The organism is Blautia sp. AF19-10LB, from assembly GCF_003461245.1.
Classification (GTDB): Bacteria; Bacillota; Clostridia; order Lachnospirales; family Lachnospiraceae; genus Blautia_A; species Blautia_A intestinihominis.
On record NZ_QTWS01000031.1, the window covers coordinates 1 to 44,039 of the forward strand.

Sequence of the window (44,039 nt, forward strand, 5' to 3'; positions counted from 1 at the left end):
TTTTATTCTTCATAATCTTCCTCGCAGTATAACTCCGTTTTATTGTCCCAACTTTATTTCAGTACTTGTTCCAACTATTTTCAATACTTATTTTCTTATTGACTCATTTCTTTGTCAATCCTATAATTAATACAAAAAAATCCTCTAAGACAATAGGTATTTCACTATCTCTTAGAGGATATTTCTTTACTTTAAATGGTATCTGGTAATATTTTTCCAGTTTTCCGGGAAACCCATTTTATTCAATAATTCCGTTTCGCTTATATGCTCTACCTCTCTGTTTACTCGGTCAATCTCTTTTATAAGCTTTCTTTTAAATTCCAGAAAATCTTTTCCAGGTAATAGATATCTAAAAGCAATCACCACAGCAAACAGATCCTGTTTTCCTTTTTCATACTGGTTACCGCTCTGTGGTAATGAAAGTTTTTTATGAAGCGGTGTATCCGCAATAGCATCTACTGTTCTGTATGTAAACAGTCGTTCCCCATGGGCACATACATTCCTATACTTAGTGAGAACAGATAGAAACTGCTCCATCTGATGCTGATTCAAAGGTTCAAAGTTTTTTGATACTTTTGATTTTAAAGATTGAGGAAATACTCGAAACATTTTTGATAAGTTTCCAAACGTAAGTACATTTGCCAAAACCCATAATGGAATTTCACCATATGTCTTGCGGTAATAGTTGATATATGTATAATCTGTGGTCGTTGTTGCCCGTTTCAAGGTCGCTATCAACTTTACGATTGTTGCATGATTTCTTTTTGTATTATTATAATTATTAGCATCCAGGTACTGCTTCTGCTCTGCTCCATACATTTCAGTAAAATAGTATGACATCAAAGAACGCATCTGTCGCTCAATCTGCAGTAAATATTTAAAGAACAACTCTCTAAGCTCTGCATCAAACTTATACAGACTGACTATTTCTTCAAAACTTGTTCCTACTTTATATTTCTTTGTATTCGATATTCTAAAAAGATGTTTATATCCTCCCATAAGAGGAAAATATCCTATTTGACGTAACATCTCTTCCGCATATTCTCTGTCTTTTATTTTTATTCCCTTTTCATCACTGATCCAAGAAACCTGGTCACTAAAAGAAGAGAATTTTTTCGGTGTCTGCATATCATTTCTCCTTAAAACAAAAGAGGGAGAGACCCGCAGGCTCTCCCCCGCCTGTAGGCTTCGCAAGTTTCTACAGAACGATCACTGAGCTTAGTATACGTCATTTTAAATGTCCTGTCAATACGCCAAAACATTCTTAGCCATACCCGCTCAGAAGTATTCTATGCTGTTTTTTCTTCCTTATTCTGTTTTTCTTCCTCCAACTCCCGGAGGACTTCTTCGCCGTACTTATCAATCATCCGTACCAGAAAATCAATGCACCGCTCAAATTCAATATTCTGTTGCATAAGCTCCTCCCGTCATTGTTTTGATCTGAGCTTATTTTACAGAACCTGCCGGAAAACCACATTGAATAGAAATTGATTGCAAATTGACACAATCACTTTAAAAATATCCACATTTTCTCGAACCGAATATATGTTCGTGTTATGATAGATATACTCAATCTTAACTACGAAAGGGGAATTTCTATTGAATCGATGCGATTTTTCTTCTATTATCACTTGCTTAAAAAATCATATCAGCGAAAGTAATCAAATGAGTCAGCCTGATTTTTTATACGAATTATTTGAAGATTTTATGGATGATCCGGCAAATCAGGATTTTTCAATGGACAACGGTCTGGTTTGCCGCTGGATGACTGGTCAGGCTAAAATCAGTCCTAAAATATCCGCTTACTATTCCAAGACATCCAATCAGGAAAAATTAGCCCATACCATCCACCAGAATCTTCTTCCACTGATGTCTGACTGTAATATGACTATACAAGATATTTACACTTTATTCATTCAGGATGACAGCATCTCAGATGCAAAAAAGAAAAATCTGGCTTCTCTGTACAAACCAGCCAGTTCAAGACTGCTGTTTCTTGCAAAACTGATTTCTTTTGGCATGGAACGCCAATTCATCAAACGTAATACCAAAAATCAGAAGCTACTCGCCGGAGGGGCTTTATCCCCCATTGTGCTGGATTATATTATGGATAGTGAGGTTCCGAAACCATGCCGTCATTTTATCGGAAGAGATAAAGAACTGGAAGAATTATATACCATGCTTGAGGAAAACCGTCATGTTTTTCTTTGCGGAATCGCCGGAATCGGAAAAAGTGAACTTGTCAAAGCCTACGCAAAGCGGTACATAAAGCAATACACCAATATACTTTATGTAGAATATACCGGCAATCTTCATCAGGATATTACTGACATGGATTTTATTGACGATTTGCCGGAAAGCACTGAACAGGAACGGTTTCAAAGACATAACCGTTTCCTGCGTTCCCTGAAATCCGATACTCTGCTTATCATAGATAATTTTAATGTCACTGCGACACAGGACAGCTTTCTGTCAGTAGTATTAAAATATCGCTGCCAGATTTTGTTTACAACCAGAAGCAAACTGGATGAATACTGTACTCTGCCATTAAAAGAAATAGAGGATATGAACGCTCTCTTCCAGCTGGCATCAGTATTTTATTCAGAGGCAGACACGTACCGGGCAACAGTTGAAAAGATCATCGAAACTGTTCACTCACATACTTTTGCCGTGGAACTGGCAGCAAAACTTCTGGAAAATGGAATCTCAACTCCAGACCAGTTATTAGCAAGACTTCAGGTGGAAAAAGCATCTTTCCATAACGAAGATAAAATTAAAATAATCAAAGATGGACAAAGCAGCAAAGCCACCTATTACAGTCATATCCATACGCTGTTTTCTTTATACACTTTATCTCTTGAACAGCAGGATATCATGTGTAATATGTGCTTTCTTCCTTCCACCGGTATTTCTGCCCGTATATTTGCCAAATGGCTGGAACTGCCCACACTAAATGAAATCAACAATTTAATTGAGACTGGTTTCGTTCAGACAACAACACGTCGCACTATCTCTCTGCATCCGATGATTCAGGAAATCACCCTTTCAGAGACAAAACCATCTGTAACTCGCTGCCACATATTACTGGATTCTTTACAGAAAATATGTTTAATGCATGGAATGGAAGTAGATTATTACAAAAAGCTATTTCAAACAATCGGAAATATCATAGTATTGATTGAAAAGGATGATATACCAAAGTATCTGCTTTTTCTGGAAAATGCATTTCCATACATGGATAACTATAACTATCACAAAGGTATGAATGGAATCATTCAGGAACTGACGGGGCTGTTAAAGACAAAAAACATTGGAACCGACTCTGACCGGGCATTATTACTAGATTTTCAGGCAACTCTTGAAACCAAACCTGAAAAAGCAATAAAACTGGAAAAGGATGCACTTGCCCAGATAGAAAATATCACTGCCGACAATGCTCGCCTTGTTTCCAACCTTCATGCCAATCTCGGTGGACTTTACCGCATGAACGGTCATCCCGATCTTGCAAGAGAACACATGGAAAAAAGTATCTCACTGCTTGACCAATTTAACCTGCTTCATATAAATGACAGCATACCTCAGATTGCCAATTATGCAATGTTCCTGACAGAACAGCAGGAACCTGAAAGAGGCATCTCCGAATTGCAAAAATTATCCGGCATCATCAAGGAATACCATTCCGATGACTGTCTGGATTATGCCAAAGTACAGGAAACCCTTGGAACCATTTATCTGATGACTGCCAATCTTCCGCAAACCAAAACACATTTTAAAAGAGCTTTCAAAATATATGAAAAGATCTGGGCTGATGAACCAGAAATGATTGAAGCAAAATATCAGGAAATTCAGGAGTTATATCCACAGATTGGATTTTGCATTGGAAAAAATCTATCCGGTCTTTTAACAAAATAAGTACAATTTACGGCGGGCAACTTGCCCGCCGTTATATTCAACTATTCGTCAAATAAATATACGCATCTTCCAAAGTGATATCATTATCCGGGACACAATTCTCATTTGGCTTTCCTTTGCTTAATACTTTCATATGAATTCCATTTTCTACATACTGCTTAGATGATATAGAATAATTGGCTTCTAACAAACGGGCTTCTTCTGCATTTTGTACCGTACAATTCCAAACACAGCCCTTTGCATTTTCCAGCAATCCACTCACGCTTCCGGAATATAAAAAACTTCCCTTTTTCATAATGGCAAGCTGTGTACAGGTTGCTGCTAAATCTTCTACTACATGAGTGGAAAACAGCACAGTTCTATCCTTTGAAAAATCAACCAAAAGATTGCGGATCCTGATTCTTTCTTCCGGATCTAACCCGGTGGTAGGTTCATCAATAATCAAAAAATCCGGATTATTAAGAAGTGCCTGTATGAGTCCGACACGTCTCTTCATACCACCAGATAATTGCCGCATTTTTTTATTCTGATGCTCTGTAAGAGAAGTCTTTTCCAAATAATAGGTAATTCTTTGTTTGAGGTCATTTGTGGATACTCCTGATAGTCCACCCATATATACAAGGCATTCTTTCACCGTAAGATTCGGATATAAGTCGATTTCCTGTGGAAGATAACCAATCTTTTTCTGTATTTTTTCATAATTTCCCTCGTTATACAGAATTCCATCAAGGGAAACCATTCCTTCCGTTTGTTTTAAAACAGTTGTAAGAACCCTCATCAAAGTGGTTTTTCCAGCACCATTCTCTCCCAAAAGTCCGTAAATTCCCTTAGGTATTTCAAGAGATGCCTTATTTACTGCAACTACACCATTTTTAAATCTAACTGTTAAATCATTTATTCTAATACTCATAATCTATCCCCTTTTCTTTAAAGCCATTGGTAATACTGCAAATAAAAGCAGACCCACTATAAAAGACACAAGCGTTCCATAAATCCAACTCTCGGACATTAATTGATTAAGTTCACAAGAGCTGAAAGAAAACAATCCCAGATTCCCGAAAAATGAACTGCCCGCTTTCGATATAAGACCAATGACAATTCCAAATAAGCATCCTATACCTGCCCACATATTTCCAAGCAATGTACACAAAATCACAGAGCATATACTCCAAAGCCAGATGGTTCCGAACATTGCAATGGAAAATAAAAGGAATATCTGAGTGCCCGAAACGCCTTCGTTTACACTGCCCGGTTTTTGCCAGAAAAACAAAACATATCCAACACAGGAAAGTATTAATAAATATAATATTTGAACGCACACTCTCTGTGATATTACTTTTAACTGCTTTTTTTGATCATACAAATGAAATACATCGGCACGCTTACTTTTTACTTCCATCAAATATGTGTCACTACAAAAAATAATTGTTAAAAATGCTATTGGAGACTGAATCGCTGAACCGATTTCTTCATAGTATATAATCGGATGAATAGCACACAATATCAGTATAAATGCACATGAATAAAAAATCTTATATAACGACAGGCAGTTTTTTAGTTCCGTTTTCAATGAACCCTCCTCCTTTTCCAGATTGTAACAGAAATACATACTAATATAACTGATGAAATTACAAGAATAATCTGATTTATGTTTGACATTTTGGCTACATGTGTTTCAAAAAATCTGCCAGGGAATCGCACCATAATAGAGAACGGTCTCATATAATAAATATCATTCTTCATGGTCAGCATATTTGAATATATAATGTGTAAAAACAAGATTGGTGCTGCCGGAAGCGGATTTTTAAATATTAATGCTGTAATTGTATAGACACAACATATCATCAAAAGATTCGGAACAATATAGATCAGAGAATTCACGCAAAAATCAATTGGTGTTACTGGAAAGCCCGATTCTAAAGACGTTTTCAAACACAGCATAAAGAATATAACATTCAAAATCACTAATACGCCCAACATACTAAAGAATCCGCTTATTACTTTCCCGCCTATATATTGGATTGCCGTAACAGGCTTTGTATGTAATAATTCATAGGTGTTTTTTCGTGTATCCTGAATAAATAAAAATGATAGCAAGACTGTTGCAAAAAAGGCCATATGCAATCCTGCAAAATCCGTGAACTTTTTGGCAAAGTACCAGGAAAAAGAATGTTCGGATAATTTCCGCTCGATATAATGATTGATTTCTTCTGCTGTCCCCTTATGAATTTCAAGGTCCTCATAAGCATATATTGCATTATAATAGCCATATTGGGATTCCAAAAACTCAGAAGCAGTCTTTACATCCATATTCTGAATTTTTTTCACTACATCATCCGCTTCTTGCCTGCTAAATCCAAAACCATTTTTGGAGGTGTCCATTAAAGTCTCTCTGATCGTATCTTCCCACTCCCTTCTTCTTTCCTTATCATCAGATGTGGGAATGTAGCCATCCATGACATCGGCATCTCCCAATGCTACATCATTTTGTGTAACCTGTTCATTCGGTTTGATATAATGAATTTGCAAATACGGTGACAGACATTGATATATACTGGCGACTATAATAATCAAGCCAATCCACAAAACAGGGTTCTTTAAATAATCAAGTATACTTCTTTTTATGATTGTTTTCATTGTATCTCTTCCTTTCTTTATTTCTTTAACAGCATCATACAAATCAATTCTCAATAAATTCACAACAAAAAAGACTAAAACCACTTTATTTATGATCTTAGCCTTCTAACATATTTTTATTCAGCTTTGAAAAGAGCTTCTACATGAGCACCGCCCTGTCTGGCATTATATATTTTCAAATTTCCTCCATGCTTTTCACAGAAAATACGAGAAATATACATGCCAAGACCAAAATGCTTTAAATCATCTTGTGGATTCTTATGATAAAACGGCTCTGTTACTTTTTCCTCAGTATCCACAAAACCTATTCCATCATCTTCAACAGAAATTATAAGAAAACCATTTTTTTTCCTTATCTGCAGAGCAATACTTTTTTGCGCATATCGAACCGCATTTTCCAGTAAGTTGTCTGTCACTTCCATGACAAGTTCCTCATCCACTTTCACAACGTTTTGTTCCTGTACGCTTTCTACCTTACATAGTTTACTTTCCTTCTTGGACAGCATGGCAGCTTCTGTCTCAATCTTTTTTGCCAGCTCCGATAATACTATCTCTGAACATTGCAGTTCCCTCTGTTCTAAATGGGACATTTTTCTCATGTTTTCCGTGAAATGTTCTATTCGGTCAATCTGATACATGCCTGTTTGCAAGATATCCATAATATCCTCTGTTTTTATACTCTCAGCAGAAATAAACTCTAAGAGCATTTCCTGATACCCTCGCAATATGGAAAGTGGAGAACGTATATCATGTGCAATTGCATTCCGCAAAGCCTTCTCGTCATCAATCATTCGCCACATCTTTCTGTTGTTATCTGCTAAAGCACTTCGCATCATTTCAAATTCTTTACACAAAGTTCCCATCTCATCTTTATTTTCATAGGACACATGAAAATCCAGTTCATTATCTGCAATCATTTGTGAGGCATCTTTTAGTTCCTGTAGAGGTGTCTTTAACTTATTTTTATAAAAAAAGAATACCGCAGCAACACTCCCAACAATCGAAAAAATCAGTACCGAATATGTTTCCATAAAGTCACACATTTCCGAAAGATGATAGTCCAAACGATTCATCTGCGATTGATTAGGTCTTGATATCTCAATCTCGTATTTCTTTCCATATTGCTGAAATACGTCCGTATAATCTGCATAATCAATATATTTTTCCCATATTTTATTCTGCATATTTCCTGCAAAATGAACTGTAAATCCAGATAACAGAAATGCTGCCGTTAAGCTGATCACAAAATAAAGCAGAATTGTTTTTTTCAGTGACAAGTTTCTTATTTTTTCCATCGGTATCCAATCCCCCATACAGTTTCTATGTATTCTTTTTCTGAATAATCCGCTATTTTTTTCCTTATACGCCGTACTAATTCCGTTATCGTTCTACTGTCCCCTTCCGCATCATATCCACAGACTTGTGCATATATACGTTCTTTATCAAACACCTGCCCTGGATGCATGGATAAGAATTCAATAATCTGATATTCAATTTTTGTGAACTCCATCCTGTGTCCAGCTATAGCTACTATTTTTTCAGAATAATCAATCAGCATTTCATCCATGAAGCGGTATTCTGTTTTTTGTTGATGCCTTTCTTCTCTCTTTATGTTTGTGACAATCCTCGCTTCCAACTCCCGAAGACTAAATGGTTTCGTAATATAGTCATCCCCACCTGAAAGCAACCCATTAATTTTATCATCTTCGTCAACTCTTGCTGTCAGAAATAAAATTGGACATAACACTTTACTGCGTATCAGACGACATACTTCAATCCCATCCATACGTGGCATATTGATATCCAACAAAATAATATCCGGTTTCATTTTTATTTTATTTAATGCTTCCATTCCATCTGTAGCCGTAATGGTTTCATATTGTTTCATATTAAAATAACTACAAAGCATTTTCACCAATTCTTTATCATCATCGACAACTAAAATCTTGTATTTCATCCAAACCACCTCCAGTATCCATATTATACGATAAAAAACAATGAAATCACAACAAGAGTACATGAAGAACGTAAGCACAATATATCTTTTTTCTCAATTCCTGCTCAATTTCCCCTCAATGCCTTTTTCCTCCGATCTTCGTATGCTTATCTCACAGCAGAGCAGTACCACACCGGTACGACCTGCTGAATCAATCAATACGAAAACGGAGGTATTTTTTATGCGAGAACTCAGAAACACAAAAATCATCGCTGTAGATCATGGCTACGGCAACATGAAAACAGCAAACACAGTCACACCAACCGGAATCAAAGCCTATGAAACAGAACCAATCTTCACCGGAAATATTCTGGAATATAACGGCATTTACTACCGGATTGGCGAAGGACACAAAGAATTTATCCCGGATAAAGCTATGGACGAAGAATATTATCTTCTGACGCTAATGGCTATTACAAGGGAACTGAATGTCTTTTCCATCCGTGAAGCAGATGTTCATCTGGCTGCCGGACTTCCTCTGACATGGATCAGAAATCAAAGAGAAGCTTTTCGTTCCTATCTGCTCCAGAGTCCAGAAGTCCATTATCGTTTCAACGGCAAAGAATATCATCTCCACTTTGTGGGATGTAGCCTTTACCCACAGGGATATCCAGCTATTGTAAACCACCTTGGAAATTTCAAGGGAATTAATCTCCTTGCAGATATCGGAAACGGAACCATGAACATTCTGTATATCAACAATAAGAAAGCTCAAGAAAGCCGATGCTGGACAGAAAAACTTGGTGTAAACCAATGCATGATTGCTGCAAAGAACGCTGTTCTGGACAAGTTTGGAGTGAAGATTGAAGAATCCACAGTAGAACAGATTCTGCGGTTTGGAACAGCTGACATTTCAGCACCATATCTGGATTGTATCAGTTCTATTGCCAGACAGTATGTGGCAGAACTTTTTTCCACACTCCGCAAATATGAATACAATCCTGACCTAATGCGCCTGTATGTAGTTGGCGGCGGTGGATGTCTGATCCGTAACTTCGGAACTTATGACAAATCACGAGTCACTATCATTGATGACATCTGTGCCACCGCCAAAGGTTATGAATCTCTGGCTTATATGAGCCTGAAAAGGAGGGGATAAATCATGCAGAACAATATCCGCAACACAAACCTGCGTTTTAATCTGGACAAAGAACAGCAACGGAGAGCCTGGGAATATTTACAGACGATGGACAGGCAGGATTTTAAATCTTACAGTCAGGTAATCTCTCTTGCGCTGGTAGATTATTTTGACCGCTACTATCGCACACAGGCTGATCCTTATCTGGAAACAAGAGAACGAGAAGAACTTTTTGTAAAGCAGATTGTAGATGCAGTGGAATACAGCCTGAAACAGTCATTGCCACTTTTTCTTTCCGGACTGACTGCAGGCATGGTGCAAAGGGAGCCCCAAATCAGGGCGCCCTTTCCAACACCTGAAAATTCACAGCCAGCTAGTGATGTAGACTGGGATTTTCTTGGAGAATAAACCCTTTTGATTGGAGGTGAACACATGACTGACTTTCTGACAGCAGACACCAACCTGCCATCTTATATGATATTTCCCCGTTTCCTTCTGGACATGGAAATAAACGAAACTGCCAAAATGCTTTATATTATCCTGCTCGACCGGGCAAGGCTTTCCCAAAAAAATGAGGGCTGGTCAGATATCAATGGTCATGTGTTCATTTACTTTACAATTGAAGCACTGGCAGAAGTTCTCCATAAAAGCCAGATGACGGTTAAAACTGCTCTGGCAGTACTGGAAAAACAGGAGCTTATCTTCCGAAAACGGCAGGGACCCGGACAGCCCAATCGGATTTATGTAAAACTCCCAAAAGAAACCATCCACTATACAGACAGATTTCTTTCCCTAAGACAGACAGAAAACTGTCCTATTGACAGACAGGATTCTTTCCCTGATACAGACAGAAAACTGTCTGGTAATAAGAAAGAGATAAAAAAGAACAATTTAGAAAAAAGAGGGAGTAAGGAGCCACTCTCACCCTATGGAAAATTTCAAAATGTTTTTCTGTCAGAAAAAGAGCTGGAAGATATCCGACAGACAATCCCTGACTGGAAGGATTATATTGAACGCTTATCCGGTTATATGGCTTCTACCGGAAAGCAATACCAGAACCATGCAGCTACCATCATCAGCTGGGCAAGCCAGGATCATCCTGCTTCCCGGCAAAGAAATTACGAAAGTGAGGAATACGAAACACTATGACAAGATTTACAGAAAAAGCAACCGCTATAACACCAAACAGAGAGCTTCAGCCTGATGAATATTTTAACGAAACAGACCACCTGATCTACTGTTCCAAATGCAATACGCCAAGACAATGCCGGCTTGAATTACAGGGAAAGGTTCTTATTCCTTCCATCCGCTGTAAATGCCAGCAGGAAATCTTTGAGCAGGAAGAAGCCCAGAGAAAACTTCATGAAAAACAAATGGAAATAGAGCATCTTAAAACCAACGGCTTACAGGACAAAGCACTCTATGACTACACTTTTGCCAGAGATAACGGCATCAATCCAGAAATAAAACTGGCACACAATTATGTAAGCAACTGGGAAGAGATGAAAGCAAACGCTTCCGGACTTCTCATCTGGGGTGATGTCGGTACTGGAAAATCTTTTTTTGCAGGCTGCATTGCCAATGCCCTTCTGGAAAAAGGCGTTCCTGTACTGATGACCAACTTTTCCCGGATTCTGAATACCCTTACCGGAATGCATTTTGAAGACAGAAACCAGTTCATCAACAGCTTAAACCGCTACAGTCTTCTGATTATTGATGATCTCGGAATTGAGCGGAACTCTGACTTTGCACTGGAACAGGTATTCAATGTGATCGACAGCCGTTACCGCAGTAAAAAGCCTCTGATCATAACGACCAATCTCACTTTATCAGAGCTGAATAACGCCGCTGATATCGCACACAAACGAATTTATGACCGTATTCTGGAGAGATGTATTCCTGTCCGTATCAATAACCGGAATATTCGTCAGGACAATGCAACAGCTAATTTAAAACAGGCGAAAAAAATCCTGTTGAACAATCATGCTCCGAACCAGAATTGACTCGAAAAAGTATAACACAATGATTATTTTTCACTGACAGTGGTACTACTTTCTTTCCTCATTTATTACCGGAAATATGTCACTGTCAGTTATTTAAAACCATAGTACCAAATCAAAAGATTTTAAAACCAAAATTGCCCGGATACGGGCATAAAAAGGAGGTGCCAGATATGGCAGATAAAAAAATTATGACACCGGAAGAAAAAGCACTTTTACAGGCAAGACACCGCCAGGAAGAAGCCGAAGCAAGAAATCGCAAAAAAGAACGTGATACCAGAACACACAGGTTAGTCCAGGAAGGAGCAATTCTGGAAAGTATTGTTCCCCATATTAAAGAAATGGATTTAGATTCCCTGAAACGGGAGCTGATGATCCGGCTACGGGGAATGTAAACGCACAAGTTCTACTCCCGAAGGGCGCACTTACTCACCACCTGATAAATCAGGCAGTGGTATCCCCTTCGGGGCTCGTGCGCTCTGCCGAGGGCTTTATCCGCTGTTGCAGGCAACATCGAAAGGAGGTGCCAGATATGGCAATTTATCATATGCAAGCTAAAGTCGTCAGTCGTGGTTCCGGTCGGTCTGCTGTTGCTGCTTCTGCTTATATGAACTGTAGCCGGATGTACAATGATTACGATGGTATTCAGCATGACTATACCCGAAAGCATGGTCTCATTTATCAGGAAGTATTGCTCCCACCGATGGCTCCACCAGAATGGAAAGACCGTGAACAACTCTGGAATGCTGTGGAAGCTGCTGAAAAGACAAAAGACAGCCGACTGGCAAGGGAATTTGTTGTCGCACTTCCCGTTGAGTTGGATAAAGACAGCAATATTTCTCTTCTTCAGGATTTTATTAAAAAGAATTTTGTAGATATGGGAATGTGTGCTGATTTTGCCATTCACGATACAGATGGTCACAATCCCCATGCACACATTCTTCTTACTGTCCGACCACTAAATGAAAATGGAACATGGCAGTATAAAACCGAAAAAGAATATCTCTGTATCAAAGATGGGGAAGAAAAAGGATTTACTGCTTTTGAATTTAAAACTGCTCAAAAACAGGGATGGGAAAAGCAATATCGCTATAAAGTTGGGAAAAAGAAAGAATATCTGACTCCATCTTCCGCACAGGAAAAAGGATATGAACGGATTGATAAGCACCCCAAGAGCAGCCGCTACGGCAGACAAAATCCTATTTCCGAACAATGGAACAGTGATGAACAACTTTGCATCTGGCGGGCAAACTGGGCAGATGCCGTAAATAAAATGCTTGCACGTAATCAGATAAATGCTACCATTGATCACCGCAGCTTTGCAGATCAGGGAATCACCGAACAGCCGACCATCCACGAAGGCTATATTGCCCAGAATATGGAAAAGAATGACATGATAGCAGACCGTTGTGAAATCAACCGTCAGATTCGTGCGGATAACAAAATGCTCCGAGAATTAAAAGCAAAAGTAGCAAAACTGGCTGAAGCTGTAGAAAAGTCTGTTCCGATAATTGCAGAAACATTGGAAGTAATCCGAAATCACATGATTTTTACACAATATCATTTGCTCCACAATGAGATGCAAAAAGAAGTGATCCATGACTGGATGAATCATTTTAATCCAATACTGAATAAATACAACAACGTTAAAAAGAAACTCAAAGCTAAAGTTACAGAACGGAAAGAGCTGAATGTAAAAAAAGAGAAAACCAGTATTTTGAATCCCATTCAGCATATAAAATTGAATCAGCAACTTACCACTGTTACCGAAGAAATTGAAGAACTGAAATCAAGGAAAGAGCAGCTAATCTTCCAGGCACAATGCTCTACCGATAAAGATATGACAAATCTATCCAAGAAATATGACCAGATGAATAACAATCTTGATATCCTGGATTCTCAGGACATCTCGCTCCAAAAACAGCTTGAAAAAGACGCCGCCGCTTTCCGGGAAGAAAAATTTCGTCCTGAACCAGAACAATATACCGAGTTACTGGATACCAGAATCCAGATACGTCCTGATTTCCGGGATAAGCTGATTGAACAGCTCAAGGGGACTTTCGGTAAATATTATGACTATCACCGTCGTGATATTGCAGCCGATGAGGTGGATTATCTCAATGTGGAGGATCCTGATGTTTTCTCCCATCGTGCATGGGAACTTGAATATCAGAGGAAACAGGAGATGCGACAAAATCAGCCTGCTCGGACTAAGAAAAAATCATATGATATAGAATTATAATTTCTTTAAAAAGAGGCGCATGGATCAGCAAATCCATACGCCTAATTTATATATTGTTATTATTCCTTACTAATTCTTTCAACTACACTTTCCTGACTCATCTTTTCAAACTGATACTTTGGTATCACATACGCAATCCCAACCAAAATTGGAATCATAAGCACACATGGCACTATCGTAAGATGCAGCCGGAAGAAAAATGCCGTACCGAGCGTATTTATTAAAATCTGCTTTGCTCCAACCACAACTAACAATACTGCAATCACAAATGCGCCTCCCAAATATAGGAATCCCTCAGTCACAAGCATTTTCGATACCTGTTTTTTCGTCATTCCAACAACTTCCAAAAGTGCCAGTTCTTTTTTTCTGCTAATTACAGAAGTTGCTGTTGTATTAAAGAAATTCATAATGCCAATAAAGGCTAAAATAACGACAAGAAAACTACCGATCATATAATATTTGCTGACAAACTGCTGAAAACTCTCCTCCATATCCAATACAGAAAAAACATTTATCATATCATTTTCTTTCAAAACATTTTTATCAATGTATTCTTTTACTTGCTTATCCTCTCCCTTCTTGGCATCGATGGCAGCATACATTGCTGATTGATTTTCTGTCTGGGTGATATACTCTTCTTCTGGGACCATTACTGTAATATAAACAGAATCTGCATACGGATAATCCAGGGAATATGGCATCATAGCTTCTCCGATCACCCCATAATCTTTCTGCTTTCCGTTTCCGTACTCCATTTTAAAAGTTTCGCCAGACTGATAATAAGAAACTGGTTGTTCTGTATATTTATCACTATAGTCCACAATCACATAATCCCCACTTTTAAACGTATCCCAGGAACATTTTTCCCCTTTCCATTCTAACATATCAAACACCGCTTCACTAATTCCGAGGAAATGAACCTTTACAGTATTATCCGCTTTTGTTTCCTCCCAGATTTGCTTTTCATAATCTGTCCAGTTTTCTTTGTTTTTTTCTGCCAATGTCTCCCACGTTTTCAAAAGTGCCGGTTCCATCTTATGTCTTTCTTCCGAATAATACACATATCCTGTTTTCTCACTTTCCGGACACTTATTCAGAATCTCTTTGATTTCAGGTGTAATACCGTTGAAATTTGTATTCGATAAAGTGTCGGTCATCTGATCCAGTTGAAAATCGGAAGCTAAAAACACTTTTCGGTAAGAATCAAAATCATATCCCTGCACCAACATCACGATACAGTTGACAACCACCATAGAAAGAGCGATAGAAAGCATAACAATCAATCCCTTTTTCCAATTTCGTAACACATTTTGAACTGCCATCCCCCACCAGGTTACAGAAGTATTCTTTTTTACTTTCCTATGTAACTGCTCTCCTTCTGCCAAACGCAGAGCTTCCACAGGCGAAACTCTTTCCACCATTTTACAAGCCTGCAGACTGGAGAGATACACCGTTAAAAGCGTTAAAAGTATCGCTGCAAGGAAAATCAAAGGATTTGCTGATACTACTGTCTGAGCCGTTTTTCCTGCCTGTGCACTAATTTGGGCATCTGCAGTCAAGGACGGAGCCATACAAAGACCTGCAAGATAACCGAAGATCAATCCGATTGGAATCCCCACTGCTGACAATTTCCATGCCTGCATACGTACAATTTTTTTCAATTGTTTTCCTGTTGTTCCCACGTTCTTCAATAATCCGTAAGCTCTAATATCCGTTTTCACGGATATATTAAAAATATTATAAATAATTAAGTAACCAGCCAATATCACAAACAGTACCATTACAATAAGGGAAGTGAATGAAAATGAATCCTCTTCAAAAAGATTATATGCCGGATTGATCTCCAATCCTGTCCCTGCTTTCGTAAATCCTGCTGTCTTAGATATATTTTCTGTTTTCTTTTCCAGATTCCAAAGATTCTTGTACCAGACAGAATACTCCTTTCCCCCATTATAGATACCATTTTCTAATTCTTTCTGTGTAACAGGATAACAATTCTCCTTCGCATAGGCTTCAGATACCCAGACCATCTGACCTAAAACAGTCTTATCACCCTGCCAAAATCCACATATCTGGAATGTATCTGTTTTGTATTGTTTCAGCATTGGATTTACTTCCCACGTCAGCGTGACTTCTTCCCCAATCTTTGGTGTAACTCCCAGTGCTTCCAGTACCAAGCTGCTGACTGCTACTTCATTTTCCTTCTCTGGCAGTCTTCCTGTAGTTGGCAGACAATTAAAGCTTTCTGCCATATTTTTATCTGCATATCTAACTTCTACTGAAAAGCCAAAATGTTTATCTCTTCCTGCTCCCAGAAAAATGCCTGTTCCATATCGTTCCACCTCATCACTTTGTTCTATTGTTTTTTGCAATCTCTCCGCATCTTCTTCTGACAAATTCTGCGCAATAGCATGGGATGAATCCATAAATTGCTTAATTTCCGTTGCTCTTTTGGAAAGTATCATGGATACGCTCCCCACAAAGAGGCTTGTAAATAACAGTGATGTCAACATAATTGCAATAACAGCAATAATATTTCTTGCTCGGTTCATTTTCATAAAACGTTTCGTCAATAATCGTAACGTTTCTTTATTCTCTACTTTTACCATATAATCGCCCTCACTATACCAAACCACTGTCTGAAACAATTTTTCCGTCTTCAATCTGTAAAATCCTGTCAGCCATCTGGGCAATCTCCTCATTGTGAGTAATCATTACAATCGTTTGATGAAAACGCTTACTGGTGACTTTTAAAAGTCCCAATACATCCTGACTCGTTTTGGAGTCCAGATTGCCTGTCGGTTCATCTGCCAGTAAAATAGCAGGTTTTGCCGCTAATGCTCTTGCGATTGCCACCCTTTGCTGCTGACCCCCTGACAGTGCACTTGGAAGATTTTCCAGTTTTGTCCGAATACCCAGTGTATCTATGATTTCATTTACATAACCTTTTTCAATCTTTTTTCCATCCAGTTTTACAGGAAGAACAATATTTTCCCATACATTCAGCATCGGAACCAGATTATACTGTTGAAATACAAATCCAATATTTCTACGCCTAAAAATAGTAAGCTCTTCATCTGGCATATGGCTTAAATTCTGTCCGTCAACAATGACCTGACCGGATGTTGGATTATCCAAACCACCAATGATATGAAGCAATGTAGACTTTCCACTTCCAGAGGTTCCAACAATCGCTACAAACTCCCCTTTTTCTACTTCCAGGTTTATACCATCAAGAGCCCTGACTTCTGTTTCTCCCTGCCCATATATTTTTCGTAAATTTACTGCTTTTAATATATTCATGCCATCCTCCCATCAAAAAAGCCTGTATTGATCTTTACAATACAGACTTTATCATAACAATGTCTCCATCTGGTTTCTGAAATGTCACAGTTTTGATACTATTCCTTCTTTGCTATCGGAAGAAACACAGAAAATGTAGAACCCTTTCCTCTCTTTGATGTCACTTTTATATACCCCTTTTGTGCCTGAATGATCTCTCTTGCAAGGAATAAGCCAATTCCTACTCCTGGCTGGTCTGCCACTGACAGACTCCGATAAAACCTTCCAAATATCTTTGGTATTTCTTCTTTTTCTATTCCAATGCCATCATCAATGATATCAATCTTTACAAAAAAAGAATACTGCTCGACTTTTATCTGAACATTTCCCCCACATGCTGTGTATTTAATCGCATTGTCTACAATATTTCCGAGTGCCTCCACTGTCCATTTTGAATCACATCGAACATGCAAATCCGTGTCACATAGGCTCAGAGTAATATTCTTCTCCCTTACTTTTACGTTAAACTGCTGCTGTATAGATTCAAGCATCTGCTTAATAGTAGTATCCTCCGAATGTACTGCGATAATTCCACTCTCCATCCGTGATAATTTGACCAATGATTGTATCAAAAAATCTAATTTCTCTGTTTGCTCCAAAATGGTAGCTATCTCATCCTGATTTTCATTACTCACTTCAGAGAGTATTTCTCCATAGATTTTCAGATTTGAAATAGGAGTCAGTGTCTGATGCGCAATATCTGAAATAAGTTTTTGTATCACTTCTTTCTGTTCCTGTTGATTTTTTCCTGCCAGAAGGCTACTGTCTATATATTGTTTCATGCTGTTTTCAAGAGCAGAATACTTTTCTTCTGATACTTCTGTCCGTTCCAATTCTCCATCTATTGCACAATCCAGCATTTGCTGCAGCCGGTTCAAAAGCTTTTTTTCTTTCTGATAAAAAAAGCTGTACCAAAAAACTCCGCTCAGGACAAATATAACTACAATCAACATAATTGTTTCTATCATCCATTCACCGCCCATGTATATCCAATTCCATAAACCGTCTTGATATATTCAGGCTTCTGCGTATCATCTTCTAATTTGTCTCTGAGGCGTTTGACTGCAACAGTCAGAGCATGAGCATCCACAAACTCTGTATCTCCCTGCCATACCTCGTCAATCAGATATTCCCGTTTCAATACTTTTCCTCTGTTTTCACACAGCACTCTAAGGAGCTTTTGTTCTGTCTTACTAAGTTCAATAGGTTCTCCATCTTTGAAAAATTCCATTTTATCGAAATAGAACTCAAATCCATCAAGCTCCATAGAATTCTTAGCTGCTGCCTCTTTATTTCTAAGCTGCACAGACACTCTTGCACGCAAAACCATCAAGCTAAACGGTTTCGTAATATAATCATTTGCCCCAGCTTCCAATCCTGTTACAATATCTACTTCCATGTTATTTACTGTAAGCAGAATAATCGGCACCTGACTATTTTTCCTTATTTCTCTTACAAAATCAATCCCATTCCCATCCGGCAAATTCACATCTAATAAAACCAATGTGATATCTTCCTTTTTCAAGATTTCTCTAGCTTCCTGCAAAGTTCTGCACTGATAAAAGAAATAAGCATCATTCTTTAAAGCCAGACGGATTCCATCATTTAATTTTTTGTCATCTTCAACAATCAGTAACTTTTCACTCATATTTTCTCTGCTTTCTTACAAATTACGCTAATTGTATCATTGCCAGTTTTATAAATCAAATCATTAAGTCAAAATCTCCGGCAGAATTTATCTTATAAACAGCAAAAAACTCCCGAAGGAGCTTTCCACGTTTTAAATGTACACTAATTCTCTTAACACAACCTCTTCTGCATCATTTCATATTTCCCATGAAGAATGTTGTAAATTAGTACTATCCACAACGATAACAGGTAATTTAATTATTCGTATTTTTTCCCGATAATGTAAATCGAAACTACCATACCGCCTAATATCATAATTAAGAAAATTTTATTCAAAATATCCCATAAAGCTATATTGAAACAATTGATTATTATAATACCTGCAAGAGGATATAGAACAACTGTTGCAAGTGTCCATATTTTTAAAGTTGTGCAGATGTATATCCAATTTCCATTGTTAAAAGATAAACCAACTAGATGTATTCTAAAAATTCCTTGCGAAACATAATTTATCTTGTTGGCATCATAATATGTTGGTAATATGTCTTTTGCAAAGAAACAAAACCATGCACCAAATAAAAGCATTCCCACGGTAACCAGCAATATATCCCCTTTCATCTCAGCTAATGAACTTCCAGATACAACTAACATAATAATTTCTGTAATAGATATAAAAAAACATAACAAATATGCTAATATCCAGTTTTTTCTATGCTGATGAATAGAATTCCTAACAGCCATATCGAGAGAGCCTACTACCAATTCCTCGACTTCTTTTGTATCAATATTTTTCTGTGTATCTATTTTTTCTCCACGTAACAATTCTGTAACGGTAACATCTAATATATCAGCTATTGGTATGAGTAATACGACATTGGGCATACTAAGACCACGTTCCCATTTGCTAACTGTTTTATCTGATACATATAATTTTTCAGCCAAATCCTTTTGAGTTAAATTCTTTTCCTTTCTTAATTCGGTTACAAATAAACCAAATTTTTCATTACTAATCTGATACATATATCCACCTCCTGCACACATATTATAATGAGAGCGTGCATAAATCAATCGACTAGCAGTAGAATTGCAGAATATTAGCACATAATTCATCAAATAATCTCCCCATCATGATTATTTCTATAAAGTTATATTCGAATATTTTTTAAGCCATACTATGGAATAATTAAATCGGCAACTTATAACTATGACGGAAAAAACCAGCCTTCCGAAACTTAGAAAAGATCACTTGCTATAGAATTGTAATTTGCTTCTTCTTTGACCCCTTATAAACATAAAAGCCGAACAAACAGGATTTTTCGTCCTACTTGTTCAGCTCTTATTCTACTACCTATAAATCAATTCTTTTAACACAATCTCTTCTGCTGCATTCCGGATGTTATTTACAACTCCAACCCACACCATCTGATCACGAGCTTTCAATTCTTCCGTAACGCCTTGCTTCTCCATCATCTGACGCACCAGAATACCCATCCTCTCCTGTGCTTCATCATCCACAGCATTCAGATGTTTTGTCAATCTGTCTTCCAACATATACAGAGAATACATTGCCGGACGATGCTCTTTCAGATACGTTTTCCGCAGCATTCCATATTTTCCATAATGCGGTTCTTCATCTGTACTGACAAGATTCGGATAGTAAATTCCGTCTGCTCCCAGTGTGTAGGTTCCACCCATTTTTTCAAATGTGCTTTTCATGTGTTATTCCTCCTTGAAATCAGCGATATCCTTAGATCATCGCAAAATATTTCAGGGCAGCCTTGATAGCATCTTCTTTCTCTTTCGGACACTGTGGCACTTTTGGATTTTCTGTCTTTGGCAGATTATAGTTCTCTCCTACTTCGATTCCACATTTCCTTTTGATTTGAGAAATATATAAATTTGAAACCTTCAAGCCAAATTCTTTCAGCACATAATCTTTGATTTCCTGATAGGTCGCTTTCGTCTCTGCACTGGTTGCATCCAGCTCATCTAAGTCTAAGTCGATCTCTATCGTGTCATCTGGTTTTTGTTGGGACAAAAGAACAACCGTCTCAACGGTATTACCTTTTTCCCACAAGAGCCGCCTTACCTCTTGACCATCCCGATATATTGGGAAATTAAACTCTATTGACTTCAAAGGCTGCTCTGACTCCCCATTTGGATATATCTGAATTTCTTTTATGAGATAAGTAATAAGGCTTTTCTTTTCCTCGTCACTTATTATATCATAGAGCTTTCCGAAATTCAGCATAAGCTTGTAAATATTGTCCAGAGTGATTGCTTCCATTTCGATAGAACTTTTTCTCAGCTTTGCATCTTCAATCCGTTCTTCCAACTCGACAATCGTATCATACAATCCATCAAGCCTTAATGTCATGTCGTGGATTTTTCTTTCTCTGAAACGAGCATCAATAGGCAGATTATCAATTTCTCGCTCCAGACGGGCTTTATTCAAATCTACTTCTTTCAGCTTGCTCTCATAATTGGCAAGTTCCTTATCAATAGCAGTGGTATCGGTCTGTACGCCAATACGCTTTTCTATCTCTTTTGCAAAATATTTATCACTTACCAATTCTTTAACAGCTTCAATTACAAGTGGTTCAATGTCTGTTTTTCTAAGCGATGCCTTGTAATCACAATGATGCCCTCGCTCCTGCTTGTTCCTACCGCAGATATAATAGTAAACTTCTTTGTATGTGCCATCTTTATTCGTCCACGCATGTTTATTCGTATACATTGAGCTTCCACAAAGAGGACACTTTAATATTCCCGTCAACAGATGTGACCTGTCCTTACCTATTTTGGACGGCTGCTTAATTCCTGTTGCCATACGTTTTGTGTGAGCTTTTTGCCATAATTCTTCGCTAACTATTCCTTCGTGTTGTCCATCTTCCAGAATATAATCATCTGTATGAACCTGCTTATATTCATTTTTTGTGCCTTTTACCTTTTCTCGTGTTCTTCTGCCATAAGCAATCTTTCCACAATAAACAGGATTGTCTAATATCAACCGTATAAAATGACTGCTCCAAGTTTCTAATGTGCCGTTCTGACGAGGTATCTTCTTTATACCTTGAAGATTAAGATATTTTGCTACCCCGCCAAGTCCTATGTCAGAATTAGCAAATTTATCAAATATAATTCTGATTGCTTCAGCTTCCGTTTCTTCTATCAAGAGCTGATTGTCTTTCAGATAATATCCGTATGGTGCAAATCCACCATTCCACCCACCTTGTCGTGCTTTTTCTCTCCGTCCATTCATTGTCTGTTCAATGATATTTTCTCTTTCAATTTCTGCAACCGCAGATAATACAGAAATTAAAAGTTTTCCGCTTGTCTGTGATGAGTCAATACCTTCCTCAATACAAATAAGATTTATTCCATACGACTGCACAAACTCCAATGAATTTAGAATATCTGCTGCGTTTCTTCCAAATCGTGAAAGTTTATAGACCAGAATATAATCTATCTCCAATCCGTTCTTTATATCGGAAAGCATCTTCTTAAAAGCAGGTCTCCCCTCAATAGATTTTCCCGATTTACCCGCATCTTCATATATACCAACAATCTCCATTTCCTCTCTGTCAGCAAATCGTTTCAGGCTATTCTTCTGCCCTTCAAGGCTATATCCGTCCACCTGCATTTCAGTACTTACTCTCGGATATAGGACACATTTCTTTCCTTCTCTGTTCATCGTACCACCTCCATAAATTTATAGGGAAATGTGATATGTAAGGCTGCGTAACCTACGCAGCACAATCTAATTCCTGCAAAACAGTCTTTCCGTATTTTTCAACTATCTGCACCATAACATTGATAAAAGAATTGAATGTTTCGGTTTCATCTTTCAACTGTTCGTCTTGCAGTTCTGTATTATGAATTAACTTTTCATTTCCCATAAACGAATACCTCCGCTAAAGCTAAAACGGCTGTACCTCTAAATTATAGAAATACAGCCGCCATTTTACCAATGTGCAAATCTATCCCTCATACCTGCTTTACACATTTGTTTTCATTTTTTTCAAGTGCAACACTAATGGCAAGAGCCTTGTCAACTCTTGCCATTATGTTATTGGGCATCATTCCCATATACTGTTTTAACCTCTGCTTATCAATCGTCCGTATCTGCTCAAGCAGGATAACAGAGTCCTTGTCAAGCCCTTCATAATTACTTACTGGGGTATGTGTGGGCAACTTTGCTTTTGTGTGTACTCGGCTCGTAATTGCTGCAATGATTACCGTCGGGCTGTGCTTGTTTCCTATATCATTGGAAATGATAAGTACAGGTCTTGTGCCGCCTTGTTCCGAGCCGATAACGGGATTAAGCTCCGCATAATAAATGTCGCCACGCTTAATAATTCGTTCCATTGTGTTTGACCTCCCAATATGATTTAGACAGATGCTTCCTGCCTATGTAGGCAGCCAAACGCAAGGAAGTATTTAAGGTCGGAAGTATCTTAACAATATCTCTGTTCTTATGACCGCCTTTCGCTTGGCTGATATGATAGAAGCATTTCAACTTGTCCTCGACACCCCGAAATGCTATGGGAAATCGCCAAACGGTCAGCAGCGAACTGACACCACGGGAGTTCCACCCCAACTGTCGGTCTGACAGAGCCGCCCTCATTGCCTGCGACGGTTTTTTCACGCTCGGACTGTGACTGGACGGGAGTATCATTATCCTCTTTGTGGGTTATGGCGAAATCGGGAGCTACCCGATATTTTGAGTCGGTAAAGATAGGCTCACCACCTTTCAATCGCTCGCTGCCGCTTGGCAGGTCGTGGCGTACCGCTACACACGCTTATGCTCATCACAATCACAAAGAGAAAGTATTTGGCGAATGGGTATTCGATTGTCAAGGAGCTATCCCGTTTTCGCCACACAAAGGAAAACAGGGTAAGAGGTTTTTTGTCCTCTCACCCTGTAGCCCGTGGGAATATTCAATTTTCCCCTCTACTCAAAAAACTTTTTTAATTTTTCTTTGAGCCTATCCATTCTTCTGTAAACAGCTTTTTCAGTAATATCCAGATACACCGCAATTTCACGGGTTGAATATCCTTGTACCTTCATCAAAGCAATCTGCAGTGTAAGCCTGTCCACCTTAATCAAAACTTGATAGAGGTGCTGATTTTCGATACTGTCCAGAAAATCCTCAACCGTTTTGACTTCGGGCTGTGTAGTATCTTCAGCAAACTCGTCAAGATATGTACCTGTTTCCTGCACTCGCTGATAATACCGTCTGTCTGAATTAAAAATCGCCCAATCGTGAACACGGAGCTTTTCTATATCGTCCTCATTAACGCCCAAGCTCCGTAACTGCTTCTCCTCGGCTTCTTTCCAGAGCCGCCATTTCTTTTCTTCTCTGGCTTTGTTGTATGCCATAATGTGTACCTCCAATCTGAATTTTTTTGAAAAATTTCAGATTGAGGTGGGCTACGACAGCCAGCGCCAAAAGCAGGCTTCTCCTGCGTTCTGATAAAAAGCGATAAACAAAAAGCCGCAAAGGTACTAAGACCTCTACGGCAATACGCATAATTATCTCTATAATATAGATATGTGATTTCTACTTAAAAAGTAGAAAAGTGCCACGAGCAAGCAAGGCTTTTTTTAACAAGTTATCCTCACTTGTGCGTGACACTATGTAAATAGCTGCTGCTTCTGATAAGCAGCGTGGTTGGATTTGCCCAACACATAAAAATCCCTCCAAACTCAAAACGGGTTTAGAGGGAAGATAAGTTTTTATTAGGACATGATAAATCCGCCCACCAAAAGCACCGTTTTTTTTATTCGGTGGGCTTATCCATCCTATTCTGTATAAAGAAAGAGCCAATGAACTGCAAGTTACCTCGCAAATTCATCGGCTCTGCGTCTGTGCGTCTGGCTCTTTGATGATAGTTACTTTTAATTGTTGAACATTTATAAGCTGTTCCTGCCTACACTTAGGACAAAAAAGCGGAAAATTAAGAAGTACCGTATTTTCTCTTATTTTTATCCGTGTTTTGTTTCCGCAAACGGGGCAAAGCACCCATTTTTCATTTTGCATAAAACATCTCCCTTAATGTACTTCATTAGTTCCTGCAATAGCCACTTGCTTTTCTGCTTCATTTAATTCTCTTTGAAGATGGATAGCCATAAATACCGTAATAATAGCAGAAAGCACATCTGCAACTGGCTGAGCATACAGAATACCATTCAATCCCCATATCATAGGCAGAACGAGAATAACTGGCACAAAGCAAATTCCCTGCCTGCAAGCTCCGAGAATAAAGCCTTCTTTCCCTTTTCCTAAAGCAAGGAATAATGAGGAATATACGGTATAGAAGCCAAACAGCATGAGAGAAAGTCCATTTACCCTTAATGAGCTTGCCCCTACTTTAATCATCTCCAGATTGCCACTTGCGAATTGTGACACGATGGACGTTGAAAATAAAGCCAGTATCAATCCATAAACAACACAAAATATGGTTGACCAGATAATAGAGGTTTTAATTGCTTCATACAGGCGGTTGAATTTTTTCGCTCCATAGCTGTACCCTGCGATTGGCTGAAAGCCTTTAATAAAACCAAATATTGTTAGACTTCCCATTGAAACAAGGCGTGTCACAACTCCCATTCCTGCGATTGCAGCATCTCCATAATCAGCCGCCGCATTGTTGATGAGAGAAATGGAAAGGCTTGTTAATATCTGGAACACAAGCGTTGGAATACCAATCTTAAAAATTTCCGATGCAACCTCTTTTGAAAGGCAGTAATTCTTTATTTTAAAATCAAATACACTCTTCTTTCCAAAAATATAAAATAGATACACCAGAGTAGATACTACCTGTGAAATTGCAGTAGCAATGGCGGCTCCTGCCACTCCCAAATCCAGTACATAAATAAATATAGGGTCTAATGCAATATTCAGTACGGCTCCCATCAGCAGAGCGCACATGGTCGTCTTTGCTGCTCCCTCGCTTGTCACGATATTATTCATTGTGACATTAAAGACATTGAAGATGCAGGAAATAATATAAATACTTCCATATGTGACCGCATAGGGCAAAATACTCTCTGTCGCTCCCAAAATACTTAGTATCGGCTTTAGAAAAATGACAGACAGGATAATCATAACTGCCCCGACAAAAACGCTGCTGTATAAGGCTGTGCTGACAACTTGGTTTGCCTTTTCCTTATCATTGCGTCCTAACAATCTGGAAATGTAGGATGCTGCCCCATTTCCAAATAGCAACCCTAAACCAACCACAACCTGTCCTAATGGGTACACAACTGAAATTGCTCCCATCTGGCTCTCTCCCAATCCTCCAACAAAATAGGCATCCACCAGATTGTATAATGCGTTTACCAACATTCCAATCATTGTCGGGATACCCATTGCTAATAGGGCTTGAGGGATAGGTGCGTTACCTAATAGCTGCATTTTCTTGTTTTGTTGACTCATAATTAACACTCCTTTTCTTGACTTTGAGTATAAAATATAGTAGTATAAATTACAGCAATTAAAGCTGTGTTGTATATACTACTATAAATTATAGTAGTTGTCAATAGAGAAAGGAGAATATCATGGCAACAATAGATTTAATCGTATTAGGAATGCTGAAAAAGGAAGCCCTAAGTGCTTACGACATCCAAAAATTGGTTGAATACCGCAACATATCAAAATGGGTAAAAATCAGCACTCCGTCAATCTATAAAAAAGTTATCCAGTTAGAGGAAAAGGGATACATTTCAAGCGACATAGTCAAAGAGGGAAAAATGCCAGAAAAGGCAATCTACTCCTTAACAGAAGCGGGTGAAAAACAGCTTGAAAATCTTATGTTTGAAATATCCGCAAAACCCATTCAAATCTTCTTGGATTTTAATGCAGTCATTGTCAACTTGGATGCCCTTTTGCCAGAAAATCAAATGAAATGCCTAACAGATATTGAAGCCAATATAAAAACACTAAAATCATATCTGGAAAAAAATTTGAAAGCGAAAGAAAATGTACCCGAAATCCCACAAACAGGATTAGCGGTCTTGCAACAACAATTCATTCTTGCACAATCCATTGAAACATGGATTGATGAATTAAAACTAAAATACGAATAATTACAATCCCCCATAAGATACTTTTCCAAATAGGCAGAGCCGATGAACTGTGAGTTTATCTCTCACAAGTTCATCGGCTCTGCGTCTGTGCGTCTGGCTCTTTGATGACGGTTACTTGCAAATTCTCGACTTCAATTAAAGTTTCCTGTCTACATTTCGGGCAGTAAAGAGGATAGTTTTTTAATTCTGTATCTTCTCGTATCCGATTACGGGTTTTATTTCCGCAAACAGGACATAAAACCCATTCTGTTTTTAATATCATACGCCCGTACTTCCTTTCGCAAAGTTATTCTTTTTCAAATCAATAAAATTGTTTGTCGAACAATAAAGTCAAATCATAGCTACACAAAAAATCAATCCACCTAACATATCGGTAAACAAATGCACACCGCAAATAAGCCGTCTAATAACCATAAAGGCAGTAAACAAGCCACACAAAGCATTTGTTGTATTACATAGTTTATGTTTTTTAATCAGCCGATGATATTGCATCATAGCAGTCATTGCGATAGATGACGGATAAGATGCTTCCAAAATACCACCTATTAGAATAGGACGGAGATTGATTACATTAAATTCGAAAAAGGTATAAGCACTCCAGCCTTACCTCATAATCTTAATAAATACACATACGCTTCTTCATTTTCAAAGATAAAACTCCTGCTAAATTCCCCACCATTTTTTTCAATCGTTTTTATTGAAGCAACATTGTCTTTTTCAACTGATAATTGCAACTGCTTCAAACCGTGCTCTTTTGCAACAAGACATATTTGTCTTAATATTTCAGTAGCATATCCTTTTCTTCTTTCTGACGGTCTTACACTATAGCCACAATTACCAAAATCCTTCAGAAAATCATTTAACCGATACCTCAAATCGACGATACCAACAATTTTATTATCTGACACTCTAACTGCAAAAAAGGTATCTGTCAAAACCCAATTTGGGTCAACCGTTTTCAAACTTGCATTGGCAATTACTTTCTCAAGCCATTCAGAATAAGAACTAATCTTATCGAACAATTCACTCCCATTGATTACTTGTTCCCCAAAATCAAAATGTTCCTGTCGGTATTTAAGTGCTTCTTTCTCCAGTTCCAATGTCGGCTTTACAAGCCGTATTTCTTCACATGTCATCTTTCATTCCTCCGTTTTTTTGTTTAACAAAAGTAACTTTATCTGTTCGATTATTCTTTCAGGTGTTTCATTAGGAATAGGCATAAGCTGGCTATACATCCGTACTCCTTGATATGTGAACAAGATTATATCGAAGACCCCCTTTATATCAACTTGCTTAAACTCGTTACGAGAAATACCATATTCGATTAGCTTCTTCCAAGAATGGTATGACAAATTGTACTGCTTTGATAAAACATTTTCCTCGTTCTCTCTACTACTAAAATATTCGTAAATTGCCATACTTAAAGAACCTTGAGTATCGTTCATTTCAGACTTATACCTGTTAAGTATCTCATTCAATATCTCAATGGCAGGCAAACCTTTATCTATGCTTTCCGAAAACAAATCATTCTGCACTTCTAAAAATTCTGATATTATTTCAGAAAATAATTGTTCCGTGCTATTATAATGGCGATATAATCCTCCTCGGCTAAGCTCTGTTACCTCGCAAATATCTTTCATCGTAACATTTTTAAAACCCTTATCAGCAAATAATACTTTTGCCTGTTGTTTTATAAACTGCTTTGTTTTATCTCCTTTAATTCCCATTATTTTCGCCTCCATTTTTGCGATGGTTGTGTCGCTTTTATTATACGACACTGATGTCGCTTTTGTCAATCCATCTTGCTTAAAGTTTATAAACAATTTGCTTTCGGATTTTTTATAACTATGTATAAGAGATATAATATCTCATTACAAGAGATTTCAAAGCGTTCAATAAGAACTCCCATTTCTGTAAAATATAATAGAAATATTATATTGCTACAAGGTGGTGAGTTTATGGACGCAAGAAACAATGATTTTGACTTCGATTTTACACCGATAGGACAGGCAATTAAGAAAGCAAGGACAACAATGGGTATGACCATAGATGAGCTTGCCCGTATTGTAGATTATGACCCAAGGCATCTGCAAGCAATCGAAAACGAAGGACAATACCCAAGTCTGGAGCTGTTCATTCAGCTTGTAACAATGTTCGGTGTATCGGTTGATGAATACATATTCCCAGATAATGATGTCAAAAGAAGTTCCGTCCGCAGACGCTTAGACGCAGAACTCGACAAACTAAACGATAAAGAGCTGTCCGTAGTTGAAGCAACCGTCGGAGGACTATGTAAGGCAAAAGAGCCAGAGGAATAAACCTCTGGTTTTTCTTTTGCCCATTCTTAATAGGCAGGAACACCGTAACCATAGATGGAGCTGCTTCCAACCGTATATTGATTTTGCCTGCAAGCGTCTCCAGAGTTACCCTCCACGGTGTAAACGACGCCGTTTTCGCATTTCTCCACAATGCCTACATGGTCGGTTTCTCCGTCGCCTTCCCAATCAAAGAAAATAATATCGCCTGCCTGCGGCTCGTAGTTTCTGTCTTGCCATTGTCCGTTACCCTTAAACCAATTTGAGCCGTCCACGCAGCCAGAAAATTTAGGGATAATCCCTCTCTCAATATATCCGCATTGGTCGGCACACCATGACACAAAGCAGGCACACCATTCCACACGCCCCTCAAAGCCATACCAACTCCAATAAGGCTGACCGCCCTCATTTCCGAGCTGTGTCAAAGCGACCTCCACAATCGCCTGGTTACCGCCGCTTGTGAACGCCCGCCCGTATGGATAATACCGCAGCACATGGGCGGGATACTGCGTGTCGCCATAGCTGTCCCAACCTAACCGTGCCGCCTGCATGGTGGAGAACTCTACCGCATTGGCATAGGAATAGCCGCCATAGTTGGTCTTAGCCCACGAGATATAGCCGTTGCCGAAATTGTAACCCTGCAAGGCAAGTTTGATATGCTCCATATCAATCGGGTTTTCTACCTCGGCAGAGATAAGGGCAGCCTTTAATTCCTGTACACCGCACTCAATCGAATATTCTGGGTCTTGTATCCCGTTCGGCTCGTGGGGATACCTTGTGTTAAAGCTGCCCTCCGCCGCCTGCATCGGGTCAAGTCCACGCCCACCACTTTCCTGCATCATTACCGCCTTGATAAGCTCCACATATTCGGGAATATCGTACTGTTTGGCATATTTCTGTATCAAAGGCTCATAGGCTTCCACCTCTGCACTGACAGGGGTATAGGCGTTGCTCCCTCTTCCGCCACCAAACATGGAAACAGCACAGCCGAGCAGGACGACAATGAGAATAATCACAACTGCAATCCAACCACCTGCAATTAAAGCGGAAATCAGAGCTTTTGTTCCTGCAATAATCGCCTTGACCGCAGCTATGGTGGCTCTGACCGTAGCTTTTGTTGCTTCAGCGGTTGCCTTTGCGGTGGCTTTTGCCGCCTGTGCTGCCTTTTGAGCAGTTTTCGCAGACGCCTTTGCCACTGCCTGTGCCGTTTTTACCGAGGTTTCCGTCGTTTTGATTGCCGCCTTAGAAGTTGCCTGTGCGGTTTTAATTCCCTTTTCGGTAGTCTTGACCGTTCCCTTAGCAGTTGATTTCACCGCTTTTTCTGCATTTCGGGCTGTGGTCTTAATCATTTTTCGCCCCTGCTGTCGGGTCTTTATCAACTGCGATTTTGCTGTCTGGGAAACATCGGGGGCAGAGGAACGGCTTGCAGCCCCGTGACGGATCTGCAAGCCGTGTTGTTCTGACATATTCTGTGTGGCTTTCTGTTCTGCGGCTTTGACAGCCCGACTTTGCTTGAAATCGGTTATTTTATCTTTTGCCTTACCGATATTCTCCTGCGTTGTCTTGACCGCCTTTTGCCCCTGCTTATTGAACTGGTGGATACCTTCGTCTTTTACACGGTCTGCCGCATAAGAAATCCTATCCGCAGCATATTCTGTGGCAGAGTTTTCATCAGCGTAATATCCCTGTTCCGCTTTTTCCTTTATCCCCACATAGGCAGATTTCATACGCTCACTGGCTATGGCGGCTTTATCTATGGTCTTTATCGTGCCTTTGACCGCATCTCTGGTTTTTATATCAGCCATAGAAAACCTCCTTTCCCAGAGGATTTGCGTTCAAATCAGCCGACCTTTTTTGCCACTACAACGAGCCTGCCGTTCTGTGCGGAGTATTCGCAGGTGGAAAGGGTAATGAGCCTGTCGCCGTATCCAGCGGTCACACCTGTATCATACAAAGCAAGCTCCTTGCACTTCCCGATATAGGAATTAAAATCTTCCTCATTCTCCGCATCAACAAAGTCGTAGTATCGGAAGCCCTCGGAGCTATACGCCACAGTCTTAAATACAGCGACGATTTCATACTCTGTCTGCTCTGTGAGGGTATCAAACTGAATAGTCTTGTGTTCCTCATAGAAGCTCTTGGACTTGTAATCCTCCAACGCTCCAAACATCTTGCCACCCTTGATGTGATGACCGTAGATAACCAGATTGTCACTTTCGGCAATATCACAATTCTCCTGCACATAAGGCGTACCTAAGTCGCTGTACTCTTTTTCAAAATTGTGCTTCAGATAAAAATTCGGATTGTTCCTGCTCTGCATCACAGGATAATTGATTGTCGTGCCGGCAATGGAAATCCAACCGACCATATCCTCATTCTGTAAATACAATTCCTGATACTTGGCAAGCACATCTTCCCCCTCGCTGACAGGGGCATCGTCTGGCACGGTTTCATCCGTGGGAGCCTGCTCTACCATCTCGGCAATCTCCTCAAAAGCTTCCGTCTGCTCGTCCACCTCTGCATAGTAATGATAAATGCGGAAGCCACAAAAAGCCGCCGTACCTAACAGGCACACGGCGACTACAACACAGATAATAGATTTATAATTCTTCATAGGCTTTTCCTTTCTTATCTTGAAATTTCCGTCTGTTTTCTGGGAGCAGGAAGCTCCCTGCAATATTCGGGGTATCTGACCTTGATACCCTCCATAAAGTAGGGAGCAAACTCACAGCAGAACAACTCCTCTGGCGTGAAATACCGTTCCCGCCCTTCCTCTGCATACCCGTTCCATAGGTTAAAAGCAAGATGGCAGACCTTGACTGTTCCGCTTGTCTGCCAGCCGCCGTGCATACCCTCTGGCTCGATGCAGTCCTCCTTGAAATTGAACATCTGGTTGATGTTCGCCCTCGTTTCCGAAGCGATACCCATCACATAGAAAAACGCCCTGTGATAACAGTCGTTCACTCTGCATTTCATCATATTTTCCAGAAAGAAATCACGGTGAGCCGTATCACGGAATTTAATATCAGCCATAAAAGACCTCCTTTCTTAGACCTCACCGAACTTAGTCGTCATCAACTTGTAAAGCTCGGTATTTCGTGGGAACTTGTTTACAAACGGTACAAGGGAGCTGCCTACTTTGAGTAATCCCTGTCCTGCACCGACATTCGTGATATAACTCATCTGAAGGTCGGAGATATTAAGGAGCTTGGCAAGCTCAAGTCTGTCCGTAGATGCTTGGTTAAGCATAATGATAAATTCGCTGTTAGCAAGCATAGTCCTTGCCGTATGGCTCTGCAAAAGATCGTCCACATTCTGCGTAATACCCGTACAGTACGCACCGTATTTACGCACACGCTTCCAGAGGGTAAAGAGAAAGTTTGCAGAGTATTCGTGCTGAAAGAGCAGATAGATTTCATCAATGAAAATAAAGGTATTTCTGCCTTTGGCTCTGTTCTGCGTGATACGGTTTAAGATACTGTCAAGCACCACAAGCATACCGATAGGCTGTAACTGCTTACCCAAATCCAGAATGTCATAGCAGATAAGGCGGCTGTGAGTATCAACATTCGTGTGCTTTGCAAAGGTGTTGAGCGAACCGTCCGTAAACAGCTCAATCGCAAGAGCGATTTCCTGTGCTTCTGGCTCATTCTGTTTTAACAGCTCCTCACGGAAGTCCTGCAAGGTGGGCGGCGTTCCCATATAGTTGCCCTGCTGATAGTAGCGGTACACGCTTGCCGTACATCGGTCAATAATGGATTTCTGCTTTGCTCCCAAGTTCGTGCCGCCGATGAGCTGTTCGCAAAGGGATAAAATAAACTCCGATTTCAGAATGACAGGGTTTGCACCGTCACCGTAATCGGAGTTCATATCCATAGCATTGATGTGATTTTCACTTGTCGCAGAGATATGAATGACTTCTCCCTGCATTGCTTTCACAAGCGGGGAATACTCACGCTCTGGGTCAATGATGATTATATCGGCATTAGGGTCGGTCAGAATGATATTCGTCATTTCTTCCTTTGCGGTAAAAGATTTTCCTGCACCTGACACACCGAGAATAAAGGAATTGCCGTTAAGGAGCTGCCTGCGGTTGGCAATAATCATATTTTTGCTGATGACATTCTGACCGTAATACACACCGTTTTCGTGGTAAATTTCCTGCACACGGAACGGTATAAACACTGCAAGGCTCTCTGTTGTGAGGGTACGCAGGGCATCTATCTTCCGTACACCAAATGGCAGAGCTGTATTTAATCCGTCCATCTGTTGATATTTCAGCACCGCAAACTGGCACAAGTGCTTTCTTGCGGTAGTCAAGAGAGCTTCTGTATCATTGTCGAGCTGCTCTTTAGTGTCAGCCGTATGCACCATCGTCAGCACGGCAAACATCATTCTCTGGTCACGGGTTGTCAAATCGTCCAGAAATTCCTTACTTTCCTTTCGCTGCTGTTCCAAATCATAGGGGATAACGGCTGAAAAATTGTTGTTCTGGTTCTGCTTCCTCTGCCAATTCGTAATGTTAGTTTCCACACCAAGCAGACGGTTTTCCACCTCCTGCACGGCTTCATCTGTGGGAACGGGGATAATGTCAACGGACAGCATCATATTCCTGTTCAACTCACAAAGCTCCGCCACCATACTGTCCTTGATATATGCCGCATACTCTCTGAGAAAAATCACACGCCCATATCTGTCACCCATTCTGAAGCAGTCGCTCTCAAATTCAAAGGTATCAGGGCAGATAAAATCCTTGAAATTGTGACCTTTCCGCATCGTCTGGGTAATATCGAAGTGGAACGCTGTTTCTTCTCCTGTACGGTAGAAGTCGTGGAAGATACGCAGCTTGTCGCCTGCGTCCAGTTCCACACACTTCGACCCCAGACGGTTAAAGTGGGCGATAAGGTCAGCACCCACACGGGCAAAGTAGTTTCGGGCTTCCTCGATATTCTTCTTGCAGACAGATACGGTTACATACTTATCCTGTACGATGGAATTAGCCCCTGTCGCCTTATCCAAAAGCATTTTGTTGTATTCCTTGCGGTACTTATCCAGACCGTCATCAGCCATTGGGATTAAAATGGTCTGTTCAAAATCAGCTTTGTTCAAGCGACGGTTGTTGATAGTGATTTTCGTGGTCGCACCGCTGTCAAGGGAATTAAGAAGCTCCGAGTATTCAAGGAACATTGCTTCCTTATCCTCACGGCTTGCCACGGCATAGTTTATATCCTCAAACTTAAAGGTCTTTGCGTACTTGTTCCTGCCTACAAGAAATATGCCGTCCTCCCAGATTGTCTTAATCGGGATAACATTTTGTACCGACTTCGGCACAACAAACTTTTCCCTGTCCTGCTTGAACAGATTTTTAAGAGTTCTCAGCATTGTTTACCTCCTTGCTGCATTTCGCTTTTTTCTTTTTCGATTTCTTTGGTTTTGGTGTCCTGCCTTTCTGCTTTTTCCGTACTGTCGTCAACCCTTTTTCATAGGCTTCAATGGTTGGCTTCACCGTTTCGTAATAGAGATTATCTGGCAGGAACATCAGCTTTTTCGGCATCAGAAATTCTGATTTAATCCACGCCCAGACAAACTGCTCTGCGGTCATACCGTTGTATTTGATAAAGCCCATAGCCGCAAAGGGGAATGCACCTAAGATACAAACCCAACTGAGTGTTTCCGTTCCAAACCGTGGACGGAGAAGAAAATACAAACCCATCGCCACGCCGCAGGCAAGGACAGAAAAAATGAACTGTCTGAGTGACAGTCCAAAAAACATACTCTCCGTATAATTACGGATTTCCTTATTTATCTTTACTTCCAATCATAGCACCTCCCTTACAAGCCCATCATTTCTCTTACAACACGGTCTGCCATTTTGACCGCACCGACAAGGACGAGCATATTGAACACAAGTTCCCCGATATAGCTCCATACCATTGTAACCGCCGCCGCATCGGGATTGACCACAGGCGGAGAAGAAGCAAATAGGGAAAAGATAATGCAGGCAAGCACGATAACCGCACCTTCAAGGCATACAGCGGCATAGCTCTTAATGAAGCTCTTGCCGACGCTTTGGCTCGGCTCTCCCGCAAAAGCGGAAAGGGGTACGGGTGCTATGGCAGTATAGATATACAGCTTGAAAAACCTGCCATATACCGACATAATCATTATGAATGACAGCACCGTAATAAACAGTCCGCCTATCAGCGTGACCGCCCATAGCGGGATACTCTCAAAAAATCCGCAATCTTCAACGGCTGTCACGATTTCCTGCGGCAACACCGTCTGCTGTGCCGAGCCAAATCCTGCGGCATTCATAATCGTGGAAATCATACCCTGCACAATCTTAAACAGTGCCATCATCAGTTCTAATCCGTAGGTCACTGCACCTTTGGCAATGGCAAAGCGGATAAACAGCTTCAAAGCCTGCTCTGGTCGCTTGACTTCTGCAAAATTTCCGCAGGTACGCATCACACCCACAACAAAGAACAGCACGAGCAGGGCAAGTCCAATAGCCTGCACCGCACCGTGAATATCCACGATGACATTCCATATCGTGCCGCCCTTAAAGTTCTCTGGGGATTGGGTAATGAGTTGCCATATCTCGGCTAATTTCTCATTCCAAGTGTTTAGGGCGTTCTCAAGATTTTGTACGACCCAATTATCTGACACTGATTACAGCCTCCCTTCAACGAATAGTTTATTTTTGGCATTTTCAAACCTCCTTTCTACTCTCATACTTTGCAGGTAGAAAGCATGAGAAAAATGTTGTATAATATAAAAGCCAACTGCTCCAACAGTTGGAAGCAATTGACTATGTAAGGGGATATGTTATGGACAAGTTAATTCCTGCTTTCATCATAATAGGAATAATTATATTAGGTTTCATAATGAAGCGTATTGAATTAAGCGATATAATCAAACGGGTTGAATTTACAAATAGCTATCGTCATAAATTCATTGAACTAATAAACGGAATTATGTCGAGAAACTGTTTTAATCAACAGTTATACTACGAACTGACATCAGATGTAAAATCAATGCAATATGAACTTGGCTCTGATGGAATATTTGCTTATGTTACTGATAACCTACGAGGATTTAGTACAAGCAATTACCAATTGCTGGTGAACTTCTTGCCAGAATTACGGAATGCTATCAACGAACGTGATAATGGCATAATTATGAACAGAATAAATCAGTCGGCACAGGACTGTGATGATATGTTCATACGCCATTTAGGAACTCTTAAAGAAGCTGAAAAATCCATAAGGAAGAATCTTTTTAATCCGTTTTCCTGTTTTTCTGACGGTATCAAGTTTATTGTTTCGTTACCTATTTTATTGCTCCATTGGTTTGGGTTTATTTCAGACGAAACCACTCGCAGGGCAAAACATAATTGGATTATAAAACTTCTAAATATAATTGTTACCCTTGTAGGATTTATAGGCGGTCTAATGTCAATCGTTATGGGATGGAATGAATTTTGGCAAATAATTCGCAACATATTTTAAATATCCTTATGTATTGCAGCTTACCCCAAAAGGTAAGCTGCTCTTTTTTAGCCTGTGATAAGAGTCAAGATTTCTTTTGCGAAGGTAATGACAACGCCGCCTGCAAGGGTCAAAAAGCCGTTGGCTCTCTGGGATGGGTCGTGGGATTTGAGGGAAAGACCAATCTGCACGATACCAAAGCCGAGCATAATCATACCGACAGCCCTCACCAGACCGAAAATGAAATCGGACAGATTGTTGACTACCTGAATGGGGTCATTGGCAGCAAAGGCGGTTACGGAAGTACCAAGCACAAATGTCATTGCCATAACAGCCATACAGTAATAGCGGAAGCCTTTCTTAACCTTTCCAGTCATCGGCAGCTTCGTGGTTTTCTTGTTCTCGTTCTTCTTAAAAAGTTTCATAGGGTAAATCCTCCTTATAAATTGAATATTTCTTCCAAGTCCTCATCGGACAGAAGCTCATAGGAAGTGCTGACAGCTTTCACGCTCACGGCGTTATCTGGAATATCACTGTCAAACACAAGGGTTGCGACAGCCTGCGTAGGCTCTCCGTGGATATACGGTGGTTGCCCTCCGTCAGCCGTCAGCTTCACATTCGGGTGCTTCAAGATGTCATACTTGAAGTCCATAACGGGGCGTTCTCCACGCACAAAAAGAAGTGCGTAACGGTTATCAAGCATACGCACTTCGTCTGGGGTCATCAGCTCACGCCCCGAAATCTGATAATTTGTTGAATAGTTACCACTCCGCCCAGAGCTTTTCCCGTAGGTGTTGGTATCAATGGTTTCCTTGCCCAAAAGCTCTGACACATATTTATGGGTGCTTTGCTCGTTGCCGCCCAGATACAGAAACTCATCGCAGTTGCCGACAATGCTTTCCCATTGCTTTTCAAAAAGGGCTTTGAGCTGTGCCAGATTTTGCAGAATAATGGATACCGATACCCCTCTGGAACGCATAACAGACAGGATTTTATCAAAGTCATCAGGCAATGAAACATTCGCAAATTCGTCCATTATGAAATGGCAATGCACAGGCAGGCTTCCGCCGTACTTGTGGTCTGCCAGATAAAAAAGCTGTTGAAAGAGCTGGGTATAAAGGATACTGACAAGGAAGTTAAAGCTCGTGTCGTTGTCGGGTATCAGAGCGAACAGAGCGACCTTCTTTTCTCCCAGACTTGGCAGGTCAAGCTCATCGGTGGCGGTCAGTCCTGCAAGGCTCTCCAGATTGAATTTTTCAAGCCTTGCGGCAAGGGTTATCTGGATACTCTTTAAGGTCTTTGCACTACCAGAGTGGTAATCCCTGTAATACTTAAGGGCGATATGCTCTGGGTTTACCATTTCCAGACGGTCAAACAGCTCATCCAGAGGGCTTACATAGCTGTCATCGTCCTCTCGGACTTCGCCTGCACGGAGCAGCTCCATAACCATCGGGAAATTCTGCTCGTCTGGCGGTGCTTCATATTTCAGATAAAAAACCAGAGCCAGAAGCAGCATACTCGCCGCCGTATCCCAGAACGGGTCTTGCGACTGTGAGCCTTTCGGCGTGGTCGCCTTAAACAAGTTTGTTACCAACCTCTGAACATCGTTATCGTTCCGCAGATAGACAAAGGGATTGTAACAATGGCTGCAGTGCATATTGATAAGGTCAAGCACACGCACCTCATAGCCTTTATTTTCCAACAGACCCCCGATGTCACGGACGATTTCGCCCTTTGGGTCGAGTATTACAAAAGATGTGTTGCACTGCATAGCATTTGGCTTGCAGAAAAACCTTTTTTTACCCGCACCAGAGCCGCCGCAGACTAAAATATTCAGATTCCTGCGGTGCTTTTTCCCGTCCAACCCAATACGGACATTCTGGGTCAAGAGCTTATTAGCTGACGGGTCTTTATCTCGGTACTTCTTATTCAAAGCACCTGCGTTGCCCCATTTCGCAGAGCCGTGTTCCTCACGCCTGCGGTAGTTCCTGCGTGTAGAGAAATAAACGCCGATGCCCATAGCGTAGGCAAGCCAAAAAATAAGGACAGTCTTTATGCTGTCCTCACACATCGTTATTTCAAGCGGATTGCCCATCGCCACGGGCATACCTCGGATAATCTCTACAAGACCGCCGCTGACATAGGGTGCTGTCAGCAGGGCAAGCCATACAACAGGAAGTATGCCGCAAACAGTAAGGATTAGGCTCGTTTTCTGGTCATCGTTCCTCATTACACCTGCAATGCACGACCTTAACCTTTTTTGTCGGAGCGTGTGCCACCTTACTTATCAGCTCGTCAACAGGCTCGGTGGGGCGTTCCTCCTGTAACTGCCTTGTACGCAGGGTGTTTAAGGCGTTGATGACGATATTCTTATCGTACTTATCAAGTGCGATATGGTATCGTTCCTCTCTCATAGTCTGCACCTCCGATTAGCGTTCCTGCTCTTTGTTCTTTGCAGGCTTGTTCTTCTCCATACTCTTATACATATCGCTCTGGATTTCGCCCAGAACATCACGCATCGTGCCAAGCTCTCCCTTGAACGCCTGCGTATCCATTTCCGCATACTCTCTGGGAAGTCTGGAAAAGTCAAAACCTCTGGTATCCACGCCGTAACGGGAGTTTACCATATAGGCAACGCAGAAAGATTTGAAGTCGGAAGCATCACGGCTCTCGTTGTACTTAAAATCATAGACCGCCGCCGACACTTCTTTTGCCATACTCACGAACAGCACTTCCTCGGAAAGCCCCTTCTTGACAAAAATGGTCTGCTGAGAGCCGTCATAATAGGCAGGCAGTTCAAGCTCATCGACAGGAACACAGGGTACAGGGCTTGCATCAATCAGAGCTGACACAAGCTCACGCATGGATTTCGGCTCCTGTTCCTGCCGCCTGTCCTTTGCCGAGGTTTCAGAAATGTCATAAACCACTTTGGCATTGTAGGAGACGCCCTTTGTTCCGTTCTCACGGGTGTATTCCTTGCTCGGCTCAAGGATAATGATTTTCTGTGCGTCCTTGTTCACATAGACACGGTTCGCTTTCCATTTGCTGTACTCTTTAAGCTGCGTTGCTTCGGGCATCTGTGCTGACACCAGAATAGCGTTAGCCACGGAGTAACGGTCAAAGCGACCCTGCACATCAAGATACTGACGGAAGCTGTCGCCGCTTGCCATCATTTCAGAGCAGGTATTGTCAATCAGCTCATAGGCTTCTTTCCGCTGTGCCTGCTTTGCGGCAGCCCATTCCTCTTTATCAAAAGGTCTGTTGCCGCCGCTGAATACATCGTAAATACTCATAGCTGTTTACCTCGTTTCTTTGGATTTTGGTTTCTTTTTCTTTCTCTGGGGCTGTTTATGCTCCGTTTTCCCGTTAACACTTTTCGCCCTGTCGGAAGCTCCGCTTTTGTCCAGGACGGAAGTGTTAATCTCTGCTTTCTGCTCCTTGCGGCTCTCCTTGATTTTCCGCAGTTCCTCTCTGACAGAAGGTTTCTCCTTAGTCATAGTAGCCCCCTCTGCGGATTTCTTTGGCTGCTCTGAGGTAGGCTCGGACTGAGGGGATTTTTCTGTCTTTGCCACCGAGGGGTTTGGTGCGTTTTCCTCCTTCTGGACAGGCTTGCCCATAAGCTCGTCAAGCAGCTTATCTTTCTCCGCCTTTTCCTGCACACCAATATCTGGCTCTGGCTGACCGTCCTTTGCATCTTTGGATTTCTCGGCTTCCGTCACAATAGAAGCGGTATCCACCGAAGCAAGATTAAAGCGTTCCACAATACGGCTGATTTTCGATGCGTCCTCGGCACGAGCGATGACATCGACCTCTGCATTTGGGTCTTTGTTTTTTCTGTCCGTGAGGACGCAGTAAAGCACACCGTATTTTTTTGCTTCCTGCGTGAACTTCTTTAAGTCGCCGCTTTTGACGGTAAAGACTTTCAGCTCCTTGCCAGAACGGAGCATACTTGTCAGCCTTGCTTTTCCTTTGGTTTTCTTTTCTTCTTTGAGAATGGAATACAACAGGATAGCGATGTTCTTCGCACCTGCACCTGTGATTTTGGCAGCGACCTCAAAGCCCTCCAAGCTCATTCGGACGATTTGTTCTGCCGCTTCGCCGCCTGTGTTCATTCTTCATCAGCTCCTTTCTTCGCTGTTCGTTTTCGTCTGCCCGTATCGTCTGCAATTTTTCCTTGAGGGTATCACTACGGGCGGAAATGCCCTCGCACAGTCTGACCTCCTTTCGGATAACTTTCAGCCGCCCCGAAATATCGGAAATCTCTGCCTTGACCGCTTCCTTTTCTTCGCCGCTTATCCTGCGGGATTTGGAGTAAAGCTCCTTTCGCTTCTGAAGCAGGGCAGACATCTCCGTTTCCAGAGAGCCTTTATATGAACAAAGCTGCTCCGCCGTATCAATGTGATTGCGGCAAAGCAGCCTTGTTTCCTGTGTGATAGCTTCCATCTTCATAAGGTCGTCCTTTAAGAGATAATGAAGCCGTGCATAATTTTGTTTTCTGCCTTTTGGCAGGATACCGAGCTTGTAGCAGTAATGGAGATACAGTCCACGCAAGCCACCGATTTTCTTAGCGTTCTTCAAAGAGCCTTTGACCCGATAGACCTTAATCTGTGGCTGTGGCTCCGAGAAGCTCTGGAATTTGACCGCATAGGAATTTTCTCTGATACGCTCCATAATCCTGTCATTGGTGTATTCCTCTCCGAGCTTATAAAGCCGCTTGGGTCTTTGCCAGCCCTTGCCGATAATCGTCCAATACTTGCGGTTGGGGTCAAAGTTTATGCGGTAGCCCATTTCTGCCAACTGGCGGTCAAAGTCTTTCAGCGTAAATGATTTGCTGATAGCTTCATCCACCGCTTGTCTGGCAACATTATCCCTCGTGGGTCGCCCCTGCTTTTCGGCTTGGTAAAGGGCGTAGGGCTTTTTCTTGCCGCTTGGGTATTCGATGACGGACAGGGCATACTCACGGCAAAGCTCATCGGAACGCTGACGGAGCAGCCGCAGATTTGCTTTGTTGTCGTGATAGTGCATACCATCGGCAAAAGAAACAGAGTTCACAACAAAGTGATTATGCAGGCAGTCGGTATTTAGGTGAGTGGCAACGATGACTTGAAATCTGTCGCCCCACATTCGCTCGGCAAGTTTAACGCCGACTTCGTGAGCCTGCTCTGGCGTAACCTCACCGTGCTTGAAGCTCTGAAAGCCGTGATAGCAGACAATCCCGCTCATATCGTTCCATTGTGCTTTGGCAATCATCATTTCATCTCTGGCAGTGTTCGGGTCACAATTTACACCTGTGACAAAGAAACGCTGCTCGGTCTTATTCTTATTAGTAGCGTACTCCATTACATCGACCATCGCCTGCAGGTCGGCTTCGGTGTATTTAGGGTTGACGGTCTTTTCGGGATTTTCGGCATAGTCAATTGGATGGTCGAGCCTGCCACGCACATCCCATATCTCGCAGACCGCCATTACGATGACCTGCGTGGAAGCAGATACCTTTTGCGAATGTCAATCTGAAATTCGTGCCACTTCCTTGCTTCCTCACGGAGCATCGGGGTATCCACAAAGCCGAGGGCGTTTGCCTTAACCGCAAGCTGATTGATACGGTTTCCAATGGCGGACAGCTCACGCATCATTTTATAGAACTCTGAGTCGGGCTTTTCGCAGAGCTGATAGCCCCTTACCATTTCTCTTAAAAAAGCTTCTTTTGAGCGACCCGATTTCCGCACAAGCTCATTAAGGTGTTCGGCTTCCTCCTCAGTCAGACGGAAAAGTATCTGCACATTTCTTTTTCGCATTGTCCACTTCCTTTCTCTCGGAAAGTCTGTTTATCTGCAAGCAGCACATACACACAACGCCGAACAGACCGCCGAGCATTGTGCCTATAATGAAAAATAAGAACTCACTCATTCTTGAACTCCTTTCTGTTCTCACGGGGTATTAGGGGCTGACCCCTAACAAGCGAATTTGGCTAACCAAATTCAGTGCTTGGTAAGACATCTCATTCTTCGCAGTCGTCCTCATACATACACTCACCGCACACTGGGCAGAAGTACGGACAGTCCGAACAATCCTCATTTTCCTGTGGTGTGTTCTCACCCGCACCATCAAGACCGTCCCCGCTCTGCTCGGTAATATCGGCTTCGCCGCAGGCAAAATCATCATCAGTAAAGTTGATAAGGTCGGTATCGAACAGGATAATTTTTGTCTTTTCCTTTGCCTGTTCGGGGCTTTCCGCACAGACGGAAACGGTCTTTTGGTAATGGGCAGTAAGGGTTACATCATACTTTTTCAATGATTCATTCCTCGCTTTCTGCATTAAATTTTGATTTGGTTTCAGTGTCGTTCTGGGCAAAAACTGCTACACAATCAACGGACATCACTCCTTTCACGAGCAGGCTTTGGTCTTGCAATTCCCAGATAGGACAATAAAAAATCGTTGAAGTCCTTGCCGACAGGCGGTGGATCATCAACGATTTTGTAGTCTTTCTGCAACAGTTCCTTCAAAGTAGCGGTACAAAGCCTGCCTACCTTGTCATTATCCAGATGCAGAACAATGGTCTTAATTTGTGGATTGGCACTCAAAAAAGTTGTGAGGGCTATGGGAATTTTGCTGTCCTTCATCTCTTTCTTTGGCTGATACACACCCGAAAGAGAAAGCAGACTTTCCGATTTGTAGTCCTTGCCCTCGCATTTCAGATAAGTGGCATAGGACAGCAAATCAATGGCGGCTTCAAATAAATGCACGGTATCCGCAGGCTCTCTTGCCAGAAGTCGGAACGAATACCGCTTGTCGCTGCCCGATGCGTCCTGCTTGAAAGTGCTGCCGAGAGTGCTTCGCAGGGCGGCATATTTCGGTGTTCCGCCTTCGTCTTTGCCGATAAAAACAGCATTGTGATAATCGGCACTCTCATAAAGCGTGCCGTCTGAGATACACTCCTGTATGAGCTGATAGTCAATACCACGCCCGAAAAGATACTGTATCACTCTGTTACAATCCTTATTTTTGGACGGCAGGAGCAGGACTTTCGGTTTATCTTTCTTGGGAGCAGGGGGTGGCTTCCAGTCCGCCATCGTCTGTCCCGTGAGAATTTCCACGGCTTCTACAAAGTCATATTCCTTGACCTTGATGAGATAATCGAGGGCAGAATAGCCGCCGAAACCTCTCGACCACCAATACCATTTGCCGTTGGAAATCTTTAAGCTGTCGTGTTCTTTCGTGCAGTAGACATTGCCCGCCACACGCTTTATATAGTGGTTCAGTTGTCAAGACAAAAAACTAAGCTTTTTATAATGAACTGATATATGT

General features: G+C 41.1%; 48 protein-coding genes. 10 read left to right on the forward strand and 38 right to left on the reverse strand.

Translation table 11 applies throughout. The features are described 5' to 3' along the window. Nucleotides 1-186: 186 nt before the first annotated feature. Nucleotides 187-1,128, reverse strand: a complete 942-nt coding sequence (locus DWX28_RS14845; RefSeq protein WP_015540935.1) for an Abi family protein — start codon at nt 1,126-1,128, stop codon at nt 187-189. A 161-nt stretch (nt 1,129-1,289) separates the two neighbouring features. Continuing rightward, nucleotides 1,290-1,415 carry a hypothetical protein gene (locus tag DWX28_RS20290; RefSeq protein WP_015540934.1) on the reverse strand — a complete coding sequence of 42 codons (126 nt, stop codon included), beginning with the start codon at nt 1,413-1,415 and terminating at the stop codon, nt 1,290-1,292. Between the two features lie 250 nt (nt 1,416-1,665). Between DWX28_RS20290 and DWX28_RS14850 the strand changes: the two genes are divergently transcribed. Next, nucleotides 1,666-3,912 carry a tetratricopeptide repeat protein gene (locus DWX28_RS14850; RefSeq protein WP_118253460.1) on the forward strand — a complete coding sequence of 749 codons (2,247 nt, stop codon included), beginning with the start codon at nt 1,666-1,668 and terminating at the stop codon, nt 3,910-3,912. Nucleotides 3,913-3,949: 37 nt separating this feature from the next. Here the strand turns inward: DWX28_RS14850 and DWX28_RS14855 are convergent, their stop codons facing one another. The 5 genes from DWX28_RS14855 to DWX28_RS14875 all read right to left on the reverse strand — a co-directional run bounded on the left by DWX28_RS14855 (nt 3,950) and on the right by DWX28_RS14875 (nt 8,506). Beyond that, nucleotides 3,950-4,822, reverse strand: coding sequence for an ATP-binding cassette domain-containing protein (locus tag DWX28_RS14855; protein ID WP_118253463.1), 873 nt, complete (start codon nt 4,820-4,822; stop codon nt 3,950-3,952). A gap of 3 nt (nt 4,823-4,825) precedes the next feature. Beyond that, nucleotides 4,826-5,482, reverse strand: a complete 657-nt coding sequence (locus DWX28_RS14860) for a transporter (protein ID WP_243002443.1) — start codon at nt 5,480-5,482, stop codon at nt 4,826-4,828. After that, a complete protein-coding gene (locus DWX28_RS14865; RefSeq protein ID WP_118253466.1) occupies nt 5,479-6,549 on the reverse strand; it encodes an ABC transporter permease in 1,071 nt (356 codons plus the stop codon). The genes DWX28_RS14860 and DWX28_RS14865 overlap by 4 nt, the downstream gene beginning before the upstream one ends. Nucleotides 6,550-6,665: 116 nt before the next feature. Beyond that, entirely contained in the window at nt 6,666-7,844 is a 1,179-nt protein-coding gene (locus tag DWX28_RS14870) for a sensor histidine kinase (RefSeq protein ID WP_118253469.1), read from the reverse strand. Continuing rightward, the gene (locus DWX28_RS14875) at nt 7,832-8,506 is read right to left on the reverse strand and encodes a response regulator transcription factor (protein ID WP_014080778.1); all 675 of its coding nucleotides are present in this window, start codon (nt 8,504-8,506) and stop codon (nt 7,832-7,834) included. Before DWX28_RS14875 ends, DWX28_RS14870 begins: the two co-directional genes overlap by 13 nt. 220 nt (nt 8,507-8,726) lie before the next feature. Here DWX28_RS14875 and DWX28_RS14880 point away from each other — a divergent pair, with 220 nt between their 5' ends. The 6 genes from DWX28_RS14880 to mobQ all read left to right on the forward strand — a co-directional run bounded on the left by DWX28_RS14880 (nt 8,727) and on the right by mobQ (nt 13,865). Further along, entirely contained in the window at nt 8,727-9,644 is a 918-nt protein-coding gene (locus DWX28_RS14880) for a ParM/StbA family protein (protein ID WP_118253473.1), read from the forward strand. A gap of 3 nt (nt 9,645-9,647) precedes the next feature. After that, nucleotides 9,648-10,031: an adenylate cyclase gene (locus DWX28_RS14885; RefSeq protein ID WP_118253476.1), complete on the forward strand. Its 384-nt coding sequence runs from the start codon at nt 9,648-9,650 to the stop codon at nt 10,029-10,031. A gap of 24 nt (nt 10,032-10,055) precedes the next feature. Further along, entirely contained in the window at nt 10,056-10,772 is a 717-nt protein-coding gene (locus DWX28_RS14890; protein WP_118253479.1) for a replication initiator protein A, read from the forward strand. Further along, complete coding sequence (locus tag DWX28_RS14895) at nt 10,769-11,626, forward strand: ATP-binding protein (protein ID WP_118253482.1); 858 nt, start codon at nt 10,769-10,771, stop codon at nt 11,624-11,626. Before DWX28_RS14890 ends, DWX28_RS14895 begins: the two co-directional genes overlap by 4 nt. Before the next feature lie 170 nt (nt 11,627-11,796). After that, the gene (locus tag DWX28_RS14900; protein WP_118253485.1) at nt 11,797-12,018 is read left to right on the forward strand and encodes a DUF3847 domain-containing protein; all 222 of its coding nucleotides are present in this window, start codon (nt 11,797-11,799) and stop codon (nt 12,016-12,018) included. 137 nt (nt 12,019-12,155) lie between these two features. Continuing rightward, nucleotides 12,156-13,865, forward strand: a complete 1,710-nt coding sequence (gene mobQ / locus DWX28_RS14905; protein ID WP_118253487.1) for a MobQ family relaxase — start codon at nt 12,156-12,158, stop codon at nt 13,863-13,865. A gap of 59 nt (nt 13,866-13,924) precedes the next feature. Here the strand turns inward: mobQ and DWX28_RS14910 are convergent, their stop codons facing one another. From DWX28_RS14910 to DWX28_RS14970, 12 genes are all read right to left on the reverse strand, one after another. Next, nucleotides 13,925-16,474 (reverse strand): ABC transporter permease, encoded by a 2,550-nt coding sequence (locus DWX28_RS14910; protein WP_118253491.1) that lies wholly within the window; start codon nt 16,472-16,474, stop codon nt 13,925-13,927. 13 nt (nt 16,475-16,487) lie between these two features. Further along, nucleotides 16,488-17,168 (reverse strand): ABC transporter ATP-binding protein, encoded by a 681-nt coding sequence (locus DWX28_RS14915; protein ID WP_005339636.1) that lies wholly within the window; start codon nt 17,166-17,168, stop codon nt 16,488-16,490. A 98-nt stretch (nt 17,169-17,266) separates the two neighbouring features. Beyond that, a complete protein-coding gene (locus DWX28_RS14920) occupies nt 17,267-17,929 on the reverse strand; it encodes a sensor histidine kinase (RefSeq protein ID WP_243002444.1) in 663 nt (220 codons plus the stop codon). Nucleotides 17,930-18,171: 242 nt separating this feature from the next. Continuing rightward, complete coding sequence (locus DWX28_RS14925; RefSeq protein ID WP_118219773.1) at nt 18,172-18,855, reverse strand: response regulator transcription factor; 684 nt, start codon at nt 18,853-18,855, stop codon at nt 18,172-18,174. A 239-nt stretch (nt 18,856-19,094) separates the two neighbouring features. Beyond that, complete coding sequence (locus tag DWX28_RS14930) at nt 19,095-19,856, reverse strand: helix-turn-helix domain-containing protein (protein WP_118253496.1); 762 nt, start codon at nt 19,854-19,856, stop codon at nt 19,095-19,097. A gap of 324 nt (nt 19,857-20,180) precedes the next feature. Next, nucleotides 20,181-20,552, reverse strand: a complete 372-nt coding sequence (locus DWX28_RS14935; RefSeq protein ID WP_118253499.1) for a TnpV protein — start codon at nt 20,550-20,552, stop codon at nt 20,181-20,183. 31 nt (nt 20,553-20,583) lie between these two features. Then, nucleotides 20,584-22,530: a recombinase family protein gene (locus DWX28_RS14940; RefSeq protein ID WP_118253502.1), complete on the reverse strand. Its 1,947-nt coding sequence runs from the start codon at nt 22,528-22,530 to the stop codon at nt 20,584-20,586. A 52-nt stretch (nt 22,531-22,582) separates the two neighbouring features. Further along, nucleotides 22,583-22,735 carry a hypothetical protein gene (locus DWX28_RS19610; protein ID WP_172678047.1) on the reverse strand — a complete coding sequence of 51 codons (153 nt, stop codon included), beginning with the start codon at nt 22,733-22,735 and terminating at the stop codon, nt 22,583-22,585. A gap of 88 nt (nt 22,736-22,823) precedes the next feature. Beyond that, nucleotides 22,824-23,204, reverse strand: a complete 381-nt coding sequence (locus tag DWX28_RS14945) for a type II toxin-antitoxin system PemK/MazF family toxin (protein ID WP_055244679.1) — start codon at nt 23,202-23,204, stop codon at nt 22,824-22,826. A 586-nt stretch (nt 23,205-23,790) separates the two neighbouring features. Then, a complete protein-coding gene (locus DWX28_RS14960; protein ID WP_117658835.1) occupies nt 23,791-24,219 on the reverse strand; it encodes an RNA polymerase sigma factor in 429 nt (142 codons plus the stop codon). A 472-nt stretch (nt 24,220-24,691) separates the two neighbouring features. After that, nucleotides 24,692-24,880: a cysteine-rich KTR domain-containing protein gene (locus DWX28_RS14965; RefSeq protein ID WP_006863419.1), complete on the reverse strand. Its 189-nt coding sequence runs from the start codon at nt 24,878-24,880 to the stop codon at nt 24,692-24,694. Nucleotides 24,881-24,892: 12 nt separating this feature from the next. Further along, on the reverse strand, nt 24,893-26,278 hold the full coding sequence (locus DWX28_RS14970) for an MATE family efflux transporter (RefSeq protein ID WP_118253507.1): 1,386 nt from the start codon (nt 26,276-26,278) through the stop codon (nt 24,893-24,895). A 122-nt stretch (nt 26,279-26,400) separates the two neighbouring features. Here DWX28_RS14970 and DWX28_RS14975 point away from each other — a divergent pair, with 122 nt between their 5' ends. Then, on the forward strand, nt 26,401-26,928 hold the full coding sequence (locus DWX28_RS14975; RefSeq protein ID WP_118253509.1) for a PadR family transcriptional regulator: 528 nt from the start codon (nt 26,401-26,403) through the stop codon (nt 26,926-26,928). A gap of 70 nt (nt 26,929-26,998) precedes the next feature. Here the strand turns inward: DWX28_RS14975 and DWX28_RS14980 are convergent, their stop codons facing one another. The 3 genes from DWX28_RS14980 to DWX28_RS14990 all read right to left on the reverse strand — a co-directional run bounded on the left by DWX28_RS14980 (nt 26,999) and on the right by DWX28_RS14990 (nt 28,655). Further along, on the reverse strand, nt 26,999-27,190 hold the full coding sequence (locus DWX28_RS14980; RefSeq protein ID WP_268841008.1) for a cysteine-rich KTR domain-containing protein: 192 nt from the start codon (nt 27,188-27,190) through the stop codon (nt 26,999-27,001). Nucleotides 27,191-27,536: 346 nt separating this feature from the next. Continuing rightward, a complete protein-coding gene (locus DWX28_RS14985; RefSeq protein ID WP_117658824.1) occupies nt 27,537-28,064 on the reverse strand; it encodes a GNAT family N-acetyltransferase in 528 nt (175 codons plus the stop codon). A 3-nt stretch (nt 28,065-28,067) separates the two neighbouring features. Further along, nucleotides 28,068-28,655: a TetR/AcrR family transcriptional regulator gene (locus tag DWX28_RS14990; protein WP_118253512.1), complete on the reverse strand. Its 588-nt coding sequence runs from the start codon at nt 28,653-28,655 to the stop codon at nt 28,068-28,070. 231 nt (nt 28,656-28,886) lie between these two features. Between DWX28_RS14990 and DWX28_RS14995 the strand changes: the two genes are divergently transcribed. Continuing rightward, nucleotides 28,887-29,246, forward strand: a complete 360-nt coding sequence (locus DWX28_RS14995) for a helix-turn-helix transcriptional regulator (RefSeq protein WP_118253518.1) — start codon at nt 28,887-28,889, stop codon at nt 29,244-29,246. Between the two features lie 26 nt (nt 29,247-29,272). Here DWX28_RS14995 and DWX28_RS15000 read toward each other — a convergent pair whose 3' ends face one another. The 6 genes from DWX28_RS15000 to DWX28_RS15025 are packed head-to-tail and all read right to left on the reverse strand — an operon-like array spanning nt 29,273 to nt 35,912. Then, nucleotides 29,273-31,048: a lysozyme family protein gene (locus tag DWX28_RS15000; protein WP_118253522.1), complete on the reverse strand. Its 1,776-nt coding sequence runs from the start codon at nt 31,046-31,048 to the stop codon at nt 29,273-29,275. 35 nt (nt 31,049-31,083) lie between these two features. Continuing rightward, the gene (srtB, locus tag DWX28_RS15005; RefSeq protein WP_118253526.1) at nt 31,084-31,857 is read right to left on the reverse strand and encodes a class B sortase; all 774 of its coding nucleotides are present in this window, start codon (nt 31,855-31,857) and stop codon (nt 31,084-31,086) included. A gap of 14 nt (nt 31,858-31,871) precedes the next feature. Continuing rightward, nucleotides 31,872-32,276 carry a DUF6075 family protein gene (locus tag DWX28_RS15010; protein ID WP_015560136.1) on the reverse strand — a complete coding sequence of 135 codons (405 nt, stop codon included), beginning with the start codon at nt 32,274-32,276 and terminating at the stop codon, nt 31,872-31,874. Between the two features lie 15 nt (nt 32,277-32,291). Beyond that, entirely contained in the window at nt 32,292-34,625 is a 2,334-nt protein-coding gene (locus DWX28_RS15015; RefSeq protein WP_118253529.1) for a VirB4-like conjugal transfer ATPase, CD1110 family, read from the reverse strand. After that, nucleotides 34,609-35,061: a PrgI family protein gene (locus tag DWX28_RS15020; protein WP_118253533.1), complete on the reverse strand. Its 453-nt coding sequence runs from the start codon at nt 35,059-35,061 to the stop codon at nt 34,609-34,611. Before DWX28_RS15020 ends, DWX28_RS15015 begins: the two co-directional genes overlap by 17 nt. 14 nt (nt 35,062-35,075) lie before the next feature. Continuing rightward, on the reverse strand, nt 35,076-35,912 hold the full coding sequence (locus DWX28_RS15025) for a hypothetical protein (protein ID WP_008703427.1): 837 nt from the start codon (nt 35,910-35,912) through the stop codon (nt 35,076-35,078). Nucleotides 35,913-36,073: 161 nt separating this feature from the next. Here DWX28_RS15025 and DWX28_RS15030 point away from each other — a divergent pair, with 161 nt between their 5' ends. Next, nucleotides 36,074-36,754 carry a hypothetical protein gene (locus DWX28_RS15030; protein ID WP_118253537.1) on the forward strand — a complete coding sequence of 227 codons (681 nt, stop codon included), beginning with the start codon at nt 36,074-36,076 and terminating at the stop codon, nt 36,752-36,754. A gap of 47 nt (nt 36,755-36,801) precedes the next feature. Here DWX28_RS15030 and DWX28_RS15035 read toward each other — a convergent pair whose 3' ends face one another. From DWX28_RS15035 to DWX28_RS15080, 10 genes are all read right to left on the reverse strand, one after another. Continuing rightward, a complete protein-coding gene (locus DWX28_RS15035; RefSeq protein WP_015560134.1) occupies nt 36,802-37,158 on the reverse strand; it encodes a hypothetical protein in 357 nt (118 codons plus the stop codon). Between the two features lie 14 nt (nt 37,159-37,172). Beyond that, the gene (locus tag DWX28_RS15040; protein WP_118253541.1) at nt 37,173-38,963 is read right to left on the reverse strand and encodes a VirD4-like conjugal transfer protein, CD1115 family; all 1,791 of its coding nucleotides are present in this window, start codon (nt 38,961-38,963) and stop codon (nt 37,173-37,175) included. Then, nucleotides 38,950-39,147 (reverse strand): hypothetical protein, encoded by a 198-nt coding sequence (locus tag DWX28_RS15045; RefSeq protein WP_006857246.1) that lies wholly within the window; start codon nt 39,145-39,147, stop codon nt 38,950-38,952. The genes DWX28_RS15040 and DWX28_RS15045 overlap by 14 nt, the downstream gene beginning before the upstream one ends. A 15-nt stretch (nt 39,148-39,162) precedes the next feature. Then, a complete protein-coding gene (locus DWX28_RS15050) occupies nt 39,163-40,026 on the reverse strand; it encodes a hypothetical protein (protein WP_117628764.1) in 864 nt (287 codons plus the stop codon). Nucleotides 40,027-40,032: 6 nt separating this feature from the next. After that, nucleotides 40,033-40,845 carry a PcfB family protein gene (locus tag DWX28_RS15055; RefSeq protein ID WP_117628763.1) on the reverse strand — a complete coding sequence of 271 codons (813 nt, stop codon included), beginning with the start codon at nt 40,843-40,845 and terminating at the stop codon, nt 40,033-40,035. Further along, the gene (locus DWX28_RS15060; RefSeq protein WP_330417680.1) at nt 40,787-42,085 is read right to left on the reverse strand and encodes a relaxase/mobilization nuclease domain-containing protein; all 1,299 of its coding nucleotides are present in this window, start codon (nt 42,083-42,085) and stop codon (nt 40,787-40,789) included. Before DWX28_RS15060 ends, DWX28_RS15055 begins: the two co-directional genes overlap by 59 nt. A gap of 113 nt (nt 42,086-42,198) precedes the next feature. After that, complete coding sequence (locus DWX28_RS15065; protein ID WP_117628761.1) at nt 42,199-42,528, reverse strand: plasmid mobilization protein; 330 nt, start codon at nt 42,526-42,528, stop codon at nt 42,199-42,201. Next, a complete protein-coding gene (locus tag DWX28_RS15070; RefSeq protein WP_117628766.1) occupies nt 42,488-42,640 on the reverse strand; it encodes a DUF3789 domain-containing protein in 153 nt (50 codons plus the stop codon). Before DWX28_RS15070 ends, DWX28_RS15065 begins: the two co-directional genes overlap by 41 nt. A 91-nt stretch (nt 42,641-42,731) precedes the next feature. Further along, the gene (locus DWX28_RS15075; protein WP_118253549.1) at nt 42,732-43,025 is read right to left on the reverse strand and encodes a hypothetical protein; all 294 of its coding nucleotides are present in this window, start codon (nt 43,023-43,025) and stop codon (nt 42,732-42,734) included. A 74-nt stretch (nt 43,026-43,099) separates the two neighbouring features. Beyond that, nucleotides 43,100-43,972: a DUF3991 and TOPRIM domain-containing protein gene (locus tag DWX28_RS15080; protein ID WP_330417681.1), complete on the reverse strand. Its 873-nt coding sequence runs from the start codon at nt 43,970-43,972 to the stop codon at nt 43,100-43,102. Nucleotides 43,973-44,039: the final 67 nt, after the last annotated feature.

Excerpts from the sequence above, each read along its gene's own strand:
- DWX28_RS14845 (WP_015540935.1), bottom strand. The coding sequence starts at position 1,128 with ATGCAGACACCGAAAAAATTCTCTTCTTTTAGTGACCAGGTTTCTTGG.
- DWX28_RS20290 (WP_015540934.1), bottom strand. The coding sequence starts at position 1,415 with ATGCAACAGAATATTGAATTTGAGCGGTGCATTGATTTTCTGGTACGG.
- DWX28_RS14850 (WP_118253460.1), top strand. The coding sequence starts at position 1,666 with ATGAGTCAGCCTGATTTTTTATACGAATTATTTGAAGATTTTATGGAT.
- DWX28_RS14855 (WP_118253463.1), bottom strand. The coding sequence starts at position 4,822 with ATGAGTATTAGAATAAATGATTTAACAGTTAGATTTAAAAATGGTGTA.
- DWX28_RS14865 (WP_118253466.1), bottom strand. The coding sequence starts at position 6,549 with ATGAAAACAATCATAAAAAGAAGTATACTTGATTATTTAAAGAACCCT.
- DWX28_RS14870 (WP_118253469.1), bottom strand. The coding sequence starts at position 7,844 with ATGGAAAAAATAAGAAACTTGTCACTGAAAAAAACAATTCTGCTTTAT.
- DWX28_RS14875 (WP_014080778.1), bottom strand. The coding sequence starts at position 8,506 with ATGAAATACAAGATTTTAGTTGTCGATGATGATAAAGAATTGGTGAAA.
- DWX28_RS14880 (WP_118253473.1), top strand. The coding sequence starts at position 8,727 with ATGCGAGAACTCAGAAACACAAAAATCATCGCTGTAGATCATGGCTAC.
- DWX28_RS14885 (WP_118253476.1), top strand. The coding sequence starts at position 9,648 with ATGCAGAACAATATCCGCAACACAAACCTGCGTTTTAATCTGGACAAA.
- DWX28_RS14890 (WP_118253479.1), top strand. The coding sequence starts at position 10,056 with ATGACTGACTTTCTGACAGCAGACACCAACCTGCCATCTTATATGATA.
- DWX28_RS14895 (WP_118253482.1), top strand. The coding sequence starts at position 10,769 with ATGACAAGATTTACAGAAAAAGCAACCGCTATAACACCAAACAGAGAG.
- DWX28_RS14900 (WP_118253485.1), top strand. The coding sequence starts at position 11,797 with ATGGCAGATAAAAAAATTATGACACCGGAAGAAAAAGCACTTTTACAG.
- mobQ (WP_118253487.1), top strand. The coding sequence starts at position 12,156 with ATGGCAATTTATCATATGCAAGCTAAAGTCGTCAGTCGTGGTTCCGGT.
- DWX28_RS14910 (WP_118253491.1), bottom strand. The coding sequence starts at position 16,474 with ATGGTAAAAGTAGAGAATAAAGAAACGTTACGATTATTGACGAAACGT.
- DWX28_RS14915 (WP_005339636.1), bottom strand. The coding sequence starts at position 17,168 with ATGAATATATTAAAAGCAGTAAATTTACGAAAAATATATGGGCAGGGA.
- DWX28_RS14925 (WP_118219773.1), bottom strand. The coding sequence starts at position 18,855 with ATGAGTGAAAAGTTACTGATTGTTGAAGATGACAAAAAATTAAATGAT.
- DWX28_RS14930 (WP_118253496.1), bottom strand. The coding sequence starts at position 19,856 with ATGTATCAGATTAGTAATGAAAAATTTGGTTTATTTGTAACCGAATTA.
- DWX28_RS14935 (WP_118253499.1), bottom strand. The coding sequence starts at position 20,552 with ATGAAAAGCACATTTGAAAAAATGGGTGGAACCTACACACTGGGAGCA.
- DWX28_RS14940 (WP_118253502.1), bottom strand. The coding sequence starts at position 22,530 with ATGAACAGAGAAGGAAAGAAATGTGTCCTATATCCGAGAGTAAGTACT.
- DWX28_RS19610 (WP_172678047.1), bottom strand. The coding sequence starts at position 22,735 with ATGGGAAATGAAAAGTTAATTCATAATACAGAACTGCAAGACGAACAG.
- DWX28_RS14945 (WP_055244679.1), bottom strand. The coding sequence starts at position 23,204 with ATGGAACGAATTATTAAGCGTGGCGACATTTATTATGCGGAGCTTAAT.
- DWX28_RS14960 (WP_117658835.1), bottom strand. The coding sequence starts at position 24,219 with ATGGCATACAACAAAGCCAGAGAAGAAAAGAAATGGCGGCTCTGGAAA.
- DWX28_RS14965 (WP_006863419.1), bottom strand. The coding sequence starts at position 24,880 with ATGCAAAATGAAAAATGGGTGCTTTGCCCCGTTTGCGGAAACAAAACA.
- DWX28_RS14970 (WP_118253507.1), bottom strand. The coding sequence starts at position 26,278 with ATGAGTCAACAAAACAAGAAAATGCAGCTATTAGGTAACGCACCTATC.
- DWX28_RS14975 (WP_118253509.1), top strand. The coding sequence starts at position 26,401 with ATGGCAACAATAGATTTAATCGTATTAGGAATGCTGAAAAAGGAAGCC.
- DWX28_RS14980 (WP_268841008.1), bottom strand. The coding sequence starts at position 27,190 with ATGATATTAAAAACAGAATGGGTTTTATGTCCTGTTTGCGGAAATAAA.
- DWX28_RS14985 (WP_117658824.1), bottom strand. The coding sequence starts at position 28,064 with ATGACATGTGAAGAAATACGGCTTGTAAAGCCGACATTGGAACTGGAG.
- DWX28_RS14990 (WP_118253512.1), bottom strand. The coding sequence starts at position 28,655 with ATGGGAATTAAAGGAGATAAAACAAAGCAGTTTATAAAACAACAGGCA.
- DWX28_RS14995 (WP_118253518.1), top strand. The coding sequence starts at position 28,887 with ATGGACGCAAGAAACAATGATTTTGACTTCGATTTTACACCGATAGGA.
- DWX28_RS15000 (WP_118253522.1), bottom strand. The coding sequence starts at position 31,048 with ATGGCTGATATAAAAACCAGAGATGCGGTCAAAGGCACGATAAAGACC.
- srtB (WP_118253526.1), bottom strand. The coding sequence starts at position 31,857 with ATGAAGAATTATAAATCTATTATCTGTGTTGTAGTCGCCGTGTGCCTG.
- DWX28_RS15010 (WP_015560136.1), bottom strand. The coding sequence starts at position 32,276 with ATGGCTGATATTAAATTCCGTGATACGGCTCACCGTGATTTCTTTCTG.
- DWX28_RS15015 (WP_118253529.1), bottom strand. The coding sequence starts at position 34,625 with ATGCTGAGAACTCTTAAAAATCTGTTCAAGCAGGACAGGGAAAAGTTT.
- DWX28_RS15030 (WP_118253537.1), top strand. The coding sequence starts at position 36,074 with ATGGACAAGTTAATTCCTGCTTTCATCATAATAGGAATAATTATATTA.
- DWX28_RS15035 (WP_015560134.1), bottom strand. The coding sequence starts at position 37,158 with ATGAAACTTTTTAAGAAGAACGAGAACAAGAAAACCACGAAGCTGCCG.
- DWX28_RS15040 (WP_118253541.1), bottom strand. The coding sequence starts at position 38,963 with ATGAGGAACGATGACCAGAAAACGAGCCTAATCCTTACTGTTTGCGGC.
- DWX28_RS15045 (WP_006857246.1), bottom strand. The coding sequence starts at position 39,147 with ATGAGAGAGGAACGATACCATATCGCACTTGATAAGTACGATAAGAAT.
- DWX28_RS15050 (WP_117628764.1), bottom strand. The coding sequence starts at position 40,026 with ATGAGTATTTACGATGTATTCAGCGGCGGCAACAGACCTTTTGATAAA.
- DWX28_RS15055 (WP_117628763.1), bottom strand. The coding sequence starts at position 40,845 with ATGAACACAGGCGGCGAAGCGGCAGAACAAATCGTCCGAATGAGCTTG.
- DWX28_RS15060 (WP_330417680.1), bottom strand. The coding sequence starts at position 42,085 with ATGGTCGATGTAATGGAGTACGCTACTAATAAGAATAAGACCGAGCAG.
- DWX28_RS15065 (WP_117628761.1), bottom strand. The coding sequence starts at position 42,528 with ATGCGAAAAAGAAATGTGCAGATACTTTTCCGTCTGACTGAGGAGGAA.
- DWX28_RS15070 (WP_117628766.1), bottom strand. The coding sequence starts at position 42,640 with ATGAGTGAGTTCTTATTTTTCATTATAGGCACAATGCTCGGCGGTCTG.